Annotated in this window: 51 protein-coding genes, 1 rRNA gene and 1 pseudogene (1 of these 53 cut by a window edge); 26 read left to right on the plus strand and 27 right to left on the minus strand. The window is 63.6% G+C overall.

Going from position 1 to position 56,791, the window contains the following annotated elements:
- Positions 1-137: ribosomal RNA gene (locus N430_RS25805) — 16S ribosomal RNA — on the minus strand; the annotation flags it as partial.
- Positions 138-594: 457 nt separating this feature from the next.
- On the opposite strand from N430_RS25805, the gene N430_RS25810 reads away from it, so the two are divergent.
- On the plus strand, positions 595-1,491 hold the full coding sequence (locus N430_RS25810; RefSeq protein WP_110639647.1) for a formate/nitrite transporter family protein: 897 nt from the start codon (positions 595-597) through the stop codon (positions 1,489-1,491).
- A 2-nt stretch (positions 1,492-1,493) separates the two neighbouring features.
- Here the strand turns inward: N430_RS25810 and N430_RS25815 are convergent, their stop codons facing one another.
- Complete coding sequence (locus N430_RS25815; RefSeq protein ID WP_110639646.1) at positions 1,494-2,588, minus strand: MBL fold metallo-hydrolase; 1,095 nt, start codon at positions 2,586-2,588, stop codon at positions 1,494-1,496.
- 130 nt (positions 2,589-2,718) lie between these two features.
- Between N430_RS25815 and N430_RS25820 the strand changes: the two genes are divergently transcribed.
- Both N430_RS25820 and N430_RS25825 read left to right on the plus strand, forming a co-directional pair.
- Positions 2,719-3,792 carry a diguanylate cyclase gene (locus N430_RS25820; protein ID WP_110639652.1) on the plus strand — a complete coding sequence of 358 codons (1,074 nt, stop codon included), beginning with the start codon at positions 2,719-2,721 and terminating at the stop codon, positions 3,790-3,792.
- A 55-nt stretch (positions 3,793-3,847) separates the two neighbouring features.
- Positions 3,848-6,418 carry an EAL domain-containing protein gene (locus N430_RS25825; RefSeq protein ID WP_110639645.1) on the plus strand — a complete coding sequence of 857 codons (2,571 nt, stop codon included), beginning with the start codon at positions 3,848-3,850 and terminating at the stop codon, positions 6,416-6,418.
- Between the two features lie 6 nt (positions 6,419-6,424).
- Here the strand turns inward: N430_RS25825 and N430_RS29795 are convergent, their stop codons facing one another.
- Both N430_RS29795 and N430_RS25830 read right to left on the minus strand, forming a co-directional pair.
- Positions 6,425-6,844 carry a DUF2025 family protein gene (locus tag N430_RS29795; RefSeq protein WP_371922800.1) on the minus strand — a complete coding sequence of 140 codons (420 nt, stop codon included), beginning with the start codon at positions 6,842-6,844 and terminating at the stop codon, positions 6,425-6,427.
- Between the two features lie 33 nt (positions 6,845-6,877).
- Positions 6,878-7,774: pseudogene (locus N430_RS25830) on the minus strand (LysR substrate-binding domain-containing protein); the annotation flags it as partial.
- A gap of 112 nt (positions 7,775-7,886) precedes the next feature.
- On the opposite strand from N430_RS25830, the gene N430_RS25835 reads away from it, so the two are divergent.
- Positions 7,887-8,645: an SDR family NAD(P)-dependent oxidoreductase gene (locus N430_RS25835; protein WP_110639644.1), complete on the plus strand. Its 759-nt coding sequence runs from the start codon at positions 7,887-7,889 to the stop codon at positions 8,643-8,645.
- Positions 8,646-8,684: 39 nt separating this feature from the next.
- Here N430_RS25835 and N430_RS25840 read toward each other — a convergent pair whose 3' ends face one another.
- From N430_RS25840 to N430_RS25860, 7 genes are all read right to left on the minus strand, one after another.
- Positions 8,685-9,554: an HlyD family secretion protein gene (locus tag N430_RS25840; RefSeq protein WP_110639643.1), complete on the minus strand. Its 870-nt coding sequence runs from the start codon at positions 9,552-9,554 to the stop codon at positions 8,685-8,687.
- A gap of 11 nt (positions 9,555-9,565) precedes the next feature.
- Positions 9,566-9,772, minus strand: coding sequence for a DUF1656 domain-containing protein (locus N430_RS25845; protein WP_027918922.1), 207 nt, complete (start codon positions 9,770-9,772; stop codon positions 9,566-9,568).
- The gene (locus tag N430_RS25850; RefSeq protein ID WP_110639642.1) at positions 9,759-11,747 is read right to left on the minus strand and encodes an FUSC family protein; all 1,989 of its coding nucleotides are present in this window, start codon (positions 11,745-11,747) and stop codon (positions 9,759-9,761) included. Before N430_RS25850 ends, N430_RS25845 begins: the two co-directional genes overlap by 14 nt.
- A 169-nt stretch (positions 11,748-11,916) precedes the next feature.
- Positions 11,917-12,033, minus strand: coding sequence for a cytochrome c oxidase subunit CcoM (ccoM, locus tag N430_RS29860; protein WP_275898203.1), 117 nt, complete (start codon positions 12,031-12,033; stop codon positions 11,917-11,919).
- 135 nt (positions 12,034-12,168) lie between these two features.
- Positions 12,169-12,330, minus strand: a complete 162-nt coding sequence (locus N430_RS29520; RefSeq protein ID WP_165837386.1) for a hypothetical protein — start codon at positions 12,328-12,330, stop codon at positions 12,169-12,171.
- Between the two features lie 67 nt (positions 12,331-12,397).
- Entirely contained in the window at positions 12,398-12,727 is a 330-nt protein-coding gene (locus N430_RS25855) for an aspartate-semialdehyde dehydrogenase (protein ID WP_110639641.1), read from the minus strand.
- A 107-nt stretch (positions 12,728-12,834) separates the two neighbouring features.
- The gene (locus N430_RS25860) at positions 12,835-13,530 is read right to left on the minus strand and encodes a M949_RS01915 family surface polysaccharide biosynthesis protein (RefSeq protein ID WP_110639640.1); all 696 of its coding nucleotides are present in this window, start codon (positions 13,528-13,530) and stop codon (positions 12,835-12,837) included.
- 131 nt (positions 13,531-13,661) lie between these two features.
- Here N430_RS25860 and rapA point away from each other — a divergent pair, with 131 nt between their 5' ends.
- Together rapA and N430_RS25870 are read left to right on the plus strand one after the other, a co-directional pair.
- On the plus strand, positions 13,662-16,508 hold the full coding sequence (gene rapA, locus N430_RS25865) for an RNA polymerase-associated protein RapA (RefSeq protein ID WP_110639639.1): 2,847 nt from the start codon (positions 13,662-13,664) through the stop codon (positions 16,506-16,508).
- 280 nt (positions 16,509-16,788) lie between these two features.
- Entirely contained in the window at positions 16,789-19,053 is a 2,265-nt protein-coding gene (locus tag N430_RS25870; protein ID WP_110639638.1) for a bifunctional diguanylate cyclase/phosphodiesterase, read from the plus strand.
- Here the strand turns inward: N430_RS25870 and N430_RS25875 are convergent.
- Positions 18,953-19,840: an NAD(P)-dependent oxidoreductase gene (locus tag N430_RS25875; RefSeq protein WP_110639637.1), complete on the minus strand. Its 888-nt coding sequence runs from the start codon at positions 19,838-19,840 to the stop codon at positions 18,953-18,955. The genes N430_RS25870 and N430_RS25875 overlap by 101 nt on opposite strands.
- A 198-nt stretch (positions 19,841-20,038) precedes the next feature.
- Between N430_RS25875 and N430_RS25880 the strand changes: the two genes are divergently transcribed.
- Positions 20,039-22,222: a hypothetical protein gene (locus N430_RS25880; protein ID WP_110639636.1), complete on the plus strand. Its 2,184-nt coding sequence runs from the start codon at positions 20,039-20,041 to the stop codon at positions 22,220-22,222.
- Between the two features lie 160 nt (positions 22,223-22,382).
- On the opposite strand, the gene N430_RS25885 is transcribed toward N430_RS25880, so the two are convergent.
- Positions 22,383-22,688 (minus strand): DUF2288 domain-containing protein, encoded by a 306-nt coding sequence (locus tag N430_RS25885; protein ID WP_110639635.1) that lies wholly within the window; start codon positions 22,686-22,688, stop codon positions 22,383-22,385.
- 360 nt (positions 22,689-23,048) lie between these two features.
- Here N430_RS25885 and N430_RS25895 point away from each other — a divergent pair, with 360 nt between their 5' ends.
- The 7 genes from N430_RS25895 (at position 23,049) to N430_RS25925 (ending at position 30,467) form a co-directional block, all read left to right on the plus strand.
- Entirely contained in the window at positions 23,049-24,164 is a 1,116-nt protein-coding gene (locus tag N430_RS25895; protein WP_054891749.1) for a branched-chain amino acid ABC transporter substrate-binding protein, read from the plus strand.
- Between the two features lie 186 nt (positions 24,165-24,350).
- A complete protein-coding gene (gene livH / locus N430_RS25900) occupies positions 24,351-25,274 on the plus strand; it encodes a high-affinity branched-chain amino acid ABC transporter permease LivH (protein WP_110639633.1) in 924 nt (307 codons plus the stop codon).
- The gene (locus N430_RS25905; protein ID WP_110639632.1) at positions 25,271-26,527 is read left to right on the plus strand and encodes a high-affinity branched-chain amino acid ABC transporter permease LivM; all 1,257 of its coding nucleotides are present in this window, start codon (positions 25,271-25,273) and stop codon (positions 26,525-26,527) included. Before livH ends, N430_RS25905 begins: the two co-directional genes overlap by 4 nt.
- Positions 26,524-27,291 carry a high-affinity branched-chain amino acid ABC transporter ATP-binding protein LivG gene (gene livG, locus N430_RS25910; protein WP_008097486.1) on the plus strand — a complete coding sequence of 256 codons (768 nt, stop codon included), beginning with the start codon at positions 26,524-26,526 and terminating at the stop codon, positions 27,289-27,291. Before N430_RS25905 ends, livG begins: the two co-directional genes overlap by 4 nt.
- Entirely contained in the window at positions 27,292-27,993 is a 702-nt protein-coding gene (locus tag N430_RS25915) for an ABC transporter ATP-binding protein (protein ID WP_003254879.1), read from the plus strand. It begins immediately after the preceding gene.
- An 88-nt stretch (positions 27,994-28,081) separates the two neighbouring features.
- Positions 28,082-28,756, plus strand: coding sequence for a COG3650 family protein (locus tag N430_RS25920; RefSeq protein WP_110639631.1), 675 nt, complete (start codon positions 28,082-28,084; stop codon positions 28,754-28,756).
- A gap of 103 nt (positions 28,757-28,859) precedes the next feature.
- Positions 28,860-30,467 carry an NAD(P)/FAD-dependent oxidoreductase gene (locus N430_RS25925; RefSeq protein WP_110639630.1) on the plus strand — a complete coding sequence of 536 codons (1,608 nt, stop codon included), beginning with the start codon at positions 28,860-28,862 and terminating at the stop codon, positions 30,465-30,467.
- 104 nt (positions 30,468-30,571) lie between these two features.
- Here N430_RS25925 and N430_RS25930 read toward each other — a convergent pair whose 3' ends face one another.
- The 6 genes from N430_RS25930 to dinG form a co-directional block, all read right to left on the minus strand.
- Positions 30,572-31,036 carry a glycine zipper 2TM domain-containing protein gene (locus N430_RS25930; RefSeq protein ID WP_054885828.1) on the minus strand — a complete coding sequence of 155 codons (465 nt, stop codon included), beginning with the start codon at positions 31,034-31,036 and terminating at the stop codon, positions 30,572-30,574.
- A 221-nt stretch (positions 31,037-31,257) separates the two neighbouring features.
- Positions 31,258-31,905, minus strand: coding sequence for a pyridoxamine 5'-phosphate oxidase (gene pdxH, locus N430_RS25935; protein WP_110639629.1), 648 nt, complete (start codon positions 31,903-31,905; stop codon positions 31,258-31,260).
- A 19-nt stretch (positions 31,906-31,924) separates the two neighbouring features.
- Positions 31,925-32,902, minus strand: coding sequence for an OmpA family protein (locus tag N430_RS25940; protein ID WP_110639628.1), 978 nt, complete (start codon positions 32,900-32,902; stop codon positions 31,925-31,927).
- Between the two features lie 99 nt (positions 32,903-33,001).
- Positions 33,002-34,147: a serine hydrolase domain-containing protein gene (locus N430_RS25945; RefSeq protein ID WP_110639627.1), complete on the minus strand. Its 1,146-nt coding sequence runs from the start codon at positions 34,145-34,147 to the stop codon at positions 33,002-33,004.
- A 144-nt stretch (positions 34,148-34,291) separates the two neighbouring features.
- Complete coding sequence (locus N430_RS25950; RefSeq protein ID WP_110639626.1) at positions 34,292-36,529, minus strand: beta-galactosidase; 2,238 nt, start codon at positions 36,527-36,529, stop codon at positions 34,292-34,294.
- An 81-nt stretch (positions 36,530-36,610) separates the two neighbouring features.
- Positions 36,611-38,755, minus strand: coding sequence for an ATP-dependent DNA helicase DinG (gene dinG, locus N430_RS25955; RefSeq protein ID WP_110639625.1), 2,145 nt, complete (start codon positions 38,753-38,755; stop codon positions 36,611-36,613).
- Between the two features lie 98 nt (positions 38,756-38,853).
- Here dinG and N430_RS25960 point away from each other — a divergent pair, with 98 nt between their 5' ends.
- Complete coding sequence (locus N430_RS25960; protein ID WP_110639624.1) at positions 38,854-39,318, plus strand: CopD family protein; 465 nt, start codon at positions 38,854-38,856, stop codon at positions 39,316-39,318.
- A 35-nt stretch (positions 39,319-39,353) separates the two neighbouring features.
- On the opposite strand, the gene N430_RS25965 is transcribed toward N430_RS25960, so the two are convergent.
- The 4 genes from N430_RS25965 to N430_RS25980 form a co-directional block, all read right to left on the minus strand.
- Positions 39,354-40,112: a collagen-like protein gene (locus N430_RS25965; RefSeq protein ID WP_110639623.1), complete on the minus strand. Its 759-nt coding sequence runs from the start codon at positions 40,110-40,112 to the stop codon at positions 39,354-39,356.
- Complete coding sequence (locus N430_RS25970; protein ID WP_085675253.1) at positions 40,105-40,380, minus strand: DUF1145 domain-containing protein; 276 nt, start codon at positions 40,378-40,380, stop codon at positions 40,105-40,107. The genes N430_RS25965 and N430_RS25970 overlap by 8 nt, the downstream gene beginning before the upstream one ends.
- Before the next feature lie 101 nt (positions 40,381-40,481).
- Positions 40,482-41,195 carry an OmpA family protein gene (locus N430_RS25975; RefSeq protein ID WP_110639622.1) on the minus strand — a complete coding sequence of 238 codons (714 nt, stop codon included), beginning with the start codon at positions 41,193-41,195 and terminating at the stop codon, positions 40,482-40,484.
- An 88-nt stretch (positions 41,196-41,283) separates the two neighbouring features.
- Positions 41,284-41,976: an OmpA family protein gene (locus N430_RS25980; RefSeq protein WP_110639621.1), complete on the minus strand. Its 693-nt coding sequence runs from the start codon at positions 41,974-41,976 to the stop codon at positions 41,284-41,286.
- Positions 41,977-42,135: 159 nt separating this feature from the next.
- On the opposite strand from N430_RS25980, the gene N430_RS25985 reads away from it, so the two are divergent.
- The 5 genes from N430_RS25985 to N430_RS26005 all read left to right on the plus strand — a co-directional run bounded on the left by N430_RS25985 (position 42,136) and on the right by N430_RS26005 (position 46,384).
- Positions 42,136-42,630 (plus strand): DUF6231 family protein, encoded by a 495-nt coding sequence (locus N430_RS25985; protein ID WP_110639620.1) that lies wholly within the window; start codon positions 42,136-42,138, stop codon positions 42,628-42,630.
- 2 nt (positions 42,631-42,632) lie between these two features.
- Entirely contained in the window at positions 42,633-43,109 is a 477-nt protein-coding gene (locus tag N430_RS25990; RefSeq protein ID WP_110639619.1) for a YchJ family protein, read from the plus strand.
- Positions 43,110-43,111: 2 nt separating this feature from the next.
- Positions 43,112-43,588, plus strand: a complete 477-nt coding sequence (locus N430_RS25995) for an LEA type 2 family protein (protein WP_110639618.1) — start codon at positions 43,112-43,114, stop codon at positions 43,586-43,588.
- A 7-nt stretch (positions 43,589-43,595) separates the two neighbouring features.
- On the plus strand, positions 43,596-43,796 hold the full coding sequence (locus tag N430_RS26000) for an SEC-C metal-binding domain-containing protein (RefSeq protein ID WP_110639617.1): 201 nt from the start codon (positions 43,596-43,598) through the stop codon (positions 43,794-43,796).
- A gap of 146 nt (positions 43,797-43,942) precedes the next feature.
- Positions 43,943-46,384 carry a penicillin acylase family protein gene (locus N430_RS26005; RefSeq protein WP_110639616.1) on the plus strand — a complete coding sequence of 814 codons (2,442 nt, stop codon included), beginning with the start codon at positions 43,943-43,945 and terminating at the stop codon, positions 46,382-46,384.
- A 48-nt stretch (positions 46,385-46,432) separates the two neighbouring features.
- Here N430_RS26005 and N430_RS26010 read toward each other — a convergent pair whose 3' ends face one another.
- Positions 46,433-46,858 (minus strand): type II toxin-antitoxin system HicB family antitoxin, encoded by a 426-nt coding sequence (locus N430_RS26010; RefSeq protein ID WP_371922799.1) that lies wholly within the window; start codon positions 46,856-46,858, stop codon positions 46,433-46,435.
- Positions 46,859-47,040: 182 nt separating this feature from the next.
- Between N430_RS26010 and N430_RS26015 the strand changes: the two genes are divergently transcribed.
- The 5 genes from N430_RS26015 to pdeM all read left to right on the plus strand — a co-directional run bounded on the left by N430_RS26015 (position 47,041) and on the right by pdeM (position 54,101).
- A complete protein-coding gene (locus tag N430_RS26015; RefSeq protein WP_110639615.1) occupies positions 47,041-48,057 on the plus strand; it encodes a ligase-associated DNA damage response exonuclease in 1,017 nt (338 codons plus the stop codon).
- Entirely contained in the window at positions 48,054-49,712 is a 1,659-nt protein-coding gene (locus N430_RS26020; protein WP_110639614.1) for an ATP-dependent DNA ligase, read from the plus strand. The genes N430_RS26015 and N430_RS26020 overlap by 4 nt, the downstream gene beginning before the upstream one ends.
- Before the next feature lie 98 nt (positions 49,713-49,810).
- Positions 49,811-50,926, plus strand: coding sequence for a succinylglutamate desuccinylase/aspartoacylase family protein (locus N430_RS26025; protein WP_110639613.1), 1,116 nt, complete (start codon positions 49,811-49,813; stop codon positions 50,924-50,926).
- A 68-nt stretch (positions 50,927-50,994) separates the two neighbouring features.
- Positions 50,995-53,445 carry a ligase-associated DNA damage response DEXH box helicase gene (locus tag N430_RS26030; RefSeq protein WP_110639612.1) on the plus strand — a complete coding sequence of 817 codons (2,451 nt, stop codon included), beginning with the start codon at positions 50,995-50,997 and terminating at the stop codon, positions 53,443-53,445.
- Entirely contained in the window at positions 53,445-54,101 is a 657-nt protein-coding gene (gene pdeM, locus N430_RS26035) for a ligase-associated DNA damage response endonuclease PdeM (protein ID WP_110639650.1), read from the plus strand. The genes N430_RS26030 and pdeM overlap by 1 nt, the downstream gene beginning before the upstream one ends.
- On the opposite strand, the gene N430_RS26040 is transcribed toward pdeM, so the two are convergent.
- Together N430_RS26040 and dcd are read right to left on the minus strand one after the other, a co-directional pair.
- Positions 54,102-54,329, minus strand: a complete 228-nt coding sequence (locus N430_RS26040) for a hypothetical protein (protein ID WP_110639611.1) — start codon at positions 54,327-54,329, stop codon at positions 54,102-54,104. It lies immediately after the preceding gene.
- A gap of 99 nt (positions 54,330-54,428) precedes the next feature.
- The gene (dcd, locus tag N430_RS26045) at positions 54,429-54,995 is read right to left on the minus strand and encodes a dCTP deaminase (RefSeq protein WP_003258001.1); all 567 of its coding nucleotides are present in this window, start codon (positions 54,993-54,995) and stop codon (positions 54,429-54,431) included.
- Between the two features lie 328 nt (positions 54,996-55,323).
- Here dcd and N430_RS26050 point away from each other — a divergent pair, with 328 nt between their 5' ends.
- On the plus strand, positions 55,324-55,533 hold the full coding sequence (locus N430_RS26050) for a cold-shock protein (RefSeq protein WP_003254922.1): 210 nt from the start codon (positions 55,324-55,326) through the stop codon (positions 55,531-55,533).
- 185 nt (positions 55,534-55,718) lie between these two features.
- On the opposite strand, the gene apbC is transcribed toward N430_RS26050, so the two are convergent.
- Positions 55,719-56,791, minus strand: partial view of an iron-sulfur cluster carrier protein ApbC gene (gene apbC / locus N430_RS26055; protein WP_054885851.1) — the 3' portion only. The gene runs 22 nt beyond the window's last position; the window shows 1,073 of its 1,095 coding nt (coding positions 23-1,095); its start codon lies beyond the right edge, outside the window — the gene reads right to left on this strand; the stop codon is at positions 55,719-55,721.

The raw sequence follows: 56,791 nt of genomic DNA on the forward strand, positions 1-56,791 counted from the left end.
ACTACCAGGCAGATTCCTAGGCATTACTCACCCGTCCGCCGCTGAATCAAGGAGCAAGCTCCCGTCATCCGCTCGACTTGCATGTGTTAGGCCTGCCGCCAGCGTTCAATCTGAGCCATGATCAAACTCTTCAGTTCAATACTGCTTGGGTTTTTAAGAAACCCTAAACTTGGCTCAGCAATCCCAAATGACTATGTGATTTCTCGCATGGCCACTTGTGATGCTGATAATCTTTGTGACTATCAGTCCGTACTCACAAGCACCCACACGAATTGCTTGATTCGATTTGTTAAAGAGCGTTTGGTTAAGAGCTTTTCGTCTCAACCGAGGCGCGCATCATACGCTTTCCTCATTTGCTGTCAAGCGTTATTTTGAAGTTTTTTCGAAGCTGCTTTCTTTCAAAAGTGTTCAACTTCAACAACTTACCGCTTGCCTCGTTGCGTTCAACGCTGCGAGGAGGCGAATAATACGCGCTTTGAAATCAGAGTCAACACCTTGATCTGAAAAAACTTTCGATCTTCATCTGCGGCCGCCTGGCAACTAAATGCATGAAGCGCCGCTCTGTAGAGAAACAACCCGTGGAGCGTAAAGGCCATGAGCGATGCGCAGAGCGAAAAGACCCCTGGCCTGTCGGCGGACGAAGAAAAGGAAGTCAGTCATAACCAGCCGCCGCGGGCTGCGGTACTGCACGAGATCATTCGTTCCCAGGGCGATCAGGAACTGGAGCGAACGCTCGCAGCACTATGGTGGTCTGCCCTTGCCGCAGGCCTGACCATGGGCCTGTCATTAATGGCCATGGGGCTGTTCTATGCCCGACTGCCTGAAGGTGAAAGCGCCCAGGTCATCGCCAGCATCGGCTACAGCGCCGGTTTTCTCGCGGTGATCCTGGCACGCCAGCAACTGTTCACCGAAAACACCCTCACCGCCGTGCTGCCGGTCATGACCACGCCAACCCTGGCCAACCTCGGGCGCTTGCTGCGGCTATGGAGCGTGGTGCTGCTCGGCAACCTCGCGGGCACCTTGCTGGTGGCCTGGGTAATGCTCGAACTGCCGATCTTCGACAGCAAGACCGACGTGGCCTTCCTCGAAGTCGGGCGCAAGGTAATGAAGAACGACATCAGCCAGATGTTCGCCAAAGGCATCGTATCGGGCTGGATGATTGCCACCATGGTCTGGATGATCCCGTCCATGGAGCAGGCCAAGATCTGGATCATCCTGATGATCACCTACCTGATGGCGCTGGGTGACTTCACCCATATCGTCGTTGGCTCGGTGGAAGTTTCCTACCTGGTATGGGCCGGCGACGAAACCTGGCGCAGCTTCTGGCTGGCGTTCGCCTTGCCGACCCTGGCTGGCAACATCATCGGTGGCAGTTTCATCTTCGCCCTGATCAGCCATGCCCAGGTTCGCAGCGACAGCGGCAAGCCGCCATCGCAACTATTAAAGGACGAAGAAATAAAGGACGAAGAAAACCAGCAAGACCGGGACTGAACTCAGCGCGCCGCCAATGCCCGTTCGGCCGCCCTGCCCCGCTGACGCGCCGGGTGCGGCTGCCACCAGTTCTGCCCCTCGTGCGGTGAGTCGATACTGACCCGCTCGCCCATCTGTGGCGTACTCAGCCGCACCTGGGCTGCAGCTGCCAGGGTGACGATGCGTTCGAACGGCTCCTGCCAGCCATGGATGGACAGGTCGAAGGTGCCATTATGGATCGGCAGCATCCAGCGCCCGCGCAAATCCAGGTGTGCCTGCAGGCTCTGCTCCGGTTGCATGTGCACGTTGGGCCAAGCCACGTTGTAGGCACCGGTCTCGATCAACGTCAGGTCGAACGGCCCGAAGCGCTCGCCGATTTCAGCAAAGCCGGCGAAGTAACCGGTATCACCGCTGAAGAACAGGCGCATCTGGTCATCTATCAGCACCCAGGAAGCCCACAAGGTACGGTTGCTGTCGAACAAACCACGCCCGGAGAAGTGTTGCGCGGGCGTGGCGACGAAACGCACACCCTCCACTTCGGCTTCCTGCCACCAGTCCAGTTGCACGACCTTTGCAGCAGGCACGCCCCAGTCGATCAGCAGGTCACCCACCCCGAGCGGTGCCAGAAAGCGCTCTGCACGCGGGGCCAGTCGACGTATCGCCTGCTCATCGAGGTGGTCGAAATGATCATGGGACAAAATCACCGCCGCCAGCGGCGGCAATTCATCCAGCCCCAGCGGGGGCGCATGAAAGCGCAGCGGCCCAGCCCATTGCACCGGCGAGGCGCGCTCGGCGAAGACCGGATCGGTAATGAAGTAGCGACCTCGTAGCTTGAGCAATACTGTGGAATGGCCCAGGCGCCAGAGGCTGTGGTCCGGTGCATCGAGCACCTGCTGGCGGGTCATGGGCTGTACGCTGATCGCGGCCGCTGGCCGGGTTTCCGGCGGTTTGCGCAGAAACAGGTACTTGAGGCCGATGCGCAGCTTCTTCAGCACACCATCCTGAGGCAGGTTGGCCTGATTGTGAAAACGTCCGTCCCGCTGTGGCGCCGATTGATCGCCAGGAATAGCCATGGGAGCCATGAGCAGCAACACTCCAAGCAAGAGGAAAGGCTTCATGTTACCCCACTGGGATCACATCAACCGTGAATTGGCTTGTAAGGTCATTTTTCGTCGATGAAACACTGTTCAACAATATTCACGTGAGTTATGCGATAAACGGCACCCCGGCAGAAGAACAACGACCATGATGGACAATCGCAGAGGCAAGGGACTTTCTTTCGTCAAGCGCATTTACCTGCCGCGTGTCATCGGCCTGGGGATCGGCCTGTTCAGCGTAGCTGCTGGCGTGGCACCTCTATCGCCGCCCTCCTGGGTCTGGGCGTTGCTGCTGTTCAATGGCCTGCTCTGGCCTCATGTCGCCTATCAGTGGGCATCGCGTTCAGCGGCCCCTTATCAGGCCGAACAGCGCAACCTGCTGCTGGACTCGCTGCTGGGCGGCTTCTGGACTGCGGCCATGCACTTCAACCCGCTGCCGACTGTGACCGTGCTGTCGATGATGACCATGAACAATGTGGCGGCGGGCGGAAAGCGCATGATCGTTCGCGGGGTCATGGCTCAACTGGCCGGCATCTTGCTGGCCAGCGCACTGCTGGGCACGGGGCTGCAGTTGAACGCCACGGCGCTGCAGATCTACGCCTGCCTGCCAATGCTGACCCTGTATCCGTTGGCCCTGGGCTGGGTCTGCTACCGCCTGGCGATCAAACTGGGCGAGCACAAGCGCCGCCTCAGCGCCCTGAGCCTGACCGACAGCCTGACCGGCCTGCTCAACCATGGTGCCTGGAAAGACCTGCTGCTACTCAGGTTCCAGGCCTGCCGGCAGCAACAGTCGCCCGCCGTGATAGCGCTGATCGACATCGATCACTTCAAGACCATCAACGACACCTTCGGCCACGTGGTCGGCGATTGCGTGCTGCGCCAGATGAGCGAAGAGCTCAAGCGTAACCTGCGCGAGTCCGACCAGGCCGGGCGCTATGGCGGCGATGAGTTCTGCGTGATCCTCCCCGCCACCAGCGAGGCTCAGGCCTGCCAGGCCATGGAGCGCCTGCGCGAACAGGTCGCCAGCTACCGCAACCCGCAGCTGCCGCACCTGCGCATCAGCCTGAGCATTGGCCTGGCGGCGTTCCATGCCGACCTCCAGTCCCCCGAGCATTGGCTGGAGCAGGCCGACAAGGCGCTGTACAGCGCCAAGCGCCGCGGTCGCGACCAGGTCAATTTCGCCCAAGGCGAGGCCACCCCGCTCAGGCTGGCCTATCCTGACTGAACCTCCTTGCTGATTGACCGGCAGGGGACTGCAGTCAACAAGGAGTTGTTCGCGCATGGCCAGGACCGCCAGCCCCCTCCCCCGTCTCCAAGTCCGTCATCTGATTGGCGGCTTCTGCGCAGTTTTCGGCCTCGCCTGCCTGGTCACGCTGGGTGCCTTGTTCAATATCGCCGCCACGCTCGACCAACAGGAGCAGCAACGCAGTGCATTCCATGCCACCCAGGCGCTGGAACAACGGTTGCTGGCCTCCAGGCAGTTTCTTTCCAGCTATGCGGTGTGGGACGCTGCCTTCGAACACCTGGCTGGCAAGGTCGACTGGCAGTGGGCCTATGAAGAAAAGAATGTCGGCGAGTCGCTGTACAGCGCCAGCGGTTACGAAGGGGTATTCGTGGTGGAGGACCAACGCACCACCTATGCGCTTTTCAAGGGGGCACCGACCCAGGCGGATGCTGGCAGTTTCATCGATGCCCCCCTGGCCGAAGTCATCGACGCGGCACGTGGGGCCGCCAGCGCCCGCGAGCAGATTACCCGCTTCGTCATGTTCAACAACTGGCCAGCAGTGCTCAGCGCTGCCGCCGTGCGCCCGGACCGGGATGTTTCCGCGCAGGAGGTGAGCCAGGCACCGGTCATGCTGTTCGTCGACCAGCTAACCGAAGCCAAGCTCGAGAGCCTGGGCGCGGGGGCCGGCCTTGCGCACATGCACATCGAAAAGAACGGCGAGCACGACCGCCCCCAGCAACAGATCGCCCTGGGCAATACTGGCTACCACCTGACCTGGACCAGCCCGCAGCCCGGGCGACAACTGTTATGGGCTGTGCTGCCGCCGTTGATCTGCGCACTGCTGATACTGGCCTTGGTCATGCTCTATCTGTTTCGCCATGCGCTGCGTAGCTCCCGCGCCATCGACCTCAGCCTTGAGCGCCTGCAGGAGAGCAATAAGGCGTTGGAAGCCAGTGAACAGCGTTTTCGCGCGGTCGCCGAGGCTGCGTCCGACTGGATCTGGGAGACCGACCGCCAGCAACGGCTGACCTATCTGTCACAGCGGTTCGTCAAGGTCACCGGTGACCCGGTCGAGACCTGGCTGGGCCAGCCGCTCAACCAGTTGCTCAGCTGTGAAACCACGCCCCTTTCTCCTTGGCTCGACGCCCAGGCCGAGGCCGATTCCGAGCAACCGGCCAACCTGCGCTGTGCCTACCTCGACCACAATGGCCTGAGCCGCTACTGCCGGATTTCAGCCCGGGCGATCCGCTTCGATGGCAAGCTCGCCGGCTTTCGCGGCACGGCCAGCGATATCACCGACGAAGTCGAGGCCCATGCGCGCATCCAGCACCTGTCGCTGCACGACCCGCTGACCGGCCTGGCCAACCGCAACAAGCTGGCCCGCCACCTGGAACAGGCATTGCTGCGCGGCAGCGAATCGCCGCCGCTGACCCTGCTGCTGCTCGACCTCGACAACTTCAAGCCCATCAACGACTCCCTTGGCCACGCGGCAGGTGATGCAGTCCTGCAAGAGGTCGCCGCGCGCCTGCGTGACACCACGCGCGACGTCGACCTGGTGGCGCGTCTGGGCGGAGACGAATTCGTGCTGGTGCTCACCGGCATGGATAACCGCAGCGAGATCGACAAGCTGTGCCGGCGGCTCATCGAATTGCTGCAACAGCCCATCGCCTTCGAAAGCCATCTGTTGCACATCGGCGCCAGCGTCGGTATAGCCCAGACCCGCACCCAAGGCTTCAATGCTGGCGAGCTGATCCGCTGTGCAGACATCGCCCTTTACCAGGCCAAGGCCGATGGCAAAGGCACCTGGCGCTACTTCAGCGCCGAGATGAACCAGCAGATCCAGTATCGCCGCCAACTGGAAAATGACCTGCGCCGCGCCCTGAACAACAACGAATTCGTTCTCCATTACCAGCCACGCTACCGCCTGGGCGACTTGCGCATCGTTTCGGTCGAGGCCCTGCTGCGCTGGCAACATCCGCAAGAAGGCCTGCTTGGCCCGGATACCTTCATCCCGCTGGCCGAGCAGAGCGAGCTGATCGTCACCTTGGGACGCTGGGTGTTGCGCGAAGCGTGCCGCAGTGCGCTCGACTGGCCGGAGCACCTGCTGGTGTCGGTAAACCTGTCACCGGCGCAGTTCTTGCGCAGCGACGTGGTTGCCGACATTCGCGAGATCCTTCTGGATACGCGCTTCCCCGCCCAGCGGCTGGAACTGGAGATAACCGAGAACGTGATGCTCAACGATATCGAAGGCGCCCTGGCCACCATGCTTGCGCTGAAGGAACTGGGCGTGCGGCTGAACATGGACGACTTCGGCACAGGCTACTCGTCGCTGGGTTACCTGCGGACCTATCCGTTCGACAGCATCAAGATCGACAAGCGCTTCATCGCCGGCCTTGCCAATTCCACCGGTAACGACCGGGCGGTCGTGCAGGCCATCATCAACCTGGGTGAGGCCATGGGGCTTACCGTGACCGCCGAGGGCGTTGAAACCGAACAGCAGCTGCAAACCCTGGCCAGGGACAATTGTCATGAAGTGCAGGGCTACTACCTGAGCCGGCCACTGGACAGGGCCGGCTTCGAGCAATTGTTGCAACACAAACCGGGTTGCGCTGCCGATGCCACATGAACCAGCTCAGCGCAAGGAGCGCTCGGCGACGATTTCCGGCAGATCGCTGCGTCGCAGGTAGATGCGCAATGGCTCGCCGATGTTCAGCCGGTCATCCACATGCTGCTCCAGCAACAGCGCCAGACGTTCCCGACACAGTGCCATGCGCGCGCCCTGTTGTGGCCGCCAGACGAATTCGCTGCAGGGGGTGATGCTGTCATCCGCCACGTCCATGCCGAACGCGTCCTCGGAAAACCGCACGATATGGACGCCGCGCTTGCCATGAAAGCCGACAAAACCATTGAGCTGGTCGGCAGCGCTGCAGATGTCCTGGGAAGTGATGGCCATGACGTAACCTCGCAAATGAACGGAAGTGACGCACGCCAGGCAGGCAACGGTCGCCTCTGATGGGCGACGCGCAGTGGGCAGCCTAGCCCATGTGCTCATCGTTGCGCCAAGGTTTTCGTCGCTAGGCAGCGGGTCGACCTGCGACGCCAGCAGCCCGCCCAGCCAGCCCATGAAGGCCTGGACCCTGCGTGGCACATGGCGTTGCCGGGCATACAGCAAGGACACCGGCATGGCCTGTGCCTGCCAGCCGTGCATCACCTCCACCAGCTCGCCGCTTGCCAGGTGATGCGCCACACCGACGGCCGGCACCTGGATCAAGCCGAGGCCCGCCAGACATGCCGCCGAATAGGCCTCGGCATTGTTGACCGTGACCGCGCCGGCCATGGGCTGAAAGCACACCTGGCCGGCCTGCACGTATTCAAAGCCCGCGCTGCGCGCCCCCAGGTTGCGCACATAGTGGACCAGGCGGTGCTCCGCCAGATCGTCCAGGGTCTGTGGCACGCCGCAACGGGCAAGGTAGGCGGGGCTGGCGCAATTGCGCATGCTCAACTGGCCGACAGGCCGCGCCACGACATCCAGGTCACTTAGCGCACCGATACGCATGACACAGTCGAAGCCTTCACGCAGCAGATCAACTTGCCGATCAGTGCAACTGATCTCGACCTCCAGCCTGGGAAACCGCGACAAGAATTGCGGCAAGGCCGGAATGATCACACGGCGGGCCATCATGGTCGGCATGTCGACTCGCAGGCAGCCGGCCAGCTCGGCATCGTCCGCGCGGAACAGGCTCTCGATCTCGTCCATGCCCGACAGCAGGTCCTTGCTACGCTCATACAGCAACGTACCGTCCTGGGTCGCCTGCACGCGCCGCGTGGTGCGGTTGAACAGGCGCGTGCCGAGCAAGTGCTCCAGCGCCCTCACCTGCTCCGATACCGTCGAGCGCGGCAGGCCCAGGCTGTCTGCCGCCAGTGTGAAACTGCTCAACTCACTGACCCGAACGAAGGTGCGCAGCAGTTCCAGCTTGTTCATATCCACCCCGACTGTTCGAAACACACGAACAGTATTTCCGATTCCGCCGGATTTAACAGCCGCAGCACGATCAATAACCTGTCCGTCATCCACCACCCACGAGGGATACGACATGACTCGCAAGATCGCTTTGATCACTGGCGCCAGCCGTGGCCTGGGCCGCAATACCGCCGAACACCTGGCTGCACGCGGTATCGACATCATCGGCACCTACCACAGCAAGGCTGACGAAGCCCAGCAAGTGGCCAAGGCCCTCGAAGCGGCTGGCGCCAAGGCGGCCATGCTGCAACTGGATGTCGGCGACAGCAGCAGCTTCGCCGACTTTAGCGAACGCCTGGGCGCGACCTTGCAACAACACTTCGGCCGTGAGCGCTTCGATTTCCTGGTGAACAATGCCGGTATCGGCCTGAATGTGCCATTCAGCGAAACCACCGAGGCGCAGTTCGACCAGTTGCTGAACATCCAGCTCAAGGGGCCGTTCTTCCTCACCCAGCGGCTGCTGCCGTTGCTGGTGGATGGCGGGCGCATCGTCAACATCTCGTCCGGACTGGCGCGTTTCGCACTGCCTGGGTATGCCGCCTATGCGGCCATGAAGGGGGCGATGGAAGTCTTGACCCGGTATCAGGCCAAGGAACTCGGGGCACGCGGCATCCGCGTCAACATCCTTGCGCCGGGGGCGATCGAGACTGATTTTGGTGGCGGGGTGGTGCGCGACAACCAGCAGGTCAATGACTTCATTGCCGGCAATACGGCGCTGGGGCGGGTCGGGTTGCCCGATGATATCGGCGCCGCCATCGCGCTGTTGCTCGAAGAGGGCAATGGCTGGATTACCGGGCAGCGGCTGGAAGTGTCTGGCGGGATGTTCCTTTAAGGCAAAGATTCTGGGGCTGCTTTGCAGCCCCCTTGGCCATCACTGTTCTATCTGATCCTCATGTACCTGCACGCTGGCGGTCATCCCCGCGCTCAGGTGCACGCCTTCGGGAATCTGGTCCAGCCTGATCCGCACCGGGATCCGCTGCGCCAGCCGCACCCAGTTGAAGGTCGGCTCCACCACTGGCAGCAGCTGGCTGTCCGGATTGCTGTTGCTGTCGGTGATACCGCGGCTGATGCTTTCCACATGGCCCTGCATCGCATCACCCGCGCCCATCAGCCAGACCCTCACCTCATCGCCAACCCGAATGCGCGGCAGCTTGGTTTCCTCGAAATAGGCCTGGATGTAGAACGTCGAGTCATCCACCAGGGCCATCACCGATTGACCAGTATTCACATAGTTGCCCTGGGCCAGGCGCAGATTGGTGATATGACCACTACGCGGCGCCCGCACTTCGCTGCGCGCCAGGTTGATCTTCGCCACCTGCAACTGGGCTTCGGCCTCATGCAGTTCGCCGCGGGCGACGGCGGCATTGATCTGGGCATTCTCGCGCAGCTCGGCACTGATCGCCTCCGGGCCCAAGGCCGTGCGCCGCGCCGCTTCACGCTCGCGCAAGTGCAGCTGCTGGGCGCGGGTTTCAGCCACCGCGCTGGCCTGGTCGAAGGCGGCCTGGAAGCGCTCGCGATCGATGCTCATCAGCAGGTCGCCAGCCTTGACCTGCTGGTTGTCCTGCACCTTGAGCTCACGCACCCAGCCAGACACGTCCGGGGCGATCACCACCACATCGGCACGTACCCGGGCATCACGCGTCCACGGCGTGAGCATGTAGTACTGCCAGAGCTTGAAGCCGGCCAGAACGGCAATGGCGACCACGCACAAGGTCACCAGGGTACGGACGACGGCACGCATTGAATCACTCCTTACAAAGGCCCCAGCAGGCGAACCACCAGGAACAGCACACAAACGAACAACGCCGTGTCGAACAGCGCTTCATGCCAGATCCAGCGCCCCAGGGGCGTGGCCTGCACCACCAGGCGCAGCACGCCGGTCAGCGCCAGCGCCATCAGCACATAAATCAGAAACGGACTGAGCAGCACACCGCCCAGTTCCCACTCACGCAAGCCCATGGGCATCCTCCTGCGAACGGCACCATTTCCCCCAGCTTTTCTGCAGCTGCAATACCGCGCCCTGGGCGAGGCGCAACGGGTCGCTGGCCGGCGCCCGTTGCAAGGCGGCGATGAACTGCTCGCTAGCCGCATCCAGGCGCTGCCCGCGACCAGCAGCCGGGCCTTTGGCCAGCACCGCCTCGACCTGCTGCAGGTACTCGCGCTCGGCGCCAGCCAATGCCACCTGGGCCACCGCCAGGCACATGCGCAAGTGCACCAGCTCGTCACCGATATCCAGCCCATGCAGGCCGTCGTCCCAACGCTTGCGCTCGGTGGCCGGCAATTCACTGGCATGCCGTGCCAGCTGCATCAGGCGGTCGGCCATGCGCCCGCCAAACCAGCTGTCGGCACCGCGCAAATCGCGCCGGGTCAAGCGCACCAGGTCGCTCTGGGTCGCGGCGCGCAGGCGCCGGCCAAGCCAGGCCGGGTGACGGAACACCAGCAGGCGGAACGCCAACACGGCGGCGCCCACGCCCACCAACATGGCCAGGGCGCTGTTGAGCATGGTCGCCACACCAAACGTCATGGCATTGAGCGGCGAGACCAGCACGATGAAATGCAGGCAATAAGAGGTCGCCGTGGCGCCGGTACGCGGATGGGCCATGCCAAGCGCCCCGAAGAACAGCGGCACACCCATGCCCAGGCAGAGCATGGCGAAGCTGCTCCATTGCGGCAGGATGATCTGGCCTACCAGGAAGGCGACCGGGATCGCCAGGAAGATCCCGCGCAAGAAACTCAGGCCGATCTGCGCGCCGTTCTCGCGGCTGGCGAACAGGCTACAGACCACGCAGGTCAGCACCAGCCCACCCGGCGCCGACGGCCAGGCAGTGGCCAGCCAGAAGCTGCTCATCACCAGGAAGGCCAAGGCACTGCGTGAACCGAACAGCAAGGCCAGCGACCAGTCGCGGTGCACCGCCAGGCCCTGGGCGACATCCTTGGGCGCCCTGCCCGCCTCGACATCGTCCAGGGCCTGGGTGGCGGCCATGGCGAAGTCCAGCAGCAAGGCCATGCGCGCCAGGCAGAAATGCTCGGCAGAGCTGATCTGCTCGTCATGCGCGGCATCCCAGATGCGCTGGCGCAACACCAGCAGGCTCGGCTGATCGGGGCTGACCAGCAGGGCTCGCAGCTCTTCGAGCCAAGGACCGAGGCGCCCGGCTTCGTGCGCGTCCAGTTGCCGCCACTGCCGGCGGACCGAGCGTGAAATGCGCAGCAGTACCATGAGCTTCTGGCTCAGCCCACGAATGGCCTTGGCCCGCATCCGCCCGCGCGGCCCCTCGAACCAGGCATGCTCGCGCTGGGTATCGATGGCGACGATACGGCCGAGGCTGTCCAACAACCCTTTGCGCGCTTCGTCCTCGCCGTCAAGCATGGCGCCTGCTGCCTGCAAGCCGTTCTGCCAGGCCTGACGGGCCTGCCCGGCGAGCTGCTGCTCGACCCGCATCGGCCAGATCAGGGCACTGCTGGCAGTGGCGCAGAAGATCCCCAGGCAAATCTCGGTGCAACGCGCCACCGCCTGGTCGAACACTTGCAATGGGTGACTGATGGCGGGCAAGGCAATGATGGCTGCGGTGTAGCCGGCCAGTACGAACGAATAGGCCCAGGCACTGCGTAACTGGGTGGAGGCAGCCGTGCACAGGGCCAGCCACAGCGCCAGGGTAATCAGGAACAGCCATGGGGTCTGGGCGAACAGGCCGATGAACACCACCGACATGACCGTGCCGACCAAGGTCCCGGCCAGACGCGCCAGGCCCTTCTGCACCACCATTCCCGACAACGGCTGGGCGACGATGAATGCGGTCATCAACGCCCAGGAAGGTTGCTCCAGCCCCCAACGCATGGCCAGCCACAGCGCCAGGCCCGCCCCAAGCAAGGTCTTGATGGCGAACTTGATGGCGAGGCTGCTGGGCGCGAACAGGGCCTGGAGGGTAATGGGCACGAATCGGACCTTGCGGGGGGATGGTTATATGAACGATAGACAATGGGGAAAGGATACTGCCGAGACGATTAATTAGCTAGCTAATCATCTTTGTCGACAAAAAACGCGGACAAAAAAATAGGCGACCGAAGTCGCCCAAAATGCCTTGCGTGCTCGTGGATCCGGAAGGTCAGCGCGGCTTGCGCTTTTGCGAGTCCTTCCAGATGAAAATGCCCAGACCGGCAAAGAATGCAAACATCAACCCGACCGTTACCACGCCCGCGATAACCACATTGTCGAAAAACATGCTGGCCTCCCGATTCGTTTGCCGTTGTCCGATGGATGCAAGGTAACGAATACGGGGGCGGGGAAAATTGATCAGGGTCAATGCTGCCCGGGACCGGGCACGCGAGGCGGGTGCAGGGTTGACCTGCGTCAAGTTTCAGCGCTTCTTGGGCTTGCCCTTGGGCTTCTTTTTCTTCGCGGTGGCAAGCGGCATGGCCTGCTCGAACGCCTGGCGCACTTCGTTCAGGCGTTTTTCCTTGAGGTCATGGATGCGCTTGGCGCGCTCGGCATCGAAGTCGATGAGGTTGTCTTGGCTCATGGGTGGGCTCGACGATCTACAGAGACTTGCATCATGAAGCCAGGCGCCGGCCGTGACCAGCCCCGCGTCAGACTTCGATATCGACCAGCAGGCCTTGGCGTTGGTGCTCGCCCATCATTGGCGCCACCGGTACGGTGTTGTCGGCGTTTACTTCGTCACCCGGCAAGGCACTGTACAGTTCCGCTTCGCCCTTGTTGTTGCGCCGCTGCTGGCGACGCTGCTCTTCGCGCAGCAACAGGACTTGCTGCTGCGGGTCGCGCTGCTGCTTCAGGTCGATGGCGCTTTCATTGGACGAAGGCTGCACCGGCACCACCGGCTTGATGTCGGGGGTCTGTTTGACCGGGTCCAGTTGCGAAGTCACCGGGGCAGCACTGAGCGGGATGATCGGCGGCAGCATGGAAATTCTCCTGTGCCCACTGTATCGGCCATCCGTTAGCCAGCTTGAGCGTCGAAAGTGAGGATGTGCGGCCACTCACGACCGCGCCATGCCAGTATAGACAGCCGTTACTCGGCTTCATCCTCAGGGTCGTCGTCGGCCGGCGGGCTGGCTTCGCTCCAGGGGCGCTTGTAGACCTGCTGCCAGACCGAGTCCATATGCTCGCGCAGCACCTGTGGCGCGTTCTTCAACGAAGCACTGTCTTCACGCTCGCCGCCAACCGGTTCTTCTCCAGCCGGGGTGATCAGCGACTGGCCGGTGATGGTGTAGGCGTTCTGCCCCTCGCGCATCTCGATGGCGATGTCGTGCGGGTCGATGCCGCCACCACAGAAGGAATGGCTGGCCACGGTCACTTCGGCGACACCGTCCTTGTTCAGGTCACTGACGTCACTGACATCGGTATAGAAGTCGACATCCAGGTCCAGCCCCGGGCAGGTGGTTTCCTGCTCGATCTGCCAGCGCGGCTTGAATACGTCGCTCTCGGAGGTGCGCCCGTACAGGGTGGCCTTGAGCACCACCTTGTCGACCTCCTGCTCGGACTCGGCATCCACCGCCTGGCCATCGCTGCGGCTGAGCACCAGCAACCCCTCGCCGTCGCGGTCGCGGAAGTGCACGCTCTTGATCGGCGTCTGCACGCCCAGCACTTCGAGCTGCTCGACCGGAATCGCAGGCAGGGTTTCAAAATTTTTCTGTTCACAGGCGGCCAGCAGCAGCAAGCTGCCCAGGGCCAGGGAGGTGTGCAACCAGCGGTGCTTGAGCGGCATATCGGTGCGTAGCCCTCGTCAGCAAGACGGTGTTCTGCGATGAAACAGCTAGACTCATGGACTTCTGGTCTATGGTCCGCCCGGCCTATCCGTTAACATAGCCGGCTTTTCATCGCGGGAGTTCAGGCAGTATGGCGCAGCAGTATCAACCGGGGCAACGCTGGATCAGCGACAGTGAAGCGGAGCTTGGCCTGGGGACCATCCTGGCACAGGATGGCCGCCTGTTGACCGTGCTCTACCCGGCCACTGGCGACACCCGCCAGTATTCCCTGCGCAATGCGCCGCTGACCCGCGTGCGCTTCTCGCCGGGTGACCAGATCACCCACTTCGAAGGCTGGAAGCTGACCGTGCGCGAGGTCGAAGACATCGACGGGCTGATGGTCTACCACGGCCTGGATGGCCAGAACCAGGCGCGCACCCTGCCGGAAACCCAGCTGTCGAACTTCATCCAGTTCCGCCTGGCCAGCGACCGCCTGTTCGCCGGGCAGATCGACCCGCTGTCGTGGTTCAGCCTGCGTTACAACACCCTGCACCACACCAGCAAGCAGATGCAGTCGTCGCTGTGGGGCCTGGGTGGTTGCCGCGCGCAGCCGATCGCCCACCAGTTGCACATCGCCCGCGAAGTTGCCGACCGCAGCGCCCCACGCGTTCTGCTGGCCGACGAAGTAGGCCTGGGCAAGACCATCGAAGCCGGCCTGGTGATTCACCGCCAGCTGTTGTCGGGCCGCGCCAGCCGCGTGCTGATCCTGGTCCCGGAAAACCTCCAGCACCAGTGGCTGGTGGAAATGCGCCGGCGCTTCAACCTGCAGGTCGCCCTGTTCGACGCCGAGCGCTTCATTGAAAGTGACGCCAGCAACCCGTTCGAGGATGCCCAGCTGGCGCTGGTCGCCCTGGAATGGCTGGTCGATGACGAAAAGGCCCAGGACGCGCTGTTCGCCGCTGGCTGGGACCTGATGGTGGTCGACGAGGCGCACCACCTGGTGTGGCACGAAGAGCAGGCCAGCACCGAATACAGCCTGGTCGAGCAACTGGCCCAGGTCATCCCGGGCGTGCTGCTGCTGACCGCGACCCCCGAACAGCTTGGCCAGGACAGCCACTTCGCCCGTCTGCGCCTGCTCGACCCCAACCGTTTCCATGACCTCGCGGCGTTCCGCGCCGAGAGCGAAAACTACCGCCCGGTGGCCGAAGCCGTGCAGGAACTGCTTGAAGAAGGCCGCCTGTCGCCCAAGGCCCATGCCACCATTCAAGGTTTCCTCGGCGCCGAAGGCGAAGCCCTGCTGGCTGCAGTCAACGACGGCGATACCCAGGCCAGTGCCCGCCTGATCCGCGAACTGCTCGACCGTCACGGCACCGGCCGCGTGCTGTTCCGCAACACCCGTGCGGCGGTCCAGGGCTTCCCCGAGCGCCAGCTGCACCCGTATCCGCTGGCCAACCCCGAGCAATATCAGGACCTGCCAGCCGGCGAGCACGCCGAGTTGTACCCGGAAGTGGCCTTCCAGGCCCAGGGTGAAGTCAGCGATGACGAACGCTGGTGGCGCTTCGACCCACGGGTCGACTGGCTGATCGACACGCTGAAGATGCTCAAGCGCACCAAGGTCCTGGTGATCTGCGCCCACGCTGAAACCGCCATGGACCTGGAAGACGCCTTGCGCGTGCGCTCCGGCATCCCGGCCACGGTGTTCCACGAAGGCATGAGCATCCTCGAGCGCGACCGCGCCGCGGCCTACTTCGCCGACGAGGAATTCGGCGCCCAGGTGCTGATCTGCTCGGAGATCGGCAGTGAAGGCCGCAACTTCCAGTTCGCCCACCACCTGGTGATGTTCGACCTGCCGGCCCACCCGGACCTGCTCGAACAGCGCATCGGCCGTCTCGACCGTATCGGCCAGAAGCACACCATCGAACTGCACATTCCGTATCTGCAGGACAGCCCGCAGGAGCGCCTGTTCCAGTGGTACCACGATGGCCTGAACGCCTTCCTCAATACCTGCCCGACCGGTAACGCCCTTCAGCACCAGTTCGGCCCGCGCCTGCTGCCGATGCTCGAAGGCGGCGATGCCAAGGCCTGGACCGCACTGGTCAGCGAGGCCCGTTGCGAGCGCGAGCGCCTGGAGGCAGAACTGCACAGCGGCCGTGACCGCCTGCTGGAGCTCAACTCCGGTGGTGCCGGCGAGGGCCAGGCGCTGGTCGAGGCGATCCTCGAGCAAGACGACCAGTTCGCCCTGCCGATCTACATGGAAACCCTGTTCGACGCCTTCGGCATCGACAGCGAAGACCATTCGGAAAACGCCCTGATCCTCAAGCCGAGCGAGAAGATGCTCGACGCCAGCTTCCCGCTAGGCGACGACGAAGGCGTGACCATCACCTACGACCGCGCCCAGGCGCTGTCGCGTGAAGACATGCAGTTCCTCACCTGGGAACACCCGATGGTGCAGGGCGGCATGGACCTGGTACTGTCCGGCTCGATGGGCAACACCGCCGTTGCGCTGATCAAGAACAAGGCGCTCAAGCCGGGTACCGTGCTGCTCGAACTGCTGTTCGTCAGCGAGGTGGTGGCGCCGCGCAGCCTGCAACTGGGCCGCTACCTTCCGCCAGCGGCGCTGCGCTGCCTGCTCGATGCCAACGGCAACGACCTGGCTTCGCGGGTGGCGTTCGAAACCCTCAACGACCAGCTCGAAAGCGTGCCACGTGCCAGCGCCAACAAGTTCGTGCAGGCCCAGCGTGACGTGCTGGCCCAGCGCATCAGTGGTGGTGAAGCCAAGGTCATGCCGGTCCACGTCGAGCGTGTGGCTGAAGCCCAACGCCGCCTGGCCGCCGAGGCCGATGAAGAGCTGGCACGCCTGACCGCGCTGCAAGCCGTCAACCCGAGCGTGCGTGACAGCGAGATCGATGCACTGCGCAAGCAGCGTGAACAAGGCCTGGCGATGCTGGACAAGGCGGCGTTGCGCCTGGAGGCCATTCGCGTATTGGTCGCGGGCTGATCCACCTGTCATATAACTGGGGCCGCTTCGCGACCCTTTCGCGACACAAGGCCGCTCCTACAGGAAACCGCAATCACCTGTAGGAGCGGCCTTGTGTCGCGAAAGGGTCGCAAAGCGGCCCCAGTTCGTTATGCCAACTGGCTATCAACGCCAGAGCCAAATCATTGAACCCAAAGTGCCACTATTCAGGAAGGTTTAACCACCCGTTTCTATACTGCCCCAGAACAGTCTCCACAGGGCTCGAACGGAGACGAGTGAAAACTCGAGCAAAGGGCAAGCAATGGACTGGCTGGGACTGCAACTGTTCACCGAACTGCCGGTAACCGGGCGCATCGTCATCGACTGCCGCCATGAACCGTTACTGGTGCTGATCGCTTTTGCCGTGGCAAGCGCAGCGTGCTTCGCGACCCTCGACATGGCCGAGCGCCAATCCCACACCGAGCTGCGCGCTGCCCAGCGACAATGGCGTGTGCTCGGCGCCTGCTGCCTGGCCGGCGGCATATGGGCCATGCACTTCATCAGCATGCTGGCCTTTCAGGCCCCGGTGGAAATGCATTACGACGTGTCGCTGACCGGCCTGTCACTGTTGATCGCCTTGCTGGTGGCCTGGCTGGCGATGACCAGCCTGGACCGCAGTGAAATGCGCCCGCAGCACTATCTGCAAAGCGCGCTGCTTATCGGCCTGGGCATCGTCATCATGCATTTCGTCGGCATGGCCGCGCTGCAGACCGGAGCACAGCAGTATTACCAGACCGGCCTGCTGCTAAGCAGCGCCGTCATCGCCCTGCTCACCAGCCTTGTCGCGTTGCTGCTGGCCCGCTACTTCCGCAACGGCAGCGGTACCCTTCACCAGACCATGAAGTATGGCGCCAGCCTGATCATGGCCAGCGGCATCGTGGCCACCCACTTCACCGCCATGTCGGCCATGACCCTGGTAATCCCCGCCGACACCGCCTTGCGCCTGCCCTCGGGCGACAACAGCCTGCAGCTGGGGCTGACCATCGCCTTCATCACCTTGCTGATCAGCGGCAGCAGCATCAGCGCCGCCCTGGCCGACAAGAAACTGCAGAGCAAGGAAGACGACCTGCGCCGCTACGGCGTGCTGCTCAGCCAACTGGACCAGGCCCGCGAGTCACTGCAACAGGCCGCCCACTACGACGCCCTGACCAACCTGGTCAACCGCCGTGGTTTCAACCAGATCTTCGCCGAACGCCTGGCAGAGCAGGATCCCAATGAACACCGCCTGGCCGTGATGTTCCTCGACATCGACCACTTCAAGCGGATCAACGACAGCCTCGGCCACGATGCCGGCGACGAATTGCTCAAGGTGATCGCCAACCACATCACGGCTGCCACCCGCAGCCACGACCTGGTGGCCCGCTTCGGCGGTGACGAGTTCTGTGTGGTCACCAGCCTGAACAGCCACGACGAGGCACGCCACCTGGCCCAGCGCATCATGCAACGGATGAAGGAGCCGATCGACCTGGGCGGCCGGCGCATGGTCATGACCACCAGCATCGGCATCAGTATCTACCCCGATGATGGCCTGACCACCGAAGAACTGCTCAAGCATGCCGACCTTGCCCTCTATCAATCCAAAGGCTGCGGGCGCAACAGCCTGCACTTTTTCAACAGCAGCCTGAAAACCCGTGCCAGCCTGGCCTTGCAACTGGAAGAGGAACTGCGCATTGCCCTGCTCGAAGAACGCGGCCTGTGCGTGCATTACCAACCCATCTTCGACCTGCGCACCGGCCAGGTGGCCAAACTCGAAGCGCTGGTGCGCTGGCAGCACCCGCTGCACGGGCTGATGGGGCCTGACCGGTTCATCGGCATTGCCGAAGCCAACGGCCTGATCGTCGACCTCGACCTGTGGGTGCTGCGCCACGCGTGCCAGGACCTGGCCCGGCTTCAGCAGCATGGTTTTACCAGCCTCAAGGTCACGGTCAATTGCTCGGCAGTGACCCTGGGCCATGAAGCCCTGCCCAGCGAAGTGGAAGTGGCGCTGTTCCAGGCGGGCCTGGCGCCTCGCCAGCTGGAACTGGAAGTCACCGAAAACGCTTTGATGGGTGACATCGAGCATACCGTCAGCCTGCTCAAGCGCATTCGCGGCCAGGGTGTCGGCCTGTCGATCGACGATTTCGGCACCGGCTATTCGTCGCTGGCCTACCTCAAACGCCTGCCTCTGGACGTGCTGAAGATCGACCGCTCATTCCTGCAGGATGTGCCCGGCAGCCTGAAGGATCGCGAGATCATCGAGGCCATCATCGCCATGGCCCACACCCTGCACCTGGAAGTGGTCAGCGAAGGCGTCGAAACCGTCGAGCAACATGAGTTTCTGGTCAGCAAGGGCTGCGACTACCTGCAGGGCTACCTGCTCAGCCGCCCCGTGCCGCTGAGCGAGCTACGTTCGCTGCTCGATCAGCTCGACCGCCACGAAAGTGTGTTCAGCCCTTGTTGCGATACAGCTCTACCAGGGTCGCCGGATCTTTTTGCAGATACCCCTGGCTACCGTGCAGGCGCATCAGCTGCGCGGCAAGGCCACTGAGCGGCGTTGCCGTACCCTGCTCGCGGGAAAGCTTGACGGCACCGTCGAGGTCCTTGAGCAAGGTGCGGACATGCCACTTGACCGGTTCGAAACGGCTTTCGGCCATCTGCGGCGCCAGGATCTGCAGCGGCTTCGAATCGGCAAAGCCACCGGCAAGGGCTTCGGCGATCAAGGTGGCGTCGACGCCTGACTGTTCGGCCAGCGCCACCACTTCGGCAATCACCAAGGCATTGCAGGCCACGATCATCTGATTGCAGGCCTTGGTCACCTGCCCTGCTCCCACACCGCCCATGTGCGTGACCCGCTGGCCAAGCACCTGCAGCACCGGGCGCGCCCGCTGCAGGTCAGTGGCTTCGCCACCTACCATGATCGCCAAGGTGCCTGCCTCGGCCCCTGGCGTGCCACCGGAAACCGGGGCGTCCAGCCAGGCCATGCCGCACAGGGCAGCCAATTCGGCAGCCATTTCCCGGGTGGCGGTTGGCTCCAGGCTGGAGAAGTCCACCAGCAACTGCCCGCTGCGCCCGCCCTCGGCGATGCCTTGCTCGCCAAACACCACTTCGCGCACCACTGCCGTGTCGGCCAGGCACAACAGCACCATGTCGCTGTCACGGCACAACTCGGCCGGGCTCGCCGCCAACCGCGCACCTGCGGCCACCAACGTGGCGCATTTGTCCGGGCTGCGGTTCCACACCGTCAGCGAATAACCCGCGGCCAACAGGCGCCGGCACATTGGCAGGCCCATCAGGCCAATCCCGGCGAATCCCAGCGAAGGCAGTGCAGTACTCATGAACGACTCCAGGCAGAAGATTAAAGAAGCGTGACAAACGGGCGATGCAGTGCCAGCTCGACAGAAAATTCCTTAAAACAAGTAAGGGAAACCCCTATCGCACCCGCAAATGGCGCACTGATAGAGTCGCGGCGCTTTGCGTGATGGCCATATGGCATAACCCTCTGATAATCACTGACACCAGGCAAATGGCGCACTATGACCTCTACGAACACTTCTGCCAATGCGGTCCCCGAGTCTTCGGCTCTCCCCAACTTACCGACCGCCAGTGGTGTTCGTGACACGCTGCCGACACGCAGTTCGCCGGCACAGCAGTACCTGTACTTCACCGAGCAGGACATCCAGCGCATCCTCGACAACCTCGACGGCCTGCGTGACCTGGTATTTCCCGGCAACCAGCACATCGAGGGCGACGACCCACTGCGCCTGGAGCAGCAGTTTCCGTCGGTCTGCCTGATCGGCCTGGGCCGTTGCGGCTCGAACATCGCCCTGGACGTGGCCGAACTGGTCTACAACGCCCGCACCTTCTTCCTCAACGAGTTCAACAACGAAGACCGCCTCAAGGGTGAGTCCGGCTACAGCCCGGCACGCTGGATCCGCCAGAACCTGCGCCTGGTGCAGAACAAGGGCGTCAAGCCGGTGTTCCTGGTCGAACCCCTGGTGATGCTCGGCGACCTGGACAAGGACATCGCCGGGCGTATCCGCTTCTCGCGCAAGGGCGAGCGTGGCGAGTTCCTGCGCGACTACAGCAAGATGAAGATCATGGACCTGTCCGAGGTGCATGCAGGCGGTGCCGGCAATGCGCCGATCCTCGGCCAGTACCTGGCCAAGATCATCCTCAACAAGGACACCCAGCGCTTTTCCAGCGCCGACTGGAAGCTGATCCACTCGTACCTGATCGACTCCTGCGGCATCAAGGCCAACCAGTCGCGGCTGTACTTCTACATTTTCAGTGCCGGTGGCGGTACCGGCTCTGGCATGGCGTCGGAATTCGGCCTGGCCCAGCAGTACTCGTACATGAACAAGACCTTCGACACCAAGCCTGCCGACGAGAACGACGGCAAGAGCGGGCACTCGTTCGTCTTCGAGCCGATCTTCACCAGCGGCATCTGCGTACTGCCCAACGCAACGGATCATCGCAGCGAAATGTCCGAAGCCCTGCACATCAACGCCGGCCGGCTGTTGTGCAAATACCTGTCGGAAGAATGGGACTTCTCGTACAACTTCGATAATGAAGACAGCAGCGAAGCCAGCGTGATGGGCCGTATTCGCCCGTGGAACGCGATGATGCTGATCTCCAACGACATCATGCGCTACGCCGAAGAAAGCGATGACGGCACCATCCACAACATCGACGTCAACGCCATGGAGAAGCACGCCAACCAGTACATCTCCCAGCAGATCTTCAACATCCTCACCGCCCAGGCGGTGACTACCGACTACGACCAGAACTACTTTCGCCGCGCGGGCATCGACATTGGCGAAACCATCCGCCTGGACGCCAACGACCTGTTCATGAGCCTGGCCGGCCCGGTGGCGATTGCATACGCCGAGTCGGTAGTGCCCGAAGCCCCTGCGCCAGGCACAGACAAGTTCAAGGTGTTCGAACGCGAAACCCCGCGCCTGGACATCGACGACCTGTTCTTCCGGTCCATCGACCTGCCGCACTTCAACAAGCAGACCCAGGCCATCGAAGGCATCAGCCTGCTGCCGATCGAGTCGCGCCGCTACCGCGCTGCCCTGGAGCAATACCAGGCCTCGGGTTACGACGCCGCCGCACTGCATGACCTGCACTTCTTCAAGAACTGCTCGTCGGTGGTGTCGATCGTCTCGCTGCCCAAGGACTACAAGCTGTCGTACATGGACCTGAACCGGCTCAAGACCCACCTCAACAGCCTGTTCCCCAATACCACACTCAAGCGCTACGCACTGGTGATCGGCGCCTCGGCCAACCTGTCGCTGACAACCCTGATCGCCAAGAGCCCGTGCCTGTCGGACGACTTCCTGACCCTGATCGTGGCCTTCATCAAGCGCTGCTTCGCCCGCACCCCGTACCGCTTCGATGACACCCTGGACAACGCCATCCTCGAGTTCATCACCAGCGAGCACTTCGAGGAGGAGCGGATCGACGACCTGCTCAGCGAGTTCGAGAACCCGGCGAAGATCCTCGACACCAACTGGTACGCGATCAAGCCGATGTACGAGAAGAAGTATCGCGAGCTGATCAACGACAAGAGCCGCTTCGTGTCGATCAACGATATTCGCCTGTCGCGCGAGTGCGTAAAGAAGGCGGTGAAGTACCTGCGCGAGATCTTCCGCCACCGCATCGGCAAGACCCGGGTGATTTCGCTGAACAGCCATACCGGCCGGGTCGATTACTAGACACGACGGGGCCGCTTTGCGGCCCCAATTACGCATCCCGTAAACTGTTACCGCAGCGCCGAATCAGCCCAGCACTGTTACCAACTTCCACCTTACGTGAGCGTCAACAAGCACCAGCATGGGGCGGCTGCGTATTTTTACGCACTAAAAAAGCGCGTCGTTATTCCGATTGCTTGGCCTGAATCACGATGAACGGTGAAACCACCACGGCCCAGATCTCTGGGTCGCGGCTTTGCAGGTCGAGCGCCTGCTCAGCGCTAACCGGCCCGACAGTGCCATCACTGCGCCACTTGGCGAAGATCTCGCTGCGATTCTCGGCCATTGCCGCGGCAACCTCGATCAGGTCGAGGCTGGGGTCGACCCAAATCAGGTCACCCTTGGCCCAGAAACGCTCCAAAGCTTTCCACTCGATTGTCGCCGTCTCGCCGAGCAATTTGGCATAGAGGGTGCTTGTTTGATCAGTCATGGGTTTGTACCCGCAAATTCGGCCAATGAAAAAAGGCCGGCATTTTTGCAGAAAAACCCGGTTTCAAATATGTAATTTGGTCGATTGGCCCCGAAGTCGTGGGGTGGGGCCCGGGATGCAGGCAAAGTGATGGCGCTTTTCTGTATCTTTGTGTCGATCATGCGACAACCCGCGGAACAGGCACTTTTAGCCGGCTTTTCAAGCGCGCGAACAGGGCTCTACACTGTACCGGTACAGTTCCGGGACATGTTCCGGGGGAAGGTGGGCATGCAGTGTGGCGTGGCCATGCCGCAAATCCCGCCCGGTCTGTAGCCCTGGCCGCCAGGACTATAAGAATTACAACAGAATGAGTGGAGCACTATGATCAAGATTTCCAAGCTGTTCGCCGCAATGGTACTGGCCGGGGTAGCCAGCCATTCGTTTGCCGCCGATACCATCAAGATCGGGATCGCGGGCCCTAAAACCGGCCCTGTGACCCAGTACGGCGACATGCAGTTCATCGGCGCCAAGCAGGCCATCAAGGATATCAACGCCAAGGGCGGCGTCGATGGCAAGATGCTCGAAGCCAAGGAATACGACGACGCCTGCGACCCTAAACAGGCCGTGGCAGTCGCCAACAAAGTGGTCAACGACGGCGTCAAGTTCGTCATCGGCCACCTGTGCTCCAGCTCCACCCAGCCAGCGTCCGACATCTACGAAGACGAAGGCGTGATCATGATCACCCCGGCCGCCACCTCGCCGGAAATCACCGCCCGTGGCTACAAGCTGATCTTCCGCACCATCGGCCTGGACAGCGCCCAGGGCCCGGCTGCCGGCAACTACATCGCCGACCACGTCAAGCCGAAAGTGGTTGCCGTTCTGCACGACAAGCAGCAGTACGGTGAAGGCATCGCCACCGCAGTCAAGCAGACCCTCGAGAAGAAAGGCACCAAGGTTGCCGTCTTCGAAGGCCTGAACGCCGGTGACAAGGACTTCTCCTCGATCATCCAGAAGCTCAAGCAGAACAACGTCGACTTCGTCTACTACGGCGGCTACCACCCAGAGCTGGGCCTGATCCTGCGCCAAGCCCAGGAAAAAGGCCTGAAGGCCAAGTTCATGGGCCCGGAAGGCGTGGGTAACGACTCCATCTCGCAGATCGCCCAAGGTGCTTCCGAAGGCCTGCTGGTGACCCTGCCGAAGTCGTTCGACGCCGACCCTGAGAACAAGGCCATCGTCGACGCCATCAAGGCTGACGGCAAGGACCCGAGCGGCCCGTTCGTGTTCCCGGCCTACTCAGCTGTCGAGCTGATCGCCAAAGGCATCGAAGCGGCCAAGTCCGAAGACACCGACAAGGTGGCAGCCGCCATCCACGCCGGCAAGTTCAAGACCCCGACCGGCGAACTGTCCTACGACGAGAAAGGCGACCTGAAAGACTTCAAGTTCGTGGTCTACGAATGGCACTTCGGCAAGCCGAAGACCGAAGTCTCCCCTCAGTAACTGCGTGACTAATAGCTGACCGTAGAAGCCCACTGTGCGAGCAGTGGGCTTTGTTTTACGAGGTTCATGGGCCTGATCCCCGCGATCCGGGGGCCGACCCACCTGAAAATCTTAAAACCGTCACCCGCGGTTTCCTGGCCGTACCCCCGCCAGCGAAATGCAAATCAGGTTTTTAGGAGCGCTGTAATGCCTGAGATCTACCATTTCTTCCAACAACTGGTTAATGGATTGACCATCGGCAGCACCTATGCCTTGATCGCCATCGGCTACACGATGGTGTACGGCATCATCGGCATGATCAACTTCGCCCACGGCGAGGTGTACATGATCGGTTCCTACGTGGCCTTCATCGCCCTGGCGGGCCTGGCCATGATGGGTATCCATTCGTTGCCGATCCTGATGACCGTCGCCTTCGTCGCGACGATCTGCGTCACCAGTGCCTATGGCTACAGCATCGAACGGGTTGCCTACCGCCCCCTGCGCAACAGCAACCGTCTGATCCCGCTGATTTCCGCCATCGGCATGTCGATCTTCCTGCAGAACACGGTCTTGCTGTCGCAAGACTCGAAGGACAAATCCATCCCCAACCTGATCCCCGGGAGCATCTCCTTCGGGCCGGGCGGTGCGGAGGAAGTACTGATCAGCTACATGCAGATCCTGGTGTTCGTGGTCACCCTGGTGGCCATGACCTGCCTGACCCTGTTCATCTCCCGTTCCCGCCTGGGCCGCGCCTGCCGTGCCTGTGCCGAGGACATCAAGATGGCCAACCTGCTGGGCATCAACACCAACAACATCATCGCCCTGACCTTCGTCATCGGTGCCGCCCTGGCGGCCGTGGCGGCCGTGCTGCTGAGCATGCAGTACGGGGTGATCAACCCCAACGCCGGTTTCCTGGTGGGCCTGAAGGCCTTCACCGCGGCAGTATTGGGCGGCATCGGCAGCATCCCGGGCGCCATGCTCGGCGGGCTGGTGCTGGGCGTGGCCGAAGCCTTCGGCGCCGACATCTTCGGCGACCAGTACAAGGACGTGGTGGCATTCGGCTTGTTGGTTCTTGTCCTGCTATTCCGGCCGACCGGCATCCTGGGCCGCCCGGAGGTTGAAAAAGTATGAACAGAAATCTCAAACAGGCGTTCTTCAGCGCCTTGCTGGTATGGGCCGTGGCCTTCCCGGTGCTGGGCCTGAAGCTGAGCATCGACGGCATCAGCCTGGCGGTGCACAGCCAAGGGTCGTTCACCATCGGTATCATCGCCGTGTGTTCGGTGCTGATGTTCCTGCGCGTGCTGTTCGACAAGCAGTGGAGCTCGGTGATGGGCCGTCGCTCGGACCGCAAGCTGATCCCGCCAGCCGTCAGCAACTACCTGACCCTGCCGAAAACCCAGCGCTACGTGATCATCGGCCTGATCGTCGCGGCTTTGGTGTGGCCGTTCTTCGGCTCGCGCGGGGCGGTCGACATCGCCACGCTGATCCTGATCTACGTGCTGCTGGGCCTGGGCCTGAACATCGTGGTCGGCCTGGCCGGCCTGCTCGACCTCGGCTATGTCGGTTTCTACGCCGTCGGCGCCTACAGCTACGCGATGCTCTCGCACTACCTGGGCTGGAGCTTCTGGGTCTGCCTGCCGATCGCCGGCCTGATGGCCGCCACCTTCGGCTTCCTGCTCGGCTTCCCGGTGCTGCGCCTGCGCGGTGACTACCTGGCGATCGTGACCCTCGGCTTCGGCGAGATCATCCGCCTGTTCCTGCGTAACCTCACCGACTGGACCGGCGGCCCCAACGGCATCAGCAACATCCCCAAGCCGGAGTTCTTCGGCCTGACCTTCGAGCGCAAGGCCGCCGAGGGGATGCAGACCTTCCACGAGTTCTTCGGGCTGGAATACAACTCGATCAACAAGGTCATCTTCCTCTACCTGGTTGCCCTGCTGCTGGCCCTGCTGGCGCTGTTCGTGATCAACCGCCTGCTGCGCATGCCGATCGGCCGTGCCTGGGAAGCGCTGCGTGAAGACGAGATCGCCTGCCGTGCGCTGGGCCTGAACCCTACCATCATCAAGCTCTCGGCGTTCACCCTGGGTGCCTGCTTTGCCGGTTTCGCCGGCAGCTTCTTCGCTGCGCGCCAGGGCCTGGTGACGCCGGAGTCGTTCACTTTCATCGAGTCGGCGATCATCCTCGCCATCGTCGTGCTCGGTGGCATGGGCTCACAACTGGGCGTGATTCTCGCGGCCATCGTGATGATCCTGCTGCCGGAGCTGATGCGTGAGTTCAGCGAATACCGGATGCTGATGTTCGGTGCGCTGATGGTGTTGATGATGATCTGGCGTCCGCAAGGCCTGCTGCCTATGCAACGTCCCCACATGGAGCTGCGTCGATGAGCCGCGAAATTCTGCAAGTCAGCGGCCTGAGCATGCGCTTCGGCGGCTTGTTGGCGGTCAACGGCGTGGCCCTGACCGTCAAGGAAAAACAGGTGGTGGCGCTGATCGGCCCGAACGGCGCCGGCAAGACCACGGTGTTCAACTGCCTGACCGGCTTCTACAAGCCCAGCGGCGGTACCATTCTGCTCGACGGCCAACCGATCCAGGGCCTGGCCGGCCACCAGATCGCCCGCAAGGGCGTGGTACGCACCTTCCAGAACGTGCGCCTGTTCAAGGAAATGACCGCGCTGGAAAACCTGCTGATCGCCCAGCACCGTCACCTGAACACCAACTTCTTCGCCGGCCTGTTCAAGACCCCGAACTTCCGCCGCAGCGAGAAGGAGGCCATGGAGCGCGCCCAGTACTGGCTGGAAAAGGTCAACCTGACCGAATTCGCCAACCGTACCGCCGGCACCCTCGCCTACGGCCAGCAGCGCCGCCTGGAAATCGCCCGCTGCATGATGACCCAGCCACGGATCATCATGCTCGACGAACCCGCCGCGGGCCTGAACCCGAAGGAAACCGAAGACCTCAAGGCACTGATCGCCTACCTGCGTGAGTCGCACAACGTCACCGTGCTGCTGATCGAGCACGACATGAAGCTGGTGATGAGCATTTCCGACCACATCGTCGTGATCAACCAGGGCACGCCCCTGGCCCACGGCACGCCGGAGGAGATCCGCGACAACCCTGATGTGATCAAAGCCTACCTGGGGGAAGCGTAAATGCTGAAGTTCGAGAACGTTTCCACCTTCTACGGCAAGATCCAGGCGCTGCACAGCGTCAACGTGGAGATCAACCAGGGCGAGATCGTCACCCTGATCGGTGCCAACGGCGCCGGCAAGTCGACCTTGCTGATGACCCTGTGCGGCTCGCCCCAGGCGCACAGCGGCAGCATCAAGTACCTGGGTGAAGAACTGGTCGGCCAGCCGTCCTCGCACATCATGCGCAAGAGCATCGCGGTGGTGCCGGAAGGCCGCCGCGTGTTCGCCCGCCTGACCGTCGAGGAGAACCTGGCCATGGGCGGCTTCTTCACCGACAAGGGCGACTACCAGGAGCAACTGGACAAGGTCCTGCAGCTGTTCCCACGGCTGAAGGAGCGTTACATCCAGCGTGGCGGCACCATGTCCGGTGGCGAGCAGCAGATGCTGGCCATCGGCCGGGCGCTGATGAGCAAGCCCAAGCTGTTGCTGCTCGACGAGCCTTCGCTGGGCCTGGCGCCGATCATCATCCAGCAGATCTTCGACATCATCGAACAGCTGCGCCGCGATGGCGTGACGGTGTTCCTGGTGGAGCAGAACGCCAACCAGGCACTGAAGATTGCCGACCGGGCGTATGTGCTGGAGAACGGCCGAGTGGTGATGCAGGGCACCGGTGAGGCACTGCTGACCGACCCGAAGGTGCGCGACGCCTACTTGGGTGGTTGAATGAAAAAGGGCCTTCGGGCCCTTTTTTCTGCCCGCAGGACGTGTATCGTGGCCAGCTCTTTGGCAAAGATTCTCCGGAGCCCGCCCCATGCGCCTCACCCCTACCCTGCTGCTCACTGCCCTGCTGCCCCTGTTCGCTGGCTGCCAGTTGCTCGCCGAGCAGCCCCGTGACCCGAATATCGGCACCACGCGCATGCAGGGCGAACTGAGTGCAGGCGGCGGCCGGCTGTTGTTCAAACCTTGCGGTGAAAGCCGCCACTTCGTGATCAATGACGTCGCCGGCACCGGCATCCTCCAGGAGTCCGTCAGCCTGGCCAAGGACACCAACGCCAAATTGTTCGCCGACGTCCGTGGCCGCCTCACCGGCGCCAAACAGGCCGACAACGATGGCCAGCTGGAAGTCAGCCGCCTGTACCGCCTGGAGCCCTCCACCCGCGCCTGCGACGACCCCAACTTCAAGCAGCTGACCCTGCGCGCCAATGGCCACGAACCGGACTGGGACATCAAGGCCAGCGGCAAGGGTATGGTGCTCAACCGTGTCGGCAAGGACCCACTGCCCTTGCCGTTCCTCGAAGAAGAAGTGCCCGGCGGCGGCCTGACCCTGACCAGCGAAGCCAACGGCCAGCACGTTGAACTGTGGGTCGCCCCGCAACGCTGCGTCGACAACATGAGCGGCGCCGTGCGTCACCTGCGCGCCGAGCTGCGCATCGACGGCCAGACCCTGCGCGGCTGCGGTTACTACGGCGGCGCGCGCGACAACTGATCACCGGGCGCTTTTATCCTGCCAGTCGGGGCGGCTAACAGCTTATACTTGGCGGTTTGTGTAAAGCCGCCGGCCGCCCATGGCCGGGATACTGGACCCTGCCATGCTACGAATCACCGAACTCAAGCTGCCCCTGGACCATCCCGACGAAGCCCTGCGTGAAGCCATCGTCCAGCGCCTGGGCATCCGCGACGAGCAACTGCTCAGCTTCAACCTGTTCAAGCGCAGCTACGATGCGCGCAAGAAGAACAGCGAGCTGCTGTTCATCTACACCATCGACCTTGAAGCCAGCAACGAAGCCGAGCTGCTCAGCAAGTTCGCCGACGATCACAACATTGGCGTGGCACCTGACGTCACCTACAAGTTCGTCGGCCAGGCTCCGGCCGACCTGCAGGAGCGCCCGATCGTGGTCGGTTTCGGCCCGTGCGGTATCTTCGCCGGCCTGCTGCTGGCACAGATGGGCTTCAAGCCGATCATCCTCGAGCGCGGCAAGGAAGTGCGCCAGCGCACCAAGGACACCTGGGGCCTGTGGCGTAAAAGCGTGCTCAACCCCGAGTCCAACGTACAGTTCGGCGAAGGCGGCGCCGGGACATTCTCCGACGGCAAGCTCTACAGCCAGATCAAGGACCCGAACCACCACGGCCGCAAGGTCCTGGAAGAGTTCGTCAAGGCCGGGGCGCCGGACGAGATCCTCTACATCAACAAGCCGCACATCGGTACCTTCCGCCTGACCGGCATGGTCGAGCAGATGCGCCAGGACATGATCGCCCTCGGCGCCGAAGTGCGCTTCCAGGAAAAGGTCACCGACCTGCTGATCGAAGACGGCCAACTGACCGGCGTGGTGCTGGAAAGCGGCGAGCAGCTGCACTCGCGCCATGTGGTCCTGGCTTTGGGCCACAGCGCCCGCGACACCTTCCGTATGCTGCACGCCAAGGGCGTGTACATGGAAGCCAAACCGTTCTCGGTGGGCTTCCGTATCGAGCACCCACAAACGCTGATCGACAAGGCGCGCCTGGGCAAGTACGCCGGCCACCCGAAACTCGGAGCCGCCGACTACAAGCTGGTGTACCACGCCAAGAACGGCCGTTCGGTGTACAGCTTCTGCATGTGCCCGGGCGGCACCGTGGTCGCCGCCACCAGCGAGCCGGGCCGCGTGGTAACCAACGGCATGAGCCAGTACTCGCGTAACGAGCGCAACGCAAACTCCGGCATCGTCGTCGGCATCGACCCCGAGCGCGACTACCCGGGCGGCCCGCTGGCCGGCATCGAGCTGCAAGAGCGCCTGGAAGCCCACGCCTACGTCATGGGTGGCAGCAACTACCAGGCACCGGCGCAGCTGGTGGGCGACTTCGTCGCGGGCAAGCCGTCCACCGCACTGGGCAGCGTCGAGCCGTCGTACAAGCCGGGGGTGACCCTGGGTGACCTGGCGCCGAGCCTGCCGGACTTCGCCATCGAGGCCATCCGCGAAGCGCTGCCGGCGTTCGACCGCCAGATCAAAGGCTACAACCTGCATGATGCGGTGCTGACTGGCATCGAGACGCGCACCTCATCGCCACTGCGCATTACCCGTGGTGCGGACTTCCAGAGCCTGAACATGAAGGGGCTGTTCCCGGCAGGCGAAGGTGCAGGTTATGCCGGGGGGATTCTTTCGGCGGGTGTGGATGGTATCCGTATTGCGGAAGCCGTGGCTCGCGACATCCTCGGCCTGTAAAGCTACTGGCCTCTTCGCGGGCACGCCCGCGAAGAGGCCGGTGCAGGAAAACAAAAAACCCCGAACAGGCCTGGCCCGTTCGGGGTTTTTATTTGCCGCGACGATCAGTGCGAAACGCGGCTGGTACCGTCAACGGTCATGATGCGCACGCGGTCGCCAACGCGGAAGATTTCGTTCTGCTGCACGGCCTGCACATAAGCGCGCATGCTGCCATCGTCTTCACGCACAGTGATTTCCACGCCTTGGGTACGGGTCAGGCCTTCCTCGGCAGCGGAACCTGCCAGGCCACCGGCCACTGCACCAATCACGGCGGTGACGATGCTGCCACGGCCACCGCCAATGGCGCTGCCGGCCACGCCACCGACGATGGCGCCAGCACCACCGCCGATCGGCGTCTTGGTGCCTTCGATCTTGACTGGGCGCAGGGATTCGATGGTCCCCATGCGCACGGTCTGCACGCGACGGGCTTCATCACGGGAGTAGCTGTCACCGGTCAGGCTCGAGGCACAGCCACCGAGCAGCAGCGACATGGTGGTGAAAGTCGCCACCAGCAAAGCGGATTTACGCATGGGTACAATCTCCAGAAAACAGGTGTCCATTAGACGCCGCGCGTTGACGGCTGTCACGGCGCCAGTACAAAAAATTTATTTCCATTCAGCCCCTGTACAGCCTTGATGGACAGTAATGCGGGCGTTACAGCTCAGACCAAGGATAGCCACGGATTACTTCATCAGTTGTGAAGAAGTGTTGGCTTGAGGAGGGAATGGGGCTGCCTGGCAGCCCCAAGGTGTCACGGTGCCAGGCGCTCGCGCACCCACTGCCCGTCGACCAGACGGTAGTTCAGACGGTCATGCAACCTGCTGGCCCGGCCCTGCCAGAACTCGATCCGCTCAGGCAGCAAGCGATAGCCACCCCAATGTTCCGGGCAATGCGGCTGGGTATCGGAGAAGCGTGCCTCGGTGGCCTTGACCAGGCCTTCGAGCTCCTCACGATTGGCAATGACACGGCTCTGCGGCGAAGCCCAGGCCCCCAGGCGGCTGCCCAGCGGGCGCACCTGGTAGTAGTCATCGGACTCCTTGGCCGTGACCTTCTCCACTCGCCCTTCGATCCGCACCTGGCGCTCCAGCGCCGGCCAGAAGAAGGTCATGGCAGCGAACGGGTTGGCCAGCAGCTGCTGGCCCTTGGCGCTGTCATAGTTGGTGAAGAAGGTGAAACCACGGTCATCGAGGCCCTTGAGCAGCAGCACACGACAGTGCGGGCGACCCTCGCCATCGACTGTGGCGAGGGTCAGGGCGTTGGCCTCCACCGGTGGCTGCTCGGTCTTCACCGCGTCGGCAAACCACTGGTGGAACAGAGCGAACGGCTCACCCGGCGCCTGGGCTTCGGCCAGGCCATCACGGGTGTAGTCGCGGCGCATATCGGCCAGGGATTGGGTCATGGCTGCGTTTCCTTGACGATCAGTTGGTCTTCGCAGGGCTGTTGGCGGCTACTTTCTTGTCGGTGGTAGCGGCTTTCTTGGCGGCAGGCTTGGCTGGCGCGGCTTTTTTCTTGGCGGTGGTCTTCGCCGCAGGTTTGGCAGCGGCCTTCTTCGCAGCAGGCTTGGCGGCTGGTTTCTTGGTCTCGACAGGCTTGGCGGCAGGGGCCTTGGCATCCTGCACGGCAACCATCGAAGCCGGGGTTGCTACCGGAGCTGCCTGTTGGTACTTGGCCAGCAGGGCAACCATGGTGTTCTGCGGCGTCAGCAGCATTTCCACGCGGCGGTTCAGGGCACGGCCTTCAGCGCTGTCGTTGGCGGCACGCGGCATTTCCGAGCCCATGCCCTTGAGCGACAGACGGTCACGCTGCAGGCCACTCAGGCGGAAGATCGCCGATACCGAGGCGGCACGCTCCAGGCTCAGTTTCTGGTTGGCGGCGGCTACACCGCTGCTGTCGGCATGGCCGAGTACCAGCACGGCAGTCTTCGAGTCGCCTTCGACGGCCTTGGCCACGCGGGTGATCGGGGCCAGGGTCATCGGCAGCAGCATGTTCGGGCGATCCGGGTTGTACGAGCTGTCGACCGGGATGGTCACCACCAGCACGTTGTCGCGGCGCTCCAGCTCCAGCTTGCTGTCCTTGACGGCTTCACGCAGCTTCGGCTCGTACTGGTCCAGCCAGGCCTGGGTGGCCTTTTCGTCGATCTTCGGCACTACCGGCCCTTTGGCCTGCTTGTCGTCACCGCCGAACGGCCACCACCAGTGGCTCGCGCCCTCGGACTTGGCATCGGCCTTGGCGACTTTCTCGGTAACCGCCGCTTTCACTTCCTTGTCGGCAACCTGGTCCGAACCGAACGGCCACCAGCTGCTACCGCCGTCCTTGGAAGCGTCCTGGGAGTGGCTGGCGCAACCGGTCATAGCGGCCAGGCACAGGGCGAGAGCTAAGGTTTTATGTGAAGACATCAGCGATACACCATGAAATTGAAAGATATTTTGCCAACGCACTTCAGGCGTTGGCATTGAGGATAGTCAAAGGGGTTGCGTAATACCCGCTTTACCCGATCAAAGGCAAGTGCCAAGCACGCGTACCAGCTGCTGGGCTCTTGGATCCATGAGCACGTAAGGGCCGAGGGTATTGACCACGAAGCCGAATGCCACGTCGTGCTCCGGGTCGGCGAAACCGACCGAGCCGCCAGCGCCTGGATGGCCGAAGGCACGGGCGCCGAGGCCGAAGGTGGCGTTGGCCACGTCGGGCTGGTCGAGCATGCAACCCAGGCCGAAGCGGGTCTGGGTCAACAAGGTACGGTCCTGGCCGAGGCTATGTTCGCGGGTCAGTTCGTCGAGCAGTTCGGATTCGAGCAGGCTGCCGTCGAGCAGGCCTGCGTAGAAGCCTGCCAGGCTGCGTGCATTGCCGTGGCCATTGGCTGCTGGCTGCTGCATGCGCCGCCATTCGGGTTTGTTGGTGCTGGTCAGGATGGCCGGCGGGTTGGTGAAGGCGCGAGTCGACAGTGCCTCGGGTTCACGCATGGTCACCTGCAGCAGGCGCTGGGCTGCGGCATCACCCGGGTTGCCCTTGCCACGGGCAATATGTGCCACTCGGTGGAACTCTTCGTCGGCCAGGCCGACGTGGAAGTCCAGGCCCAGCGGCCGGGCGGTACGGGCGACGATCGAGTCACCCGGGCCACGGCCATCGGCGCGGCGGATCAGTTCGCCGATCAGCCAGCCGTAGGTAATGGCGGCATAGCCGTGCTCGGTGCCGGGCACCCACCAGGGCGTTTCGGCGGCCAGGGCATCGACCATGGTCTGCCAGTCATACAGGGCTTCAGCCGGCAGCAGCTCGCGGATGGCCGGCAGGCCGGCACGGTGGCTGAGCAACTGGCGCAGGGTGATGTTCTGCTTGCCGGCCTGGGCGAACTCCGGCCAGTAACGGGCCACCGGGGCATCCAGGGCAAGCTTGCCCTCGCCCACCAACTGCAACGCGGTCACGGCGGTGAAGGTCTTGGTGCAGGAGAACAGGTTGGCGATGGTATCGCTGTGCCAGGCCTGCTGGCCGTCCTTGTCGGCACTGCCTGCCCACAGGTCGACCACGGTCTCGCCACCAACCTGGATGCACAGCGCAGCTCCACGCTCCTGGGGATCTTCGAACAATGCCGCGAACGCTTCACGCACCGCTTCGAACTTCAGCTCATAATGACCCTGAATCTGCACCCGCTGCTCTCCGTACGACCATGCTGACAAAGGCGTGCATTGTTTCAGTAGTTGCTGGTTTTGCCTACTGGGCAAGGCCGGATGGTTGGTGAAGAAACTGCAGTGTCATCTGTGCCAGGGGCGCTGAGCGCCCCCGGTAGACATTCAGGGGGCCTTTTTCTCCAGCTCGACGCGCAACTGACCAACGGCCTGCAGGTTGCTCTTGCGCACCGCCTCGACGAACCCGGGGTACGCCACATCGGTGATCGCCACCAGGCCCAGATGGCCGTTCTCGCCATCGAGCAGGCGCCCGCTGGCCGGTTGGTCGAGGTACTGGAACCAGTGCGCGCCCACGATCATCGGCTGTGCCAGGGCGGCCTTGAGGAAGTTGCCATAGGCCGGCCCGCGGTCCTCTTCCCTGGCGACTTCCACCGGCCCTGGCCAGAACGGCCCACGGTCGCGGGAACCGAACTGGAACTCGGACACCAGCACCGGCTTGTCGATTTCAGCCAGACGGGCAAAGTCATAGCCATCCTCGGGCTTGAGGGTATAGAAGTTGAAACTCAGGACATCGCAGAACTCGGCGCAGGCCTTGACCGCTTCCGGTGTGCTCACGGCGTAGCGGCCGCCCAGCAGCAGGTGGTTGGGTGCATGCCATTTCAGTGCATCGGAAATGGTCTTGAAGTAGGTCTCAGCGAATACCTGCTGGAAGTACTGGTAATCACGCTCGATTTCCGGGTGCTCGGGGTTGGGCAGAGGCGCCTCGAAGCCTGGGTCTTCCATCAGCTCCCAGGCCTGCAGGTCGATGCCCCAGGCCTTGGACAGCCCCTCCTGGTTGCGATACTTGTCGCGCAGCTGCTTGAGGAAGGCGCGCTTGGCCGGCACGTCGGTGGTCAGGCGCAAGGTACCGTAGGCCAGGCCGTAACGCGCCTTGGGGTCGTTGCCGGGCGCGGCCCAGGCCAGTTCGTTGTCGGCGAAATAGCCGATCAGCCAAGGGTCGTCACGGTGATCGCGTGCTGCAATCGCCACGGCACGCTCGGTGGCCATGGCAAACCGTGGGTCGAACGGATCAGGCATGCGGCCCCACCAGTCCATGCCGGTGCTGATGCTGGCATAGTCACCAACGATCGACAGCGGCAAGGTGTAGGGCATGCGTTTGGCCTGACCGATGGCCGGGTCACTCCAGTTGCCCAGTGTGTTGAAGCCCCAGGCCTGCAGGCGGTCCAGCGTGTGAGCCTGCCAACGGTCGGCATCCAGCGCCAGCGGTGGGCACTCGGGTGGGGCTTGCCCTTCCACGGCTGGCGGGCACGGTTTGCCATAGGTGCGCTGGATGTTCGCGGCGTAGAAGTCGAACCAGCGCCCCTGCTTGAAGCTGCGCCCTTGCGACGAGGCGTTGCCATCGTCGTTGTTGCCTTCACCATAAAATGCCGTCAGCACGTCGCCTTCACCTGGCAGGGCCTTGAACATCCCCTCGCGGCCAGCAACATAGGTACGCCCGCCATCGGCGGCCACGGCATTGACGCCCAGCGAGTAGAACGGGTGCCCTTCCGGTGTGACCAGATACCAGCGGCCATCGCGCTTCTCGGTGCGGAAGAAGCCCTTGGCTGCGAACGCTGGCCCGGCCAGCAAGCCCCCGTAGCTATCCAGTTGCTGCTTCTGACGGTCAGCCAGCCAGCTCTTGAGCTGCTGCTGTTCACGCGTGTCAGCAGCCTTGAGCTGATCGTCACTGACGATCAGCTCGGGCCAGTTCCCCCGGGTGGACTGGCCGTAAGCATCGATCAACTCGTGGTAGGCCGCCTGGTAGGCCTGGTCGTCGTCCTGGATGCCGACCTTCTCGATCAGCAGGTTCTGCGCCACCTTCGGGTTGGGTATGGTCAGGCTGACAGATACCACCTGCTTGAGGTCTATCTCACCGGCACTGCTGGTCAACAGCAACCGCTGCCCTTCATGGACCCATGGCATCGGCGGGCCTGCACGCATGCCCTGGCTCAGCGGCGAACTGGCCTTGAGCGGCACCATGACGGTTTGCGCAGGCCCGGCAGGCAGGTCGATACGGCTGGTCAGCGTGCGCCCATCGCTGCCGAGCAGCGTGACGTCGACGGTCAAGGCCCAGTCCTGGGCGCTTTGCATGCGTAAGGTAAGGAACTGCCCAGCCGACCAGTCCCACACGCCGCTCTGCGGGCTCAGGCGCAAGGTCGGCCTTTCGACCGGATTGAACACCACCCGCCTGAGCACCTCGCCCTCGGCCGTCTGCTCCGCATTGTACTGCGGCATGCCGGTGCCTTCGGTCGCCACATTGACCACCGAGGCCGGGCGGACGAAGCTGAACAGCGTCTGTTGCCCGGCCAGCAAAGGCGTGCTGAACAACAGTGTGAAAACCACGGGCAAGGTGTGGCGGATCATAGGGCTGGGGCTCTCCTTCCAGGCCCTCATGGGCCCGCGACTGAGTAATGGACAACGGGCCGGCGCATCGTGCTCCAGCCGTCAGGAAATCTCCCGCCGGAAAGGCGGTAGCGCATTGAGAATAGCCTTGCCGTAGCGCTGCGTGACCAGACGCCGATCCAGCAAGGTGATGACGCCGCGATCCTGCTCGGTACGCAGCAGGCGACCGCAGGCCTGGATCAGCTTTAGTGAGGCATCGGGCACGGCAATCTCCATGAACGGGTTGCCACCACGGGCTTCGATCCATTCGGCCAGGGCTGCTTCGACCGGGTCGTCGGGCACGGCGAAGGGAATCTTGGCGATGACCACATGCTCACAATAGGCACCTGGCAGGTCGACACCCTCGGCGAAGCTGGCCAGGCCGAACAGCACGCTGTGCTGGCCATCGTCGACCCGTGCCTTGTGCTTGTTCAGGGTTTCCTGCTTGGACAGGTTGCCCTGGATCAGCACCAGCTTGCGCCAGTCGCGGTCCAGGCCGTCGAACACTTCCTGCATCTGCTTGCGTGAAGAGAACAGCACCAGCGCACCACGGGCATCTTCAACGATGCTCGGCAGTTCTCGGATGATTGCCGCAGTGTGTGCCGCCGCGTCGCGCGGGTCGGCCTTGAGGTCGGGGACCCGCAACAGGCCGGCATCGCCGTGCACGAACGGGCTGGGCACCACGCAGGTGACGGCATCGCGGGGCAGCCCCGAGCGCATGCGGAACCGGTCGAACTTGCCCAGTGCGGTCAATGTGGCCGAGGTCACCAGGGCGCCATGGGCGACGCTCCAGAGGCTGCGGCGCAGCATCTCGGCGGCAAGAATCGGGCTGGCATTGACCTCGATGTCGAACAGCGCGCCGCTTTCGGCCAGGGTCAGCCAACGCGCCATCGGCGGGCTGTCTTCCGGGTCTTCGGCGGTGAACGCGGTCCACAGCTCCCAGTTGCCCTGGGCACGGGTGACCAGGCTGCCGAACAGCGGATACCACTCCTCGGCCTGGTGGCTGGCGATGCCGATGTTGACCTCACCGTCCATACCTTCCTTGAGCAGGTCGGTCAGACGAGTGAACAGGTCATTGAGGCGGGCGAAGCCCTTTTTCAGCTCGATGCCGACTTCGCGAATCTGCTCCGGCACCACACCGCCCTCGAAGCGGTAGCGCGGGCGCTCTCGGCCTTCGGTGTCCTCGCTGGGGCGGAAGTCGGCGACCTGCTCACACAGGGTGAACATGAACTGCTGCTGGGTGCGCACTTCCCGCGCCAGCTCCGGCACCTGTTCGATGTACTTGCCCAGGTCGCCCGGCAACGGGTGTTGGGCCAGCAGCTTGGTGAGGTTCTTGGCGGTCTGCTCCAGCCAGTCGGCAGTGGAGCGCAGCCGCGAATAATGAGCGAAGTGGCCGATGGCCTTGTCTGGCAGGTGGTGGCCTTCGTCGAACACGTACATTGTGTCGCGCGGGTCGGGCAGCACCGCACCACCGCCCAAGGCCAGGTCGGCCAGGACCATGTCGTGGTTGGTAACGATCACATCGACCTTGCCCATGCCTTCGCGAGCCTTGTAGAACACGCACTGCTGGAAGTTCGGGCAGTGGCGGCCGGTGCATTGGCTGTGGTCGGTGGTCAGGCGCGCCCAGTCCTGGTCCTCGATGGCCTCCGACCAGCTGTCGCGGTCGCCGTCCCAGCGGTTGCCGGCGAGCTTTTCGATCATGCTGTTGAACAGCTTCTGGCTGCGCTCGTCGACCTCGATGTGGAAGCCTTCTTCCTCGAACAGCTGGGCTGTGGCCGACTGCGCGTGGCCCTCCTGCAGCAGGATGTCGAGCTTGGACAGGCACAGGTAACGGCCGCGGCCCTTGGCCAGGGCGAAGCTGAAGTTCAGGCCGCTGTTGCGCATCAGGTCCGGCAGGTCCTTGATGACGATCTGCTCCTGCAAGGCCACGGTCGCAGTGGCGATCACCAGGCGCTTGCCGGCGGCCTTGGCGGCCGGGATCGCGGCCAGCGCGTAGGCGACCGTCTTGCCGGTACCGGTGCCCGCCTCCACTGCAACCACGGCAGGCTCGCCGGCGCGGCGGCCTTCGTCGTCACAGGCGATATCGCCGAGCACCTTGGCCACTTCGGCGATCATCAGGCGCTGGCCGTACCGCGGCTTGAGGCTCTTGGCTTCGAGAAAACGCGTGTAGGCGCCCTGGATGGTGGCTTTGAGTTCGTTGCTGATCATGATCTGCAGGCGCCCGGAGGGCTGGATATATTTTCAGTGTTTCGCATGGGGCGGCTATCATACCCCGCTATTGCCCTTTGTGCCGCATGGAGATCCGGATGCTTGCCTTTGCCCTGCCCTACACACTGCATGTCCTCGCCGCCCTGGTATGGGTCGGCGGCATGTTCTTCGCCTGGCTGGTGCTGCGCCCGGCAACGGTTACAGCCCTTGAAGGGCCTGCCCGCCTGCGGTTGTGGGTGGAAGTTTTCCGACGCTTCTTCGTCTGGGTCTGGCTGGCCGTGGCGATTCTGGCGATAAGTGGTATCGGCATGTTGCATGTGCGCTTCACCGGCTTCGAGACGGCGCCCAAATATGTGCAGGTGATGATTGGCGGCGGGATTGCCATGTTTGCGCTGTTCATGCGCATCCAGGCACTGCTGCTGCCGGAGCTGAAGGCGGCTGTGCAGGCCGAGGACTGGCCGGCAGGCGCCGCCGTGCTGGGGCGCATTCGGCGGATGGTGGGGATCAACCTGCTGCTTGGCCTGGCGGTCGTCGCAGTGGCCAGTTCACGACTGCTGATGTGATGTTGCAGGTGCCGGCGATGGGCCGGCACCCATTATCAGAGGCGCTGCAGGATCAGTTCACCCTCGGCGCCGGCCAATCCAGGCTGCCCCTCCTGCCCGGGCCGGCCATTGGCCCCGGCATCGGTGCGATACACCAGGCAACCCTTGCTCGCCCCGCCTTTACCGGCCTTGCCGGCAGCCCCGGCCTTCCCCGGCGCACCGCCTTCCAGACGTACCACCACGCGCTCCTGCGGGAAGCCCTGCGGCAGGCTCAGGCGAACCCGCCCGCCACGCGCACCGTCATGCCCGTTGCCACCATCATCGCCATTCGCCCCTCTGCTTGCCTGGCCCCAGGCGCAGCCTCCCGCTTGGCCATTGGCGCCATCTAGGCCCATGTAGCCTGGTGCTCCGGCGCCACCGCGGGCATCGATGGCCAGACGCTCGGCATCGACCTCGGCAAGCTTCAACTCCAGGCTGCGCCCAGAGCGGGCAGCGCGTTCATAGGTGCCGGGCGCTCCTGGCGCGCTGATCTCGCTGCCCTCGCCCAGCACGGCACTGCGGACATCGATGAGCAGCGGTGCTTCGGCGGGCGCAATGGCAATCCGCGCATCGCGCCCCAGTTGCAGATGATCGACCTTCAGCTCGGTCAAAGTAGCCGGCAGCAGCAAGGTCGCCGAGTCCGCCACTCGCAATTGCTCCAGGTGCACGCTGGCCGATTTGTTCGGCAGGCGCAGCATGGAATGGGGGGCAACCTCCAGGCTCTGTGCCTGAGCCATGGGCGCGGCCAGCATCGCCAGCAACATCAAATTACGCATGGCGAGGTGCCTCCTGCGGACGGGGAATGGACATGACATGAAAGATACCGGTCAACAGGATCTGCAGCCGGTCGAACCAGCGATGGCTGCGGCCACGCAAGCTGCCATTGAAAAACAACACTTCAAGAAAATGCAGGCTCAGCACAAAAATGCCCAAGGCATTGATCAACAGATTCAACGGCAATGGTTGCGGCATCATCAGGTTGAACAGCACCACGCCCCAGAACGCCACGGTCAGGACCTTGCCCAGGCCCAGGATGAACTTCATACCCCGCCCCTACGTGTCTATTTATTGTTATGTCTGCGCGGCCCGAGCAAGCGCGCCGCGCAGCCAACACTACCTGCATGCCCGAGCAGGCGCCAGCGCAGTCAGTTGAGGTGCAAGTCCACCCGTCGGTTGTGCGCACGCCCTTCATCGGTGGCGTTGTCGGCGATCGGCTCATGGGCGCCACGGCCTTCGCTGGTCACCTTCTGCGGTGCCAGGCCCTGACGGATCAGGTACTCGGCGACGCTGGCAGCGCGGCGTTCGGAAAGGGCCTGGTTGTAGCTGTCGGAGCCCACGTTGTCGGTGTGCCCGACCACCTTGATGCGCGTGACCCCCAATTCGTTGAGGCGCGGCAGCAGGCTTTTCAGGCGCTCCTCGCTACCCGGGGTGAGGTCGGCGGAGTTGAAGGCGAACATCACCTGGCCCTGGTCATCGAGGGTGATCACCTCGGGTTTGGGCTCCGGTGCAGGCTGGGACGGTGGGTACTGCGGCAGCGGGCAACCCATGTTGTCGACCGGGGTGTTGGCGGGGGTATCGGGGCAATAGTCACGACGGTCGAACACGCCGTCGCCATCCTCGTCGCCATCCTGGGCATAACAGATCAGCCCGCCGGTGATTGCGCCAAGGGCACCGAGGCCAGCCGCCCAGCTGGAGTTTTCGATGGCGCCAAGGCCACCCCCCACTGCACCACCGAGCAGGCTGCAGATGGGCCAAGTCCTTTGATTGAGCGGCGCACTGCCATCACTGTGGGTGGCGCAGCCTGCAAGCAGGCTGCTCACCAACAGCAACGGCATCGCCGCCTTCGACATTACACTCATGATGAATGCTCCTGTGTCATCGGCCGCAACCGGCTAGCAGGATTAAAGACGCGCCCGCGCCACTTCTCAAGGCGCGGGCGCCGGGACGTCAACGCTGGATCTTGATTTCGGTACGACGGTTCATGGCACGCCCCTCGGCCGTGGCATTGTCCGCCACTGGCTGGGTTTCGCCTGCACCTACCACCGAAATGAAGCTGGCGCGAGGCACACCGCTTTCGATCAGGTAGTCGGTTACCGCGTGGGCACGATGCTCGGACAACTTCTGGTTGTACTTGTCGGAGCCGACGCTGTCGGTGTGGCCGGTCACGCTCAGACGGGCGCTTGGGGCCTCTTGCTTCAGGCGCGTGGCAACCGTGTTCAGGCGCTCCTTGTCGGCCGCAGTCAGGCGCGAGGAATTGAATTCGAAGTGCACATCACGAATGACGATCACTTCTTCCTTCTGCACCACCACTTCCTCGACCACAGGCGCGGGCTCAGGCGGGCAGCCATTGGCATCGACCTTCACGCCGCGCGGCGTATGCGGGCACTTGTCACGGCTGTCCGGCACGCCATCACCGTCCTCGTCGCCATCGCCGTGAGCCCAGCAATAACCCGCCGCCAGGCCACCACCGAGCAGCGCGCCCCAGCCAGCCCAGCTGGAGCTCTCGATGGCGCCCAGGCCGGCACCGGCGACGCCCCCGACGGCAGCACACTTCGGCCAGTCGGTTTTTTGCAAACCTGCACAACCAGTCAACACACTGGTGAGCAGTACCAGGGGTAACGCTGTGCGTACTATGCTCATTTTCGTAGCTTCTCCTAGGGGAATCGGCATAAGACCGATCTCTGGGAGTAAAGACCGCGCAATTGATCCCTGCCAGCAATAAGCCACGACACGGCCACTTACCTCTATGCCGGCGGACAGCAGCCCGCTAGTCTTGGATGACTTGAACGAGGATTGGCAATGACCGACGGTTTTTCCCAGCGCACCCCGCAACAGGCTCTGGCCGCCCTGCTAGAGCGCTTCACCCCGCAGCGCCTGCTGCTGGTGGGCACCCGCTTCCCGGCCCTGGATGCCTTTGCCCAGGCTCACCCCCAGGTGACCATCGAAACCTGTGCGCCGGGGCCATTGCCGGCAGCGCTGGCGGCCCAGCGCTTTGACCTGGCGGTGCTGGTGGACTGCCTGGAACACTTGCCCAAACGCACCGGCCTGCAACTGCTGGGCGGCATCCGCAACCTCAATGCCAGCCGGGTTGCGGTGCTGGCCGACCTGCCCGCCTGTGGCTGGCAAGACACCGATTTCTTCTCCCTGGCATTGTCGGCCAGCGAGAAATTCCGCCGTGATGAGCAGGTGTTGAGCTTGTTCACCTATGATCTACATGACTACAAGCAGGTCCCGGACTGGCTCAACGCCAAGTTCTGGGCCAACCCTGAAAACTTCGGCAAGTATTGGTGGTGATGATGAGTGTCTCGGTTTGCCCTTGTGGCAGCGGCAACCTGCTCGACGCCTGCTGCGGGCATTACCATGCCGGCACCCCGGCCCCCGACGCCCAGACGCTGATGCGTTCGCGTTACAGCGCCTATGTGCTGGGGTTGGTCGACTACCTGGTCGCCACCACCCTGCCGGCCCAGCAGGCGGAGCTGGACCGCGCCGCCATGGCAGCCTGGAGCGCTCAGAGCACCTGGCTGGGGCTGGAGGTGGAAAGCGCCGAAGTGCTCGGTGGCCAGCCTGAACACGCCTTCGTGACCTTCACTGCCCGCTGGCATGACCAGGAGGGCGACCACCAGCACCGCGAGCGCTCTGCTTTCGTGCAGCACGAGCGACGCTGGTACTTCATCGACCCCACCGTCGCGCTCAAGGCCGGCCGCAACGACCCCTGCCCCTGCGCCAGCGGGCAGAAATTCAAGAAATGCTGCGCCAGCTACGTCGGTAACTGAGCATGATCGCCGCCACCCGCCTGCTCTTGCTCAGCACCCTGCTGGCGCTGCTGGCGGGCTGTGCGAGCTGGGGCGACGACGACTCGCGTGAGCCGGAGCTGCACCTGGACAAGGTGGAAACGGTGAAGGCGCGGCTGCTGCAACAGGAATTCGTCCTGCACCTGCGTGTCGACAACCCCAACGACAGCCGGCTGTTCATTCGCAACCTGAACTATTCGGTATGGCTCGACGACCTGCTGCTGGCGCAGGACGAAGTCAGCCTATGGCGCAGTGTCGGCGGGCATGCCCGGCGTACGTTCAAGATCACGGCGCGGACCAACCTGTGGCAGCACCTGAAGCCATTGGCCAAGCTGCTCAAGAGTGGCCAGCCGCTGCATTACCGCCTGCAGGGCGAGCTGGAGACCGGGCTGATCTTCCATCAGGACCTGCACTTGTCGCGCAGTGGTGAGATAATCCCCGGCGATCTCATACCGGAGTAACCCTGCAATGACCCAGCAACCCCATGTTCATGGCCCAGACTGCAACCACGGTCACGATCATCATGATCACGACCACGGCCATGTACACGGCCCGCACTGCAACCACAGCCACCAGGAGCCGGTGCGCAACGCCCTGAAGGACGTTGGCCGCAACGACCCGTGCCCGTGCGGCAGCCAGAAAAAGTTCAAGAAGTGCCACGGCGCTTGATGCCTTGAACGCGGGTACCTGCAGCAGCGATGACGGCGCTGCAGGTACCGCTTGTAAATAAAGCTCCACCGCACCTTGCACGGCGCCTGCGCGCTCACTACCTTAGCGCCTTTCGAACCCCGCCACGCCTTGCAGGAGCCCTTGTCATGGCCGCCCCCGTCCTTCCTCCCTTCCGCCCGCGGTTCACCACCGCCGCCACGTTGCTCGGCATGCTCGGGCTCGCCGGCTGCCAGATGGGTGGCTATCAGGACAGCGTGCCACCGACCACCGGCGTGCAGCCGCTCAAGGGCCTGGCGCAGAACGTCTCGGTCCGGCGCAATGCCATGGGCGCCCCGCTGATCGAAAGCAGCAGCTTCCATGACGCCCTGTTCACCCTCGGCTATGTACATGCCGGCGATCGTATCGAACAGATGCTCGCCATGCGCCTGCTCGCCCAGGGCCGCCTGGCGGAGTTGGCCGGCAGCGAAGCGCTGGATATCGACCGGCTGATGCGCGCCGCCAACCTCAAGCAGAGCGCCGCCCAGCAGTACGCCGATGCCTCGCCACGCCTGAAGCGCTTCTTCGAGGTGTATGCCCGCGGGGTCAACGCCTACCTGTTCCGCTACCGCGACAAGCTGCCGGCCGAGCTGGCCAGCAGTGGCTATCGCCCGGAGTACTGGAAGCCTGAAGACTCGGCACTGATCTTCAGCCTGTATGCCTTCAGCCAGTCGGTAAACCTGCAGGAAGAACTCAGCGCCCTGACCCTGGCGCAAAAAGTCGGCAACGACAAGCTGCCCTGGTTGCTACCCGGCGCGCCGGACGAGCCCCTGGCTGAGGCCGAGGTGGACAAGCTCAAGGGCCTGAACCTGAGCAGCCAGCTGCCAGGCCTGCCGGCACTGGCGGCGGCCAGCCAGAAGCTCGCCGACCTCGACCTGCTCGGCAGCCCCGGTTCGGCCAACCTGGCGCTGGGGCCGCAGCGCAGCCGCAGCGGCAAGAGCCTGCTGGCCAGCGACACCCGCGCAGCCTGGGCCCTGAGCCCGGTGCAGATCCACACCGGCAAGTATCAGGTCGGCGGCCTGTCACTGCCGGGCCTGCCCATCGTGCTGGCCGGCTACAACGGCAAGCTGGCCTGGAGCAGCAGCGCGGTGATGGCCGACAACCAGGACCTGTACCTGGAACAGCTGCGCCATGCCGGCAGCCAGGTGACCTACCTGGCCGACGGCAAGTGGCTGCCGGCCCGCGCCCGCAGCGAAACCTTCTTCGTCCGCGGCCAGCGCCCAGTGCGCGAGGTGATGTACGACACCCGCCACGGCACCCTGCTGCCCCAGGCGGGGAACCCCAGCCTGGGCCTGGCGTTGAGCCTGCCGCAGCTCAAGGGAGACCGTAGCCTCGATGCGCTGTTTGACCTGACCCGCGCACAGAACATAGAGCGCGCCTTCGACAGCACCCGTGAAGTCGCCACTGCGGCGCTCAACTTCGTCTTCGCCGAGCCCGAGCACATCGGCTGGCAAGTCAGCGGCCGCTACCCGAACCGCCGTGAAGGCCAGGGCCTGCTGCCGTCGCCGGGCTGGGACGGGCGCTACGACTGGGATGGCTATGCCGACCCGATGCTGCACCCCTATGACCAGGACCCACCGGCCGGCTGGATCGCCCACGCCAACCAGCGCAGCCTGCCGCGTGGCTACGGCATGCAGCTGTCCAGCACCTGGTACTACCCTGAGCGCGCCGAGCGCCTCGGCCAGCTGGCCGGCAACGGCCGCCACGACAGTCGCAGCCTGATGGCCCTGCAGAACGACCAGGTGACGCTGCTGGCCGACAAGCTCAAGCAGATGTTCGACGCCCCAGGCATGGCCCAGCCGCTCAAGCGGGCAATCGACGCCCTGCCTGCAGCCCAGCGTGACAAGGCGCGCGACGCCCTGGCACGACTGAAGGCCTTCGATGGCCGCCTGAGCCCGGTGTCGGCGGATGCGGCGCTGTACGAGCTGTTCCTCCAGGAAGTCACCCGGCAGACCTTCCTCGACGACCTCGGCCCCGAGTCGAGCCCTGCCTGGCAGGCCTTCGTCAGCAACGCCCGCTTGTCGTACTCGGCCCAGGCCGACCATCTGCTGGGCCGCGACGACAGCCCGTTCTGGGACGATCGCAACACGCCGCAGAAAGAAGACAAACCGGCCATTCTCGCCCGCAGCCTGGCCGCTGCCGTGGATGCCGGCACCGCGCAACTGGGCAGCGACCAACGCGCCTGGCAGTGGGGCAAGCTGCACCAGTACCGCTGGCCGGCCCCTGCCTACCACGGCCTGGGCGATGCACTAAGCCGCTCGCCGATGGCCGCAGGTGGCGACTTCAGCACCCCGGCCCTGACCCCTTACGCCTGGGGCAGCAATTTCGACACCCGCCTGCCGGCCTCGGCCCGGATGATCGTCGACTTTGGCCAGACCGAACCGCTGCAGGTGCTGACCAGCAACGGCCAGTCGGGCAACCCGGCCAGTTCGCACTACAGCGACGGGCTGGACGCCTGGTTCAAGGGGCGGTTCATGAGCCTGCCGCTGCAGCCGCAGAACTTTGGGCGGGCCTATGGCAGCCAGCGGTTGACGCTGGTGCCGGGCCGCTAGTGAAAAAAAAAGCCGCCTGGACTGGCGGCTTTTTGTTTCGTGGTGGCGTCAAGCAGTGACGACAGAGAGTTCGATTCGCTGACCGAGCACATGCAATGCATGCTCGACCTGCTCAATCTTGGAACGATGCAACAGATCCACCAGGCGATCGACCTGAGGACGATTGACGCCCAGCCGCCGTGCCATCTCTGTTTTGCTCACTTTCTGTTCAATCATGCTGTTCCAGAGGGCTGCCTTGGCCGCCGTCAGTGCCGGCAAACGTACGACAGGCTGATCAGCCGATCGCATCGCAGGCAGCGGTATCGCAATCTTCTGGTCAACATAGAACGAAAGCGCGGACTCCATGGCGTCTACAGCATCGAACAGGGCTTCTTCCTCGGTATCGCCTGCACTGGACATCTCAGGTACATCCGGGCAACTGATCCAGACACTGCCCGCCTCTCGATGAATGATTACTGGATAGTCGAAGATCATTGTGCTCCCTTAAGAATGCAGCATTTTTGTTGCGCCAATCAATGGAGCCCATAGTTAACCGCGAATGCCGCGTCTGCATTTCTGTATGCCGTGTAGTCCATTTCCTTCAATCAAACCGCCCGAACTTCCTTACCCTCCCATCGCTCCTAACAATTACTCCCGGCAACCAGCGCACCCAAGCCATGGACCTCGTCATCGCCCGCCCCGAAGGCCTGTACTGCCCGCCCGGCGACTTCTACATCGACCCCTGGCGCCCGGTCGAGCGCGCTGTCATCACCCACGGCCATGGCGACCACGCCCGCACCGGCAATCAGCACTATCTGACCGCCGCCCCCGGTGCCGGCATCCTGCGCAGCCGCCTGGGCCAAGGCATCGACCTGCAGACCCTGCCCTACGGTGAGCGCATCCAGCATCACGGCGTTACCCTCAGCCTGCACCCCGCCGGCCATGTACTGGGTTCGGCACAGGTGCGTCTTGAGTACCAGGGCGAGGTCTGGGTCGCTTCGGGTGATTACAAAGTCGAGCCGGACGGCACCTGCGCGGCCTTCGAGCCCGTGCGCTGCCATACCTTCATCACCGAGTCCACGTTCGGCTTGCCCATCTACCGCTGGCCCAGCCAGGCGGATATCTTTGCCGGGATCAATGCCTGGTGGCAGAGCAACTGTGCGCAAGGCAAGGCCAGCGTGCTGTTCTGCTATGCCTTCGGCAAGGCTCAGCGAATACTCCACGGCCTGGACCCGGACATCGGGCCAATCCTCGTGCATGGTGCCGTCGAGCCGCTGAATCGGGTCTACCGCGAGGCCGGGGTGCACCTGCCTGCCACCGACTATGCCGGGGATATCCCCCGCGGCGACCCGCTAATACGCCAGGCTATTGTCCTGGCGCCACCTTCAGCCGCCGGCAGCAGCTGGATGCGCCGATTCGGCGAATACAGCGATGCCTTTGCCAGCGGCTGGATGCTGTTGCGCGGTACCCGGCGACGGCGCGGCGTGGACCGTGGCTTCGTGCTGTCCGACCACGCCGACTGGCCGGGGCTGCTGTGGGCCATCGCCCAGACCGGGGCCGAGCGGGTCATGGTCACCCATGGTTCGGTCAATGTGCTGGTGCGCTACCTCAACGAACAAGGCCTGGATGCCCGCGCCTTCGTCACCGAATACGGCGAAGAAGACGATATCCCCGCCACGGAGCCTGGGGCATGAAAGCCTTTGCCGAACTGTACCTGCGCCTGGATGCGACCACCTCCAGCAATGCCAAGCTCGAAGCGTTGCGCGACTACTTTGCCAGTGCACCAGCCGAGGATGCCGCATGGGCCGTGTATTTCCTGGCGGGCGGGCGGCCTCGCCAACTGGTGCCGACCCGCGTACTGCGCGAGCTGGCCACGGCATTGGCGGGGCTACCCGAATGGTTGTTCGAGGAGAGCTACCAGGCCGTCGGCGACCTGGCCGAAACCATCTCGCTGCTGTTGCCAGAAGCGCCTGCAACCGGTGATGACGGCTTGGCCCACTGGGTCGAGGCCCATCTGCTGCCCTTGCGCGGCCTGCCGGCCGAGGAGCTCCAGCAACGCCTGCCCCCTTTGTGGGCACAACTGGACCGCCCCAGCCTGATGCTGTGCCTGAAGCTGATTACCGGCAGCTTTCGCGTTGGCGTGTCCAAGCTGCTGGTCACCCGGGCACTGGCGCAGTTGGCGGGCCTCGATGCCAAGCGCGTGGCCCAGCGCCTGGTCGGCTACACCGACACTGGCCACCGCCCAACGGCCGCCAGCTATCAACTGCTGATCGCCGCAGAATCCGCTGATGAACATAGCCAGCGTGGTGGCCAACCTTATCCCTTCTTCCTCGCTCACGCCCTGCAGGCCCCGCCCGAGCAGTTCGACGCCCTGCTGGGGCCGCCCACTGCCTGGCAGATCGAATGGAAGTGGGATGGCATCCGCGCTCAAGTGGTCAAGCGTGATGGCCAGTTGTGGGTCTGGTCACGCGGCGAAGAACTGGTCACCGAGCGCTTTCCCGAGCTGCACGGCTTGGCCGAAACGCTACCGGACGGCACGGTGCTCGATGGCGAGATCCTGGTCTGGAAACCAGGTGTCGATGCCGGGGTACCGGCCGTGCAACCGTTCGCCGTGCTGCAACAACGCATCGGCCGCAAGACGCTGGGCAGGAAATTGCTGGCTGACGCCCCGGTGGTGCTGCAAGCCTACGACCTGCTGGAATGGCAAGGCGAGGACTGGCGCAGCCGGCCACAGCATGAACGGCGCCAGCAATTGCAGCGCCTGGTGGCCGAGCATCCTTTGGCCCCCCTGCTGCTTTCACCGCTGCTCACCGGCAACGACTGGAGCGATCTGGCCCGGCAACGCGAGCAGTCGCGCAGCCTGGGTGTGGAGGGCTTGATGCTCAAGCAGCGTGATGCCCTGTACGGCGTGGGCCGGACCAAGGATATGGGCCTGTGGTGGAAATGGAAGATCGACCCGTTCAGCGTCGATGCGGTGCTGATCTATGCGCAACGCGGCCATGGCCGCCGTGCCAGCCTCTACAGCGACTACACCTTCGCAGTGTGGAACGCCCCAGCCGGCACGCCCGACCGCACGCTGGTGCCCTTCGCCAAGGCTTATTCCGGGCTCAGCGACGAAGAGATGCGCAAGGTGGATGCGATCATTCGCAAGACCACCGTGGAAACCTTCGGGCCGGTACGTAGCGTCACCCCGACGCTGGTCTTCGAGCTGGGCTTCGAGGGCATCGCGCTGTCCAAACGCCACAAGAGCGGCATTGCCGTCAGGTTTCCGCGGATGTTGCGCTGGCGCCTGGACAAACCGGTCGATGAAGCCGACGACCTGGCAAGCCTGCAGGCATTGTTGGTCTGAAAGAAAGCAACAGGGTGAGGCACGATAACGGAAATTATGCTTCTATCTTTGAGCCGACCCGTGTCGCAGACCGTTTCCGCCACGCAGCCAGGACCCCCATGCACCATTCGACCCACGACTTGCTCTCGCCCGTACCGGGCATTTCCCGCCAATTGCACAGCTTCCACTTCGGCCCACGGGGTGGCGCCAAAGTGTATATCCAGGCCTCGCTGCACGCCGACGAACTGCCCGGCATGCTGGTCGCCTGGCATCTGAAGCGCCGTCTGGCCGAACTGGAACAGCAAGGTCGCCTGCTGCGCGAGATCATTCTGGTACCGGTGGCCAACCCGGTCGGCCTGGAACAGGTGATGCTGGACGCGCCTCTGGGCCGTTTTGAAATGCAGAGCGGCGAGAACTTCAACCGCAACTTCGTCGACCTGTCCGATAGCATCGGCGACCAGATCGAAGGCCACCTGACCCAGGACCCGGCCCACAACGTGGCATTGATCCGCGAATATCTGCGTCGCGGCCTGGACGCCCACCCGGTGCGCACGCCGTTGCAGTCGCAGCGCCTGACCTTGCAACGGCTGGCATGCGATGCCGACCTGGTGCTGGACCTGCACTGTGACTTCGAAGCTGTGGAGCACCTCTACACCACCCCGGAAGCCTGGCCGCAGGTCGAGCCGCTGGCCCGCTACCTGGGAGCCCAGGCCAGCCTGTTGGCCACCGACTCCGGCGGGCAATCGTTCGACGAATGCTTCAGCCTGGTCTGGTGGCAGCTGCAGCAACGCTTCGGCAAGCACTTCCCGATCCCCTTGGGCAGCGTCTCGGTCACCGTCGAGCTGCGGGGCCAGGCCGACGTCAGCCACGATCTGGCCAGCCAGGACTGCCAGGCGATCCTCGACTACCTGACCCATGCCGGCATCATCGAAGGCACCGCTGCCCCACTGCCCGAGCTACCACGCCCGGCCACACCGCTGGCCGCTGTCGAACCCGTGGCGGCCCCCCTGGGTGGGCTGCTGGTGTACCACGCCCGCCCCGGTCAGCACCTGGAAGCCGGGCAACTGATTGCTGAGGTCATCGACCCGCTCAGCGACCGGGTGACGGCCGTACGCAACAGCCAGCCCGGCTTGCTCTACGCCCGCAGTGTGCGGCGCATGGCCACGGCCGGCATGGTCATTGCCCATGTCGCCGGTGAGCAGGTGTTGCGCAGCGGTTACCTGCTGGCCAACTGATCGGTTAAAACCAATACGTGCGGCGAGTGGTCTGTAGAAGCACAGCCTTCTCAGGACTGCTCGCGCCCATGCCCGCTTCTTCCGACCTTGCCAATACCTGGCTCGCCGCCCGCGGCTGGAAGCCTTTCGCCTTCCAGCGCCAGGTCTGGGCAGCGGTCGGACGTGGCGAATCAGGGCTGCTGCATGCCAGCACCGGGGCGGGCAAGACTTATGCGGTTTGGCTGGCGGCGTTGCGTGCCTTTGCCAAGCCAGCCAGCGGGCGCCAGCCTGCAGCGCTGCAAGTGCTCTGGATTACCCCCATGCGCGCACTGGCCGCTGATACCGCGCGCGCTCTGCAAGTGCCACTGGATGAGCTGGGCCTGAACTGGACGGTCGGCGTGCGCAGCGGCGATACCGGCAGTACCGAGCGCGCTCGCCAGGCCCGGCGCCTGCCAAGCGCCCTGATCACCACGCCGGAGAGCCTGACCTTGTTGCTGACCCGGGCACAGGCCGCGGAAGACTTTGCCAGCCTGCGCCTGGTGGTGGTGGACGAATGGCACGAGTTGCTCGGCAACAAGCGCGGGGTGCAACTGCAACTGGCCCTGGCCCGCTTGCGGCGCTGGCATCCGGGCCTGATGACCTGGGGCTTGTCGGCCACGCTCGGCAACCTGCCGCACGCCCTCGACGTGCTGCTGCCCGGTGGCGGCCTGCTGGTGAAAGGCCGCCAGGACAAGCAACTGCTGGTCGACACCTTGCTGCCCGATGCCATCGAGCGCTTCCCCTGGGCCGGGCACATGGGCCTGAAGATGCTCGACAAGGTGGCCCATGAACTCGACGCCAGCACCAGCAGCCTGGTATTCACCAACACCCGCGCCCAGGCCGAACTCTGGTACCAGGCCTTGCTCGACACCCGCCCCGATTGGGCCGGGCAGATTGCCTTGCATCATGCCTCACTGGCTCGGGCGACCCGCGACTGGGTCGAGCAAAGCCTCAAGCAGGGCATGCTCAAGGCCGTCATCTGCACGTCCAGCCTGGACCTGGGGGTGGACTTTCTGCCAGTCGAGCGGGTGCTGCAGATCGGTTCGGCCAAAGGCATTGCCCGCCTCATGCAGCGCGCCGGGCGCTCTGGCCATGCGCCGGGGCGCCGCTCGCGGATCACCCTGGTGCCGACCCACAGTCTGGAGCTGGTGGAAGCTGCCGCTGCCCGCGCAGCGCTGACGGCTGGCCATATCGAAGCGCGCCGCTCGCCGCGCCTGTGCCTGGACGTACTGGTTCAGCATCTGGTCAGCATGGCCCTGGGCAGTGGCTTTCGTCCTGGTGAACTGCTTGAGGAAGTGCGCAGCACCTGGGCGTTCCGTGACCTGCGCGACAGCCAGTGGCAATGGGCACTGGACTTCGTCAACCACGGTGGCCACGCATTGACTGCCTACCCCGATTATCAGCGAGTCGAAGCGCACCCTGATGGGGTCTGGCGGGTAGCCAGCGAGCGCCTGGCGAGGCGCCACCGCATGGGCATCGGCACCATCGTCAGCGACGCCAGCCTGCAGCTCAAATATTGGAGCAAGGGGGGCGGAGGCAAGCACCTGGGCAGTGTCGAGGAAGCCTTCATTGCCCGCCTGCGCCCTGGCGATACCCTGGTGTTTGCCGGGCGGGTTCTGGAGTTGGTACGGGTAGAAGGCATGACCGCCTACGTGCGCCGCAGCACCGCGCGCAAGGCCGCCGTGGCGCGCTGGAATGGCGGGCGCATGCCGCTGTCCAGCGAGCTGGCCGACGCCTTGGTCGAACAACTCGATGCAGCCGCGCATGGGGTCTGTCTCGGCCCGGAAATGCAGGCCGTACGGCCGCTGCTGGCCTTGCAGTCGCGGTGGTCAGCCTTGCCCACCTGCAGCACCTTGCTGGCTGAGACGCTGGGATCGCGCCAAGGGTCGCATCTGTTCCTCTACCCGTTTGCCGGGCGCATGGCCAACCTGGGCCTGGCCAACCTGATCGCCTGGCGGGTGAGCCGGGTGCAACCGCTGTCGGTATCCATCGCGGTGAACGACTATGGTTTCGAACTGCTCAGCCCCAGCACCGTGGATTGGGCCGCTTGCCTGCCAGAGGCGCTGTCCGGTGACAACTTGCTGGAGGACGTGCTGGCCAGCCTGAACGCGGGCGAAATGGCACTGCGGCGTTTTCGCGAAATCGCCCAGATTGCCGGACTGGTATTCGGCGGCTACCCGGCCGCGCAAAAGAGCACACGGCAGATTCAGGCCTCCAGCGGGTTGTTCTATGAGGTATTCCGTAAACATGATGCCGGCAACTTGCTGCTCGGCCAGGCACGCGACGAAGTGCTGAACGAAGAACTGGAAATCGAGCGCCTGCATCGTCAATTGCTCAAGATGCAAAGCCTGAAACTGGACCTGCGTTCGTTGCAACGACCTGGCCCCCTGGCGTTCGCCCTGCTGGTCGAAGGCATGCGCGAGACCTTGAGCACGGAAAAGCTGGCGGACCGCATTGCCCGGATGGTCACCGAACTGGAAAAAGCGGCAAACCGGCCATGATTAGCTATCTGCCTATCGAACACTGCGGCGAAACGCTTTGGCTGCTACCGGACAAGGCCATTTACTGGCCGGCCCGCCGCACCCTGCTGGTGGCCGATGTGCATATCGGCAAGGCCGCCAGTTACCGGGCGTTGCATCAACCCGTTCCGCGAGGCACCACCGCCGCGACCTTGGCACGCCTGGATACCTTACTGAACGGCTATGACTGCGAGCAGTTGATCATTCTCGGCGACTTCCTGCATGCACGCGCTGCGCTTTCACCCGGCACGCTGGCCAGTCTGCACGCATGGCGAAGCCGGCGCAGCGCGCTGAACGTGATACTGGTACGTGGCAACCATGATCGCCACGCCGGTGACCCGCCTGTGAAGCTGCGTATCGAGGTAAGAGATGAACCCTTGCTGCTAGAACCCTTTGCCCTGCAGCATGAACCCATGCCTCACCCCTGCCACCCGGTGCTGGCCGGGCATGTGCATCCGGTGTATGTGCTGCGGGGGCGGGCACGGCAAAGGCTCAGGCTGCCATGCTTCCTGATCGATGCTCAGGTCAGCCTGTTGCCGGCATTCGGTGAGTTCACCGGAGGATGGTTGGTCGAGCCGGGCCCAGCCACCCGCGTTTTCCTGGCCGGAGGCGATCAGGTCTGGGCGCTGGGCGGCTAATCAGGCGACAGGAGACGGTGGTGGCTCGTCGGGAAGCGTTGGCTCACCAGGCTCCATTGGCGGGTGTTCACCGGGCTCTGCTGGCTGCGGCGTATCGGGATCAGGCTGGTGAGGCACGCCGCCGGCCTGCATGGGCAGCGGGTGCGCCAGCAATGACCAGGCGAGCAACCCGATCTGGTTGGGCTGCAGTACAGCCAGCTTCGCACTGATGGTGGGGTCGAGTTTCATTGGCAGCTCCTGGACGAGGGCCGACACGCTGCATACGTATCGGCACTGTTCAAACTGTTGGAGTGCCATCAGGGAAACTAATTCCCCGCGCTCGTCGGATCAGGTGCGTGGCAGGGTGACGCCGCGCTGCCCTTGGTACTTGCCGCCACGGTCCTTGTACGACACTTCGCATTCTTCGTCGGACTGCAGGAACAGCATCTGCGCCACGCCTTCGTTGGCGTAGATCTTCGCCGGCAGCGTGGTGGTGTTGGAGAACTCCAGGGTCACGTGGCCTTCCCACTCCGGCTCGAGCGGGGTGACGTTGACGATGATGCCGCAACGGGCGTAGGTGCTCTTGCCCAGGCAGATGGTCAGCACGTCACGCGGGATGCGGAAGTATTCGACGGTACGGGCCAGGGCGAAGGAGTTCGGCGGGATGATGCAGACGTCGCTCTTGATGTCGACGAAGCTGCCGGCGTCGAAGTTCTTCGGGTCGACGGTGGCCGAGTTGATGTTGGTGAACACCTTGAATTCGTCGGCGCAGCGCACGTCGTAGCCGTAGCTGGAGACGCCGAAGGAGATGACCCGGCTGTCCTGCTCGCCGCGCACCTGGCGCTCTACGAACGGTTCGATCATGCCGTGTTCCTGCGCCATGCGGCGAATCCACTTGTCCGATTTGATGCTCATGGCGGGGTGTCCTGAAGAGTTGCGAGGGGAAAATCCAGACGCGCATCTTACCGGTCCCGACGCCCGGGTTAAAGTTCCAGTGCCTCATCCCGCGCCGGACGGGGGCTGCAGCCGCCGTCGATCCGAATTTGCGTAAAGCGTTCACAGACCATTGGCAGCTCGTGGAAAGTGGGGTAAGGTGGCGCCACTGTGCTGCACGTGACACCGAGAATCTCTAGTTTGATGCACGATCCTGATCGGCCCATCGCTGAATTTTCTGCTCTCTTTGCGCTCAGTCCCGGCCAGGGTTTTTCCTGACCGTTATCAAATTGTCCAAGGAGACAGAAAAATGTCCAACCGTCAATCCGGTGTTGTTAAGTGGTTCAACGATGAGAAAGGCTACGGCTTCATCACCCCTCAGTCGGGCGACGACCTGTTCGTGCACTTCAAAGCCATCCAAGCTGACGGCTTCAAAACCCTGAAAGAAGGCCAGGCTGTTACTTTCGTCGCTACCCGCGGCCAGAAAGGCATGCAGGCTGAAGAAGTTCAAATCGCCTAAGTCGATTTAGCTTCCTAGCTTTCAAAAAAACCCGCCTTCTGGCGGGTTTTTTTATGCCCTGTGGGAGCGGCCTTGCGTCGCGAAAGGGCCGCAAAGCGGCCCCAGCAATTTACGCATCTACGCTGATGTCCTGGGGCCGCTTCGCAGCCCTTTCGCGACGCAAGGCCGCTCCCACAGGTACCGCGTCAATCTTCGCTGATGGTGATGCTCGGCATCGCCGGCGCCGCCGCTTCCTGCAGCACGATCCGTGCGCCCACCTGGCGGGCCAGTTCCTGGTAGACCATGGCAATCTGGCTTTCCGGCTCGGCGATCGCCGTCGGCTTGCCGCTGTCGGCCTGCTCGCGGATCAGCATCGACAGCGGCAACGAGGCCAGCAGGTCGACGCCGTACTGCGCCGCCAGCTTCTCGCCACCGCCTTCACCGAACAGATGCTCGGCATGGCCGCAGTTAGAGCAGATGTGCACGGCCATGTTCTCCACCACACCCAGCACCGGGATGTTGACCTTGCGGAACATCTCCACACCCTTCTTGGCATCCAGCAGGGCCAGGTCTTGTGGTGTGGTGACGATCACCGAACCGGCCACCGGCACCTTCTGCGCCAGGGTCAGCTGGATATCGCCAGTCCCCGGCGGCATGTCGATGACCAGGTAATCCAGGTCGTCCCAGGCCGTCTGGGTCACCAGCTGCAGCAACGCACCGGACACCATCGGCCCACGCCAGACCATCGGTGTGTTGTCATCGGTGAGGAACGCCATGGACATCACTTCCACACCATGGGCCTTGATCGGCACGAACCACTTCTGCTCGCGGATCTGCGGGCGGGTACCCTCGGCGATACCGAACATCACGCCCTGGCTGGGGCCATAGATGTCGGCATCGAGAATGCCCACGCGGGCGCCTTCACGGGCCAGGGCCAAGGCCAGGTTGGCAGCGGTGGTCGACTTGCCGACCCCGCCCTTGCCCGAGGCCACGGCAATGATGTTCTTGACGTTGGCCATGGCCGGTACCTGGGCCTGAGCCTTGTGCGCGGCGACCACGCAATCGATCGACACCTGGGCCGAGCTGACGCCGTCGAGGTTCTCGATCGCGGTCTGCAGCACCTGGGCCCAGCCGTTCTTGAACAGGCCGGCGGCATAGCCCAGTTGCAACTGCACAGCGACCTGACCGCCCTGGATGTCGATGGCGCGCACGCAACCGGCGCTGACCGGGTCCTGGTTCAGGTAGGGGTCGGTGTACTGGCGAAGCACGCCTTCGACGG

The sequence above is a fragment of the Pseudomonas sp. CC120222-01a genome, from assembly GCF_003097235.1.
GTDB lineage: Bacteria > Pseudomonadota > Gammaproteobacteria > Pseudomonadales > Pseudomonadaceae > Aquipseudomonas.

Excerpts from the sequence above, each read along its gene's own strand:
- N430_RS25920 (WP_110639631.1), top strand. The coding sequence starts at position 28,082 with ATGCGCCTCACCCCTACCCTGCTGCTCACTGCCCTGCTGCCCCTGTTC.
- N430_RS25930 (WP_054885828.1), bottom strand. The coding sequence starts at position 31,036 with ATGCGTAAATCCGCTTTGCTGGTGGCGACTTTCACCACCATGTCGCTG.
- N430_RS26030 (WP_110639612.1), top strand. The coding sequence starts at position 50,995 with ATGCCCGCTTCTTCCGACCTTGCCAATACCTGGCTCGCCGCCCGCGGC.
- N430_RS29520 (WP_165837386.1), bottom strand. The coding sequence starts at position 12,330 with ATGAGCCAAGACAACCTCATCGACTTCGATGCCGAGCGCGCCAAGCGC.
- N430_RS25965 (WP_110639623.1), bottom strand. The coding sequence starts at position 40,112 with ATGCGTAATTTGATGTTGCTGGCGATGCTGGCCGCGCCCATGGCTCAG.
- N430_RS26015 (WP_110639615.1), top strand. The coding sequence starts at position 47,041 with ATGGACCTCGTCATCGCCCGCCCCGAAGGCCTGTACTGCCCGCCCGGC.
- N430_RS26005 (WP_110639616.1), top strand. The coding sequence starts at position 43,943 with ATGGCCGCCCCCGTCCTTCCTCCCTTCCGCCCGCGGTTCACCACCGCC.
- N430_RS25985 (WP_110639620.1), top strand. The coding sequence starts at position 42,136 with ATGACCGACGGTTTTTCCCAGCGCACCCCGCAACAGGCTCTGGCCGCC.
- N430_RS26025 (WP_110639613.1), top strand. The coding sequence starts at position 49,811 with ATGCACCATTCGACCCACGACTTGCTCTCGCCCGTACCGGGCATTTCC.
- ccoM (WP_275898203.1), bottom strand. The coding sequence starts at position 12,033 with ATGTTTTTCGACAATGTGGTTATCGCGGGCGTGGTAACGGTCGGGTTG.
- rapA (WP_110639639.1), top strand. The coding sequence starts at position 13,662 with ATGGCGCAGCAGTATCAACCGGGGCAACGCTGGATCAGCGACAGTGAA.
- N430_RS25835 (WP_110639644.1), top strand. The coding sequence starts at position 7,887 with ATGACTCGCAAGATCGCTTTGATCACTGGCGCCAGCCGTGGCCTGGGC.
- N430_RS25880 (WP_110639636.1), top strand. The coding sequence starts at position 20,039 with ATGACCTCTACGAACACTTCTGCCAATGCGGTCCCCGAGTCTTCGGCT.
- N430_RS25975 (WP_110639622.1), bottom strand. The coding sequence starts at position 41,195 with ATGAGTGTAATGTCGAAGGCGGCGATGCCGTTGCTGTTGGTGAGCAGC.
- N430_RS26040 (WP_110639611.1), bottom strand. The coding sequence starts at position 54,329 with ATGAAACTCGACCCCACCATCAGTGCGAAGCTGGCTGTACTGCAGCCC.
- N430_RS26010 (WP_371922799.1), bottom strand. The coding sequence starts at position 46,858 with ATGATCTTCGACTATCCAGTAATCATTCATCGAGAGGCGGGCAGTGTC.
- livH (WP_110639633.1), top strand. The coding sequence starts at position 24,351 with ATGCCTGAGATCTACCATTTCTTCCAACAACTGGTTAATGGATTGACC.
- N430_RS25960 (WP_110639624.1), top strand. The coding sequence starts at position 38,854 with ATGCTTGCCTTTGCCCTGCCCTACACACTGCATGTCCTCGCCGCCCTG.
- N430_RS25860 (WP_110639640.1), bottom strand. The coding sequence starts at position 13,530 with ATGCCGCTCAAGCACCGCTGGTTGCACACCTCCCTGGCCCTGGGCAGC.
- N430_RS25825 (WP_110639645.1), top strand. The coding sequence starts at position 3,848 with ATGGCCAGGACCGCCAGCCCCCTCCCCCGTCTCCAAGTCCGTCATCTG.
- N430_RS25905 (WP_110639632.1), top strand. The coding sequence starts at position 25,271 with ATGAACAGAAATCTCAAACAGGCGTTCTTCAGCGCCTTGCTGGTATGG.
- N430_RS25855 (WP_110639641.1), bottom strand. The coding sequence starts at position 12,727 with ATGCTGCCGCCGATCATCCCGCTCAGTGCTGCCCCGGTGACTTCGCAA.
- N430_RS25840 (WP_110639643.1), bottom strand. The coding sequence starts at position 9,554 with ATGCGTGCCGTCGTCCGTACCCTGGTGACCTTGTGCGTGGTCGCCATT.
- N430_RS25820 (WP_110639652.1), top strand. The coding sequence starts at position 2,719 with ATGGACAATCGCAGAGGCAAGGGACTTTCTTTCGTCAAGCGCATTTAC.
- N430_RS25845 (WP_027918922.1), bottom strand. The coding sequence starts at position 9,772 with ATGGGCTTGCGTGAGTGGGAACTGGGCGGTGTGCTGCTCAGTCCGTTT.
- N430_RS25980 (WP_110639621.1), bottom strand. The coding sequence starts at position 41,976 with ATGAGCATAGTACGCACAGCGTTACCCCTGGTACTGCTCACCAGTGTG.
- N430_RS25810 (WP_110639647.1), top strand. The coding sequence starts at position 595 with ATGAGCGATGCGCAGAGCGAAAAGACCCCTGGCCTGTCGGCGGACGAA.
- N430_RS25895 (WP_054891749.1), top strand. The coding sequence starts at position 23,049 with ATGATCAAGATTTCCAAGCTGTTCGCCGCAATGGTACTGGCCGGGGTA.
- N430_RS26050 (WP_003254922.1), top strand. The coding sequence starts at position 55,324 with ATGTCCAACCGTCAATCCGGTGTTGTTAAGTGGTTCAACGATGAGAAA.
- N430_RS25995 (WP_110639618.1), top strand. The coding sequence starts at position 43,112 with ATGATCGCCGCCACCCGCCTGCTCTTGCTCAGCACCCTGCTGGCGCTG.
- N430_RS25970 (WP_085675253.1), bottom strand. The coding sequence starts at position 40,380 with ATGAAGTTCATCCTGGGCCTGGGCAAGGTCCTGACCGTGGCGTTCTGG.
- livG (WP_008097486.1), top strand. The coding sequence starts at position 26,524 with ATGAGCCGCGAAATTCTGCAAGTCAGCGGCCTGAGCATGCGCTTCGGC.
- N430_RS25915 (WP_003254879.1), top strand. The coding sequence starts at position 27,292 with ATGCTGAAGTTCGAGAACGTTTCCACCTTCTACGGCAAGATCCAGGCG.
- N430_RS25870 (WP_110639638.1), top strand. The coding sequence starts at position 16,789 with ATGGACTGGCTGGGACTGCAACTGTTCACCGAACTGCCGGTAACCGGG.
- N430_RS26000 (WP_110639617.1), top strand. The coding sequence starts at position 43,596 with ATGACCCAGCAACCCCATGTTCATGGCCCAGACTGCAACCACGGTCAC.
- N430_RS25815 (WP_110639646.1), bottom strand. The coding sequence starts at position 2,588 with ATGAAGCCTTTCCTCTTGCTTGGAGTGTTGCTGCTCATGGCTCCCATG.
- N430_RS25925 (WP_110639630.1), top strand. The coding sequence starts at position 28,860 with ATGCTACGAATCACCGAACTCAAGCTGCCCCTGGACCATCCCGACGAA.
- pdxH (WP_110639629.1), bottom strand. The coding sequence starts at position 31,905 with ATGACCCAATCCCTGGCCGATATGCGCCGCGACTACACCCGTGATGGC.
- N430_RS26020 (WP_110639614.1), top strand. The coding sequence starts at position 48,054 with ATGAAAGCCTTTGCCGAACTGTACCTGCGCCTGGATGCGACCACCTCC.
- dcd (WP_003258001.1), bottom strand. The coding sequence starts at position 54,995 with ATGAGCATCAAATCGGACAAGTGGATTCGCCGCATGGCGCAGGAACAC.
- N430_RS25885 (WP_110639635.1), bottom strand. The coding sequence starts at position 22,688 with ATGACTGATCAAACAAGCACCCTCTATGCCAAATTGCTCGGCGAGACG.
- dinG (WP_110639625.1), bottom strand. The coding sequence starts at position 38,755 with ATGATCAGCAACGAACTCAAAGCCACCATCCAGGGCGCCTACACGCGT.
- N430_RS25950 (WP_110639626.1), bottom strand. The coding sequence starts at position 36,529 with ATGATCCGCCACACCTTGCCCGTGGTTTTCACACTGTTGTTCAGCACG.
- N430_RS29795 (WP_371922800.1), bottom strand. The coding sequence starts at position 6,844 with ATGAGCACATGGGCTAGGCTGCCCACTGCGCGTCGCCCATCAGAGGCG.
- N430_RS25940 (WP_110639628.1), bottom strand. The coding sequence starts at position 32,902 with ATGTCTTCACATAAAACCTTAGCTCTCGCCCTGTGCCTGGCCGCTATG.
- N430_RS25875 (WP_110639637.1), bottom strand. The coding sequence starts at position 19,840 with ATGAGTACTGCACTGCCTTCGCTGGGATTCGCCGGGATTGGCCTGATG.
- N430_RS25990 (WP_110639619.1), top strand. The coding sequence starts at position 42,633 with ATGAGTGTCTCGGTTTGCCCTTGTGGCAGCGGCAACCTGCTCGACGCC.